This window comes from Cytophaga sp. FL35 (assembly GCF_014349235.1).
GTDB lineage: Bacteria > Bacteroidota > Bacteroidia > Flavobacteriales > Flavobacteriaceae > Euzebyella.
Window position 1 is genome coordinate 1 of the sequence record NZ_JACSOH010000013.1, and the last position, 57671, is coordinate 57671.

General features: G+C 38.4%; 41 protein-coding genes and 2 tRNA genes (1 of these 43 running past the window's edge). 18 read left to right on the forward strand and 25 right to left on the reverse strand.

Going from position 1 to position 57671, the window contains the following annotated elements; all coding sequences use genetic code 11:
- Window positions 1-999: 999 nt before the first annotated feature.
- Window positions 1000-1073: transfer RNA gene (locus tag BIZ36_RS11685), tRNA-Met, on the reverse strand.
- Window positions 1074-1274: 201 nt separating this feature from the next.
- Here BIZ36_RS11685 and BIZ36_RS11690 point away from each other — a divergent pair.
- On the forward strand, window positions 1275-1658 hold the full coding sequence (locus tag BIZ36_RS11690) for an START-like domain-containing protein (RefSeq protein ID WP_187458093.1): 384 nt from the start codon (window positions 1275-1277) through the stop codon (window positions 1656-1658).
- 57 nt (window positions 1659-1715) lie between these two features.
- On the forward strand, window positions 1716-2558 hold the full coding sequence (locus tag BIZ36_RS11695; RefSeq protein WP_187458094.1) for an aminotransferase class IV: 843 nt from the start codon (window positions 1716-1718) through the stop codon (window positions 2556-2558).
- Window positions 2559-2562: 4 nt separating this feature from the next.
- Here BIZ36_RS11695 and BIZ36_RS11700 read toward each other — a convergent pair whose 3' ends face one another.
- The 5 genes from BIZ36_RS11700 to BIZ36_RS11720 all read right to left on the reverse strand — a co-directional run bounded on the left by BIZ36_RS11700 (window position 2563) and on the right by BIZ36_RS11720 (window position 7119).
- The gene (locus BIZ36_RS11700) at window positions 2563-3123 is read right to left on the reverse strand and encodes a YqgE/AlgH family protein (protein ID WP_187458095.1); all 561 of its coding nucleotides are present in this window, start codon (window positions 3121-3123) and stop codon (window positions 2563-2565) included.
- Window positions 3124-3242: 119 nt separating this feature from the next.
- A complete protein-coding gene (locus BIZ36_RS11705; protein ID WP_072994911.1) occupies window positions 3243-3515 on the reverse strand; it encodes an HU family DNA-binding protein in 273 nt (90 codons plus the stop codon).
- 177 nt (window positions 3516-3692) lie between these two features.
- Window positions 3693-4640, reverse strand: a complete 948-nt coding sequence (gene fmt / locus BIZ36_RS11710; RefSeq protein ID WP_187458096.1) for a methionyl-tRNA formyltransferase — start codon at window positions 4638-4640, stop codon at window positions 3693-3695.
- Window positions 4641-4660: 20 nt separating this feature from the next.
- On the reverse strand, window positions 4661-6556 hold the full coding sequence (locus BIZ36_RS11715; protein ID WP_187458097.1) for a RecQ family ATP-dependent DNA helicase: 1896 nt from the start codon (window positions 6554-6556) through the stop codon (window positions 4661-4663).
- Window positions 6556-7119, reverse strand: coding sequence for an AAA family ATPase (locus BIZ36_RS11720; RefSeq protein WP_187458098.1), 564 nt, complete (start codon window positions 7117-7119; stop codon window positions 6556-6558). Before BIZ36_RS11720 ends, BIZ36_RS11715 begins: the two co-directional genes overlap by 1 nt.
- 87 nt (window positions 7120-7206) lie before the next feature.
- Here BIZ36_RS11720 and BIZ36_RS11725 point away from each other — a divergent pair, with 87 nt between their 5' ends.
- From BIZ36_RS11725 to murA, 3 genes are all read left to right on the forward strand, one after another.
- Window positions 7207-7494, forward strand: coding sequence for a DUF493 family protein (locus BIZ36_RS11725; protein WP_187458099.1), 288 nt, complete (start codon window positions 7207-7209; stop codon window positions 7492-7494).
- An 81-nt stretch (window positions 7495-7575) separates the two neighbouring features.
- Entirely contained in the window at window positions 7576-8223 is a 648-nt protein-coding gene (locus BIZ36_RS11730; RefSeq protein WP_187458100.1) for a DUF4290 domain-containing protein, read from the forward strand.
- A gap of 15 nt (window positions 8224-8238) precedes the next feature.
- The gene (gene murA, locus BIZ36_RS11735; protein WP_187458101.1) at window positions 8239-9546 is read left to right on the forward strand and encodes a UDP-N-acetylglucosamine 1-carboxyvinyltransferase; all 1308 of its coding nucleotides are present in this window, start codon (window positions 8239-8241) and stop codon (window positions 9544-9546) included.
- Window positions 9547-9548: 2 nt separating this feature from the next.
- Here murA and BIZ36_RS11740 read toward each other — a convergent pair whose 3' ends face one another.
- A complete protein-coding gene (locus BIZ36_RS11740) occupies window positions 9549-9962 on the reverse strand; it encodes a hypothetical protein (RefSeq protein WP_187458102.1) in 414 nt (137 codons plus the stop codon).
- 298 nt (window positions 9963-10260) lie between these two features.
- Between BIZ36_RS11740 and BIZ36_RS11745 the strand changes: the two genes are divergently transcribed.
- Window positions 10261-11310: a DUF6340 family protein gene (locus BIZ36_RS11745; RefSeq protein ID WP_187458103.1), complete on the forward strand. Its 1050-nt coding sequence runs from the start codon at window positions 10261-10263 to the stop codon at window positions 11308-11310.
- Window positions 11311-11312: 2 nt separating this feature from the next.
- Here BIZ36_RS11745 and BIZ36_RS11750 read toward each other — a convergent pair whose 3' ends face one another.
- Genes BIZ36_RS11750 through BIZ36_RS11760 form a run of 3 tightly spaced genes read right to left on the reverse strand, consistent with a single transcriptional unit; the run spans window position 11313 to window position 13847 of the window.
- The gene (locus tag BIZ36_RS11750; RefSeq protein WP_187458104.1) at window positions 11313-12623 is read right to left on the reverse strand and encodes a cryptochrome/photolyase family protein; all 1311 of its coding nucleotides are present in this window, start codon (window positions 12621-12623) and stop codon (window positions 11313-11315) included.
- A gap of 21 nt (window positions 12624-12644) precedes the next feature.
- Entirely contained in the window at window positions 12645-13337 is a 693-nt protein-coding gene (locus BIZ36_RS11755; protein ID WP_187458105.1) for an SDR family NAD(P)-dependent oxidoreductase, read from the reverse strand.
- A gap of 12 nt (window positions 13338-13349) precedes the next feature.
- On the reverse strand, window positions 13350-13847 hold the full coding sequence (locus BIZ36_RS11760; protein ID WP_187458106.1) for an SRPBCC family protein: 498 nt from the start codon (window positions 13845-13847) through the stop codon (window positions 13350-13352).
- A 124-nt stretch (window positions 13848-13971) separates the two neighbouring features.
- Between BIZ36_RS11760 and BIZ36_RS11765 the strand changes: the two genes are divergently transcribed.
- Entirely contained in the window at window positions 13972-15144 is a 1173-nt protein-coding gene (locus BIZ36_RS11765) for a T9SS type A sorting domain-containing protein (protein ID WP_187458107.1), read from the forward strand.
- Window positions 15145-15223: 79 nt separating this feature from the next.
- Window positions 15224-16072, forward strand: a complete 849-nt coding sequence (locus BIZ36_RS11770; protein WP_187458108.1) for a DUF2911 domain-containing protein — start codon at window positions 15224-15226, stop codon at window positions 16070-16072.
- Between the two features lie 45 nt (window positions 16073-16117).
- Here BIZ36_RS11770 and BIZ36_RS11775 read toward each other — a convergent pair whose 3' ends face one another.
- The 12 genes from BIZ36_RS11775 to BIZ36_RS11830 all read right to left on the reverse strand — a co-directional run bounded on the left by BIZ36_RS11775 (window position 16118) and on the right by BIZ36_RS11830 (window position 36639).
- A complete protein-coding gene (locus BIZ36_RS11775) occupies window positions 16118-19225 on the reverse strand; it encodes a DUF5107 domain-containing protein (RefSeq protein WP_187458109.1) in 3108 nt (1035 codons plus the stop codon).
- A gap of 8 nt (window positions 19226-19233) precedes the next feature.
- Complete coding sequence (locus BIZ36_RS11780; RefSeq protein WP_187458110.1) at window positions 19234-22530, reverse strand: VCBS repeat-containing protein; 3297 nt, start codon at window positions 22528-22530, stop codon at window positions 19234-19236.
- Window positions 22531-22609: 79 nt separating this feature from the next.
- Window positions 22610-24220, reverse strand: a complete 1611-nt coding sequence (locus BIZ36_RS11785; protein ID WP_187458111.1) for a SusD/RagB family nutrient-binding outer membrane lipoprotein — start codon at window positions 24218-24220, stop codon at window positions 22610-22612.
- A 10-nt stretch (window positions 24221-24230) separates the two neighbouring features.
- Window positions 24231-27302, reverse strand: a complete 3072-nt coding sequence (locus tag BIZ36_RS11790; RefSeq protein ID WP_187458112.1) for a SusC/RagA family TonB-linked outer membrane protein — start codon at window positions 27300-27302, stop codon at window positions 24231-24233.
- Between the two features lie 172 nt (window positions 27303-27474).
- Window positions 27475-28521 carry a LacI family DNA-binding transcriptional regulator gene (locus BIZ36_RS11795; protein WP_187458113.1) on the reverse strand — a complete coding sequence of 349 codons (1047 nt, stop codon included), beginning with the start codon at window positions 28519-28521 and terminating at the stop codon, window positions 27475-27477.
- Window positions 28522-28672: 151 nt separating this feature from the next.
- Complete coding sequence (locus BIZ36_RS11800; protein ID WP_187458114.1) at window positions 28673-30406, reverse strand: sodium:solute symporter family protein; 1734 nt, start codon at window positions 30404-30406, stop codon at window positions 28673-28675.
- 105 nt (window positions 30407-30511) lie between these two features.
- On the reverse strand, window positions 30512-33040 hold the full coding sequence (locus tag BIZ36_RS11805) for a PIG-L family deacetylase (RefSeq protein WP_187458115.1): 2529 nt from the start codon (window positions 33038-33040) through the stop codon (window positions 30512-30514).
- A gap of 142 nt (window positions 33041-33182) precedes the next feature.
- The gene (locus tag BIZ36_RS11810) at window positions 33183-33728 is read right to left on the reverse strand and encodes a mechanosensitive ion channel domain-containing protein (protein WP_187458116.1); all 546 of its coding nucleotides are present in this window, start codon (window positions 33726-33728) and stop codon (window positions 33183-33185) included.
- A gap of 3 nt (window positions 33729-33731) precedes the next feature.
- Window positions 33732-34673, reverse strand: coding sequence for a septum formation inhibitor Maf (locus BIZ36_RS11815; protein ID WP_187458117.1), 942 nt, complete (start codon window positions 34671-34673; stop codon window positions 33732-33734).
- A 66-nt stretch (window positions 34674-34739) separates the two neighbouring features.
- A complete protein-coding gene (locus tag BIZ36_RS11820; RefSeq protein ID WP_187458118.1) occupies window positions 34740-35327 on the reverse strand; it encodes a Maf family nucleotide pyrophosphatase in 588 nt (195 codons plus the stop codon).
- Window positions 35328-35330: 3 nt separating this feature from the next.
- The gene (locus tag BIZ36_RS11825; protein ID WP_187458119.1) at window positions 35331-35858 is read right to left on the reverse strand and encodes a KdsC family phosphatase; all 528 of its coding nucleotides are present in this window, start codon (window positions 35856-35858) and stop codon (window positions 35331-35333) included.
- Window positions 35842-36639, reverse strand: a complete 798-nt coding sequence (locus BIZ36_RS11830) for a Rossmann-like and DUF2520 domain-containing protein (RefSeq protein ID WP_187458120.1) — start codon at window positions 36637-36639, stop codon at window positions 35842-35844. Before BIZ36_RS11830 ends, BIZ36_RS11825 begins: the two co-directional genes overlap by 17 nt.
- 221 nt (window positions 36640-36860) lie before the next feature.
- Between BIZ36_RS11830 and BIZ36_RS11835 the strand changes: the two genes are divergently transcribed.
- The 7 genes from BIZ36_RS11835 (at window position 36861) to BIZ36_RS11865 (ending at window position 51310) form a co-directional block, all read left to right on the forward strand.
- Window positions 36861-40040, forward strand: a complete 3180-nt coding sequence (locus BIZ36_RS11835) for a cytochrome c biogenesis protein CcsA (RefSeq protein WP_222937364.1) — start codon at window positions 36861-36863, stop codon at window positions 40038-40040.
- Window positions 40041-40143: 103 nt separating this feature from the next.
- Window positions 40144-40710, forward strand: a complete 567-nt coding sequence (locus BIZ36_RS11840) for an RNA polymerase sigma-70 factor (protein ID WP_187458121.1) — start codon at window positions 40144-40146, stop codon at window positions 40708-40710.
- 182 nt (window positions 40711-40892) lie between these two features.
- A complete protein-coding gene (locus BIZ36_RS11845) occupies window positions 40893-41996 on the forward strand; it encodes a FecR family protein (protein ID WP_187458122.1) in 1104 nt (367 codons plus the stop codon).
- A 106-nt stretch (window positions 41997-42102) separates the two neighbouring features.
- Window positions 42103-45498 carry a TonB-dependent receptor gene (locus tag BIZ36_RS11850; protein ID WP_187458123.1) on the forward strand — a complete coding sequence of 1132 codons (3396 nt, stop codon included), beginning with the start codon at window positions 42103-42105 and terminating at the stop codon, window positions 45496-45498.
- 4 nt (window positions 45499-45502) lie between these two features.
- Entirely contained in the window at window positions 45503-47173 is a 1671-nt protein-coding gene (locus BIZ36_RS11855; protein ID WP_187458124.1) for a RagB/SusD family nutrient uptake outer membrane protein, read from the forward strand.
- Window positions 47174-47176: 3 nt separating this feature from the next.
- A complete protein-coding gene (locus tag BIZ36_RS11860) occupies window positions 47177-49699 on the forward strand; it encodes an alkaline phosphatase D family protein (protein WP_187458125.1) in 2523 nt (840 codons plus the stop codon).
- Between the two features lie 48 nt (window positions 49700-49747).
- On the forward strand, window positions 49748-51310 hold the full coding sequence (locus BIZ36_RS11865; protein WP_187458126.1) for a sulfatase family protein: 1563 nt from the start codon (window positions 49748-49750) through the stop codon (window positions 51308-51310).
- Window positions 51311-51362: 52 nt separating this feature from the next.
- Here the strand turns inward: BIZ36_RS11865 and BIZ36_RS11870 are convergent, their stop codons facing one another.
- A complete protein-coding gene (locus BIZ36_RS11870; RefSeq protein ID WP_222937365.1) occupies window positions 51363-52184 on the reverse strand; it encodes a peptidase in 822 nt (273 codons plus the stop codon).
- Between the two features lie 222 nt (window positions 52185-52406).
- Between BIZ36_RS11870 and BIZ36_RS11875 the strand changes: the two genes are divergently transcribed.
- Both BIZ36_RS11875 and bshB1 read left to right on the forward strand, forming a co-directional pair.
- A complete protein-coding gene (locus tag BIZ36_RS11875) occupies window positions 52407-53813 on the forward strand; it encodes an MATE family efflux transporter (protein WP_187458127.1) in 1407 nt (468 codons plus the stop codon).
- 108 nt (window positions 53814-53921) lie between these two features.
- Window positions 53922-54644 (forward strand): bacillithiol biosynthesis deacetylase BshB1, encoded by a 723-nt coding sequence (gene bshB1 / locus BIZ36_RS11880; protein WP_187458128.1) that lies wholly within the window; start codon window positions 53922-53924, stop codon window positions 54642-54644.
- Here the strand turns inward: bshB1 and BIZ36_RS11885 are convergent.
- Window positions 54641-56692, reverse strand: coding sequence for a tetratricopeptide repeat-containing sensor histidine kinase (locus tag BIZ36_RS11885; RefSeq protein ID WP_187458129.1), 2052 nt, complete (start codon window positions 56690-56692; stop codon window positions 54641-54643). The two genes, bshB1 and BIZ36_RS11885, sit on opposite strands and share 4 nt — an antisense overlap.
- Window positions 56693-57056: 364 nt before the next feature.
- Here BIZ36_RS11885 and BIZ36_RS11890 point away from each other — a divergent pair.
- Window positions 57057-57132 (forward strand) — tRNA-His (locus BIZ36_RS11890).
- Window positions 57133-57230: 98 nt separating this feature from the next.
- Here the strand turns inward: BIZ36_RS11890 and BIZ36_RS11895 are convergent.
- Window positions 57231-57671: the 3' portion of a M28 family metallopeptidase gene (locus BIZ36_RS11895; protein WP_222937366.1), read on the reverse strand. It continues 1176 nt past the right edge of the window; 441 of the gene's 1617 nt are visible here — the last part of the coding sequence; its start codon lies off the right edge, out of view — the gene reads right to left on this strand; the stop codon is at window positions 57231-57233.

The window sequence follows — 57671 nt, forward strand, 5'->3', positions numbered from 1 at the left end:
CTAGGCAAGCGTCCGCACAATAATTGCAATGGTTGATACAACTTCCCAATGCATGTATCAATTTTTCATTTCTCATACTACTTTATTTAAGTTAAAAATCCGTTAGAATGTATAAAATTGAACTTGGCCTGTATGTTCTCAAAAACATTATTTTTGAACCAATAGCACAATCGTCCACATAAAGGAAATGTCATATTAGAATTACAGTGTTGTAAAAATTGATGGCCAAAAGAGTGGTGTAATTTAATAAGAGGATTGCTAAGACAACTTATACAGCCTATTAATTATCTGGTACGATTTCTATATCTGTAATTTCAAAAAAAAGCGCATATATTGAGCATCCCCATCTTCCGGCAGACTTTTTCGAAATGGGTTCCCGTCTATACCCATTTGATTGCAAATACAATCTGCGACTCCGAATATTTTGATCGTCTAATAAGCAAAAAGTTGTATAAAGTTAAGCATTTATTCGCCCGGTATTCTCCAGTAGTATACTGTCCAGTTGACGGGAGGAAATCACCAGCTTGAAAGAAGGCGATAAGGATGAACGATATTAGGAACAAGCTTATTATCCTTTTAGATAGGGAATCAAAATATGCCAGTTACAAGTTTACCTAATATCCAAAAAGAATATAATGGTACAGTGGTACATTTAATGAGCAGTAAAGTGAATTGCTGGGACAATGCCGTAGCAGAATCTTTCTTCAAAAGCTTGAAGGTTGAATGGGTGTAAAATCGAAACTATAGCTTTAGGTCCCAAGCGAAATTATCGAAATTTAGGTGGATGGAGACTTGGTACAACTGAAAAAAGGATATACTCTCATTGCATTATAAAACCATAGAGAAATTTGAAAACGAGAAGTATAACCGAAAATTAACCGCATGACTTTTATCTAAATGTCTACCTTTTTGGTGAAAGTCCACTACAGGATGTTGTACCTATGTTGTACCCAACAAAAAGACCCAAGAGTAAATCTCGGGTCTTTCTTTAAATACTAGTAGCGAGAGAGGGACTTGAACCCTCGGCCTCCGGGTTATGAATCCGACGCTCTAACCAGCTGAGCTACCTCGCCATAACTAATAAAATAAAGCTTAAAAAACTCACTATTCCTGAGAAACAAATAGAATTTTATCGCTCTATCATTTTCTAAAACGGCTGCAAATATAATGGTAATATTCGGGTTCTTCAACATTCAATGCATAAAAAATATTCTTAGAGTTTTATTTTTTTATCATAAGGAAATATATATATTGCCCATACTTAAAAATAAAGAATGGAGGATAAGTTAAAATTTGAACTTGAATTTGTAATACAGGCTTCCCCACAATTACTGTATCAATATATATCAACGCCCTCAGGTTTGTCTGAGTGGTTCGCGGACAATGTAAATTCTAGAGGAGAGATTTTCAATTTTATTTGGGATGGTGCCGAAGAAGAAGCCAAATTACTTAAACGTAAAAGTGAGGAATTTGTAAAGTTTACCTGGGTAGACAACGAAGATGATTCCTTTTTTGAAATGAAAATAATAGTGGACGAGATTACCAAAGATGTTTCACTTTTTATTACAGATTTTGCAGAAGAAGATGAGGTAGAGGAAGCTAAAATGTTGTGGAGAAATCAAGTAGGTGACCTTAAACAGGTATTAGGGTCTAAGTAGGCTCCTTTACTACATTAACCTTATATTTGGGCCTTAAATTTTTTTAAGGCTTTTTTTATGGTCAATTTTAACGGAAGATTACTGCAGGGAGAACTTTTTTTGAATCATGAAAACAGAGGCCTTCGCTATGGAGATTCCCTTTTTGAAAGTTTTAGGTGCATAAACGGTAAACTTATTTTTTGGGAAGACCACTATCTAAGACTCATGGCTTCCATGCGAATTCTACGTATGGAAATTCCTATGGATTTTACCATGGAGTTTTTGGAAGAAAAGGTTCTTGAAACCATCAAGGGGAAGGATTTAAAGAACGTGCCTGCCCGTGTGCGGTTTACGGTCTACAGAAATAACGGTGGACTCTACCTTCCAACAACCAATGATATTTCATACATCATAGAAGCAAAGGCTTGGAATCAACCCTTTTTTGTATTAAATGAGGAAGCCTATGAGGTGGAATTGTACAAAGACTTTTATGTGAATCCAGATATGCTTTCCAATTTAAAAACCAATAACAAGGTTCTTCATGTGGTTGGAAGCATTTATGCAGAGGAGAACGGATATGACAACTGTCTATTGGTCAATAATCAAAAGCAGGTAGTAGAAGCTTTAAATGGTAATCTATTCGTTGTAAAAGGGAATGAAATAAAGACACCACCTCTAGAAAACGGATGCTTAAACGGAATTTTGAGAAAAAAGTTGATAGAAATATTGAAAAAGGATGTCGATATCAACTTGGTAGAAGAGGCCGTGTCACCTTTTGAACTGCAAAAGGCAGATGAATTGTGGATTACCAATAGTATAATAGGGATTCAACCGGTGACCAAATACAGAAAAAAAACCTATGAAAATAAAGTGGCGAAAAGCCTTTTAGGAAAATTAAATGCCTTGGCCCGTCTAAGTTAGGATATTAATTTAGACTTGGGTTTTCCGGGGAGTTGGACCACAGCAGATAATTTCCTCCCAGCTCTAGCATTTTTTCTTTCCAAAAAGCATCCGCAGCCTTATTGATAATATCGCTTTCATAGTCGTTCTGGACCACAATCCATGATTTGGAAGTGAGCTCTCTATCTAATTGAAGAGAAGACCAACCAGAATATCCTAGAAAAAACCGAATGTCATTTTCTGAAATGACCTGTTTGTTGATCAAATCGATGATTTTTTCAAAATCACCTCCCCAATAGATTCCATCGGAAATTTCAATACTATTTTCAATTAAATGGGGCACCCTATGTATAAAATAGAGGTTGTCTTGCTCTACGGGACCGCCATTATAGACTTGAAAAGGAATGGAAATCTCATTTATCAAATCATTGATAAAATACTCCAAAGGTTTGTTTAGAATGAAGCCAACGGAGCCTTCTTCATTATGTTCAGCCAATAAAACAACAGACCGGTTAAAGGAGACATCACCTGTAAGGGCCGGTTCTGCAATAAGTAGCTTGCCTTTATGTGGTTTAAATTCGGTCATAAGCTGGCATTCTAGGTCATATATTATCTAAAATAAGATATTTCTTATAAAAATCCACATATGGGCATAAAAAAAGCGCTTCAATCGAAGCGCTTTTATATTATAACTTGTAAGACTAATTAGTTTACAGAGTTTGCCAAGTCAGATCCAGCTTTGAACTTAACAACATTCTTAGCCGCGATTTTAATAGTTTTACCTGTAGATGGGTTTCTACCTTCTCTAGCGTTTCTTTTAGAAACTGACCAAGAACCGAATCCTACCAATGATACACGATCACCTTTTTTAAGAGAACCCTCAACGTTACCCAAGAAAGATTCCAATGCTTTTTTAGCTGCCGCTTTTGTGATGCCGGCATCTGCTGCCATAGCATCAATCAATTCTGTTTTGTTCATAATGTAATTAAATTAATTGTTGTTATAATAATTTAAATCGTCTAACAAATTTATACGGATTTGCCTGCAACGCAAGTAAAATGGGGGTAAATCGGGGTTTTTGTTGATAACTCAGGGGGTTTGTTAATAAAGTAGGGCTTTTTTTACCTTCTCTCGCAGGCCAATAACCACGGGGCTTTACAACATTCGTGCATTTTTCTCCAATTGAAGGCCGTTTAGGATGTCTTTGGTACTCATTCTTCTTTTGCCAGGTAATTGCATCTCCAATATATTAAGAAAACCATCTTTTACAGCCACCTTTATTTCCTTTTTTGAGCTCACAATAGTCCCCACATCTAGTTGATGATCTTCTTTTTCACGTTCGGAAACATAGATTTTTACAATTAAATCTTCCGCTCCATTCGTCATTTTTGTCCAAGCAGCAGGGTAGGGGCTCAAACCCCTAATATGGTTATGAATATCTTCAAGGGAATTGTTCCAATCAATTTTACAAGTGTCCTTATGAATTTTAAATGCCTCTTTAAACTTTGTTTTTTGCGGTTGTTGAGTGGTGATAATGGGGCCCTTTTCTATTTCTTTTACTGTCTTAAGTACAAGGTCGGCTCCAAGGTTCATCAATTTGTCATGTAAAACACCGGCGTTGTCATTGGGTTCGATGGCGGTCTTTTCTTGAAGGATTATTTCACCGGTGTCTATCTTTTCATCAATAAAGAATGTAGTTACGCCTGTTTCCGTTTCCCCATTCATTATAGCCCAGTTTATAGGAGCTGCACCTCTATAGTCCGGCAATAGGGATGCATGTAGGTTGAAAGTGCCAAACTCAGGCATGGACCATACAGCTTTTGGTAGCATTCTAAAGGCTACCACTATTTGTAGGTTTGCATTGAGACTTTTTAACTCGGTTAAAAAATCTTCATTTTTAAGATTGGTTGGTTGCAGCACTTGTAACCCAGCTTCCAACGCATATTTTTTAACATCGCTCATCTGTACTTTTCTGCCTCTGCCTGCTGGTCTGTCCGGTGCTGTTATAACACCCACAACATTATACTTGGCTTTAACCAAAGTTTTGAGTGTGGTTGCAGCAAATTCTGGAGTGCCCATAAAAACTATTCGTACGTCTTTCATACTCTTAATTTTGGCTACGCTTACCGTAGCTCATATTCATTTTTTGTGTTGATTTTTATTTTTTCCTGCTCGAGAAGGCTCCTTAAAGCTTTTAGTAAAATAGGTTCTTCTATGTTTAAGTGTTCACTCAGAATACGTGAACTCTTAGCACCGGCATCTAGCAAGTGTGTAATAGATTCTTGGACCTTTATAATTGAAACGTTGCTCCCATACTTTTCTAGGCAAACATCACATCTTTTACAATCATCCGATAGTCTTTCTCCAAAATAGGTCAGTAATTGTTTACTACGGCATATGCTGGTCGTATGAACGTATTTCATCATTGCTCTTAGCTTTTCAGCTTTTTTATGATTGAGTTCTTTTACCTTATACGCAAAAACATTGATGGTGCGGTCATCTTCCCTTGGTACCAAAAATGTAAGGTCTAAATCATTGTGCTTACTTACGTAAGCAATGATTTCATCCCTTTCCAGTTGCTCTAAAATAGAAAGAATCTGTGCTTCTGGAAGTCCGGTTTTCTGGGCAACTAGATGGGTGTTAATCTTTGTTTCAAAATCAAATATACCTCCGTAAGTCCTAAGAATTGTTTTAACGGCTAATTCAGCTCTCGGATAGACCTCTAAATAATCGAATATTTTCTCTTTGCGCGCTATAAATTGTACGCTAGTAAGTTTCGAAAATGATTCCGATAAGGAAATGACCGAATACTGATCCAATACTTTTAGTGAGTTATAGGCCAAATACGGATTTAGTTTATAAATGGACACAAACTCATTAAAGTTAAATTGAAAACTTTCATTATGTCCTTCCCCAAAGGAAATCTGAAAATAATTATTGAGTTTGTTATACAATTTTTTTAAGAATGAGGTATCTGGTAGTGAACCTAAAAACTGCTTCTTCAATAAACTTTCATCCTCTTCATTTGTAAGTAGAATTGCTTGGGCAGATCGGCCGTTTCTACCGGCCCTACCTGCTTCTTGAAAATAATTTTCAAGACTATCCGGAATTTGATAATGCACTACTAGGCCAACATCTGGTTTATCTACCCCCATACCAAAGGCGTTAGTGGCTACCATAATCAAAACATCATTATTGAGCCATTGTTGAAGTTTGTCCTGTTTATCCTTTTTGGTCAATCCCCCATGAAAAAAAGTGGCGCTTATTTGATTGGAATTCAAATAATGTGCAAGTTTTACCGTCATCTTCCTGGAGCTGGTATACACAATGCCACTGCTCTTGTTGCGACCGCAAAGTTGTTTTAGTTGGTAAAGTTTATCTTCCGTAATTTTTACTTTAAATGCAATGTTCTCCCTTAAAAAGGAATCCTTTACATTTAAAGGCTCTTTTAAGTTTAGATGGGTAATTATGTCTTTGGCAACCTCCCTAGTGGCCGTCGCCGTCAAGGCCATTATAGGTGTTGTTGGAAGAAGGACCCTTAATTGTCCACAATCCAAATAAGCCGGTCTAAAATCATGTCCCCATTGAGATATGCAATGCGCTTCATCAATGGCAATGAGATTCACGTTCATCTGTTGGATGCGCTCTATTACCAAATCTTGTTGCAATCTTTCCGGAGATAGGTAAAGAAACTTATAGCCGCCATAGAGGCAGTTGTCCAATTGTTGTACAAGTTCTTCAAAAGATATTCCCCCTGTTAGGGCAATAGCTTTAATTCCACGGTTTTTTAAATTGGTAACTTGGTCATGTATCAAGGCTACCAAAGGGGAGACAACAATACAAATTCCTTCTTGGGACATGGCAGGAACTTGAAAACAAATAGATTTTCCTCCTCCGGTAGGAAGGAGGGCCAAGACATCCTCACCGTTAAGGGCGGCCTGAATTATCTTTTTCTGGGAGCCTCTAAAACCTGAAAAGCCCCAATACCGTTGTAATGTATCTCTGGGGTCTGTTATCATCAAATCAAGTTAAGGTGGTCTAGGATAAAATCTGTGCGCTTTTCTACAGAATCCTTGGGAATCAAAGTAACATCATATCCAAATTTTATATAAGTACTCTGCAGGCTTTCAAATATCCTTAAGGACTCCTCATAGGTCTCAAACCGTTCATTGTCAACGGCGTAAATTTCTTCCCACGGGGGCATAATTAAAATGTGATCATACCTATAATCATAATTGGGTTGGGCAAAATCCTGATCATAACTTTGATCGAAACAATGCATGTAGGCGTGAACATCTGGTATGCCCCTATCAAAAAAAACTACATTCGTATTTTTTTTGAGTGCATTTTGGTATTGGCCCACGCGCCCATCTAACAAGGCCTTATTAAATTTTTCCGGGTCTTTGACAGAGACTATAGGGTTGGTTATAAATTCATCTTCATTGCCCTCTTTTTTTTCTGCCGATGTCATACTTCGTATCAACTCATGAACGCAGAAATAACCTTTTTTTTCCAAAAGGTCTATGACGGAAGTCTTTCCGGTGCTAGGGCCGCCTGTAATTACTACTTTTAATGGATTCAATAGAAAAGCGTTAGTACCGCAAAAGTAATCAATCCCCAACTATTTTAAAATGCTAGGGGGAAGGACTACCTTTGTAAAAACATTTGTATGGACCAGAATAAATCTGAAGAGTTTTACGCTAGGTTATTAGACCAATTAAAGGAAAGTACCACATGGCCCTCTAATTACCTTTATAAATTCATTGTGCTGAGCGATCCGGAGAAAATTGACCAAATCCAAAAAATTTTTGATAATACGGGAGCTGTTATCGAATCTAAAAAATCTAAAAAGGGGAAGTATACGAGCGTTTCCGTAACTGTGAATCTCAAAAGTCCGGAGGAGGTAATCGCAAAATATAAGGAAGTAGGCCAAGTAGAGGGTGTTATTTCGCTGTAAATAGCTTTTGACCTATAATTTTCTTAATTTGCAGGCGTTATTAGTTTACTTCCACTTATTTTTAAGCAAAATAGTTTTAGTTTGAATCCACCAGTAGAGACCCTAGAATATAATACGGAGCGTTCAAAGCTCATAATACCGGAATACGGTCGTCATTTTCAAAAAATGGTAGACTATGCCGTATCTATAGAAGACGAAGAGGAGCGCAATAGAATTGCACAGGCAATTATTAGCGTTATGGGCAATATCCAACCCCATTTGCGCGATGTGCCCGATTTTCAGCATAAACTTTGGGACCAGCTTTTTATTATGTCCGATTTTAAACTGGATGTAAAATCTCCCTTTCCCATTACCAGTCAGGAAACATTACAAAAACGTCCTGATCCTTTGGAGTATCCTCAAAATCATCCAAAGTACCGGTTTTACGGTAATAATATCAAAAGGATGATCGATGTGGCCGTAAAATGGGAAAAAGGGGATATGAGAGATGGCTTGGAATATACCATTGCCAATCATATGAAAAAATGCTATCTCAACTGGAACAAGGATACAGTGGATGATAAGGCAATTTTTGATCACCTATATGAATTGAGCGATGGACAAATAGACCTTTCTGGGGAGAACCTTACGGATAGCGGGCAATTTTTGAAAAATAAAGTGTCCAAATCCAATCGTAGTTCCAGTAAAAAAAATTCAAGAAACAATAATCGCGGTAAAAAGCGATACTAATATCCAACATCTTACATGGGCACCTTTAAAATTGAAGGCGGCCACCGGTTATCTGGTGAAATTACGCCGCAAGGGGCTAAAAATGAGGCTCTGCAAATACTTTGTGCTGTACTTTTAACAGCAGAAGAAGTTACCATCCATAACATACCCAACATTGTAGACGTTAACAAGCTCATTTCTATATTAGAGGATTTGGGCGTAAAAATCCAGAAGAAAAGCAAAGGTTCCTACACCTTTAAAGCGGATGATGTTAATCTAGATTATTTACAATCCGAACAATTTAAACAAGATGGGCGCGGACTTCGTGGATCCATTATGTTGGTTGGACCGTTATTGGCAAGGTTCGGTAAGGGTTACATTCCCAAACCCGGTGGCGATAAGATCGGTCGCAGAAGATTGGATACCCACTTTGAAGGTTTTATCAATCTAGGGGCCAAATTCAGATACAATAAGGAGGAGTATTTTTACGGGGTAGAGGCCGATAAACTTCAGGGAACCTATATGCTTTTAGACGAGGCATCCGTAACTGGTACAGCCAATATTCTTATGGCAGCTGTTTTGGCAGAAGGAAAGACAACAATTTACAATGCCGCTTGTGAGCCTTACTTACAGCAACTTTGCAAAATGTTGAACCGTATGGGCGCCAAGATTTCAGGAGTTGGTTCAAACTTATTGGAGATTGAAGGAGTAAAAGAACTGGGAGGTACGGATCACACCATGCTTCCGGATATGATTGAAATTGGTAGCTGGATAGGTTTGGCTGCCATGACCCGAAGCGAGTTGACTATCAAAAATGTAAGTTGGGACGACTTAGGACAAATTCCTACCGTATTTAGAAAACTGGGTATTCAACTTGAGCGAAAAGGAGATGATATTTACATTCCTGAACATAAGGACGGGTATGAAATACAGAATTATATAGATGGTTCCATTTTGACCATTGCAGATGCTCCTTGGCCTGGTTTAACTCCAGATTTATTAAGTATCATATTGGTTGTGGCCACTCAGGCAAAAGGGGAAGTGCTAATTCATCAGAAAATGTTTGAAAGCCGTCTTTTCTTTGTGGATAAGTTATTGGATATGGGTGCTAAAATCATCCTTTGTGATCCGCATAGGGCTACCGTCATTGGTCACAATTTCAAATCCACCTTGAAGGCTACAACCATGACATCGCCCGATATTAGGGCAGGGGTTTCATTGCTTATTGCCGCATTATCTGCGAAAGGTACTTCAACCATTCACAATATAGAGCAAATAGATAGAGGGTATGAAGACATAGACACCCGTTTACAGGCCATTGGCGCCAAAATTACCAGGGTTTAAGTTTACCAAGGAAACCACAGAAGGTTCCATATGAATACAAGGGTCCACACCACGGTGCGGACCCAATTTTTTTGTATTAGCCTTTGAATGAGTTTAGGGGTATAATTGTCTTCTGAAATTCTTTTATGTGCGGGAGCAAAAAAACTAAAAGTAAATGCCCATACGAAAAGGATCAACAATAGGTTAACCAAAGAATACCAAGAAAATCCTTTTGTAATTTCAACAAGTATTAAACCTAATTGTCCGAACATTAGGGGAATGACCACTAATGCAATTCGATGCACATAAATGGGATGCCATTGATTCAAATCCGGCTTAGCGTAATTTTTAAAACTTGGATAAATGATAAGTTGCACCATCCATATAAGAACCACCAACCCAAAGTCAAAAAGCAGTTGACAAATCTTTAAGGTCATCACAGTTTAATTTAAAAGGTCAAGTGTTTAATGAATTGGTTCAGCTTGTAGAATAATAGATTTGTTGGAGGACTATGTCTAAAAGGAAACAAGTTTAATTTCCAAACTAAAATAGTAGATTTTGAATTCAAAAGATTTTTTTCGCTAATAGGAACAGCAGTTCAAATTAAGAAAGAAAGTATTAGAATCCAATCATGTACATAGGGCATTAGGTCTGTTTAGGCAATATATTTAGGTGGTTAACAGTTATTAAGTAAGTCTTTGTTTCAAAACAAGACCTAAACCAAACTTAACCGATATGAGCGCTTTCCGTATTTTACTCACGACTGCTTTTCTGACCATGATTTTTACCAGCTGTAGTTCTACCAGTACGCTGACCATGGGGGTTTTAGAACCTGCACGAATTAACGTACCCAATGATGTTGTTAAAGTGGGTCTAATCAACAGGAGTTTACCTTCTGAGAGTAACAAGACCGTTGATAAAATTGATAAAATCCTCTCTCTGGAAGGACTCAACCTTGACAAAGAGGGAGCGGAGGCAGCAGTTTCAGGGTTGTATGATGAACTAACGGCCATTAATAGATTCGAATCCGTTAAGGTTTTAAATGATATTGAGGTTCAAAAGAAAGGATTAGGGGTTTTTCCTGCAGCGTTAAGTTGGCAAGATGTTGAGAAGATTTGCGAAGAAAATGGGGTGGATGCGCTTTTATCCCTGGAAATGTACGATACCGATACTAAGGTGAATTTTGAAACCAAAATGATAAACATTCCCAATAATCTGGGAATAAAGGCGAATGTACCCGGACACAAGGTGACCTTGTTTACTACGATAAAAAACGGATGGCGTGTTTACAATCCCAACCACAAAATTGTCTTGGATGAAATTGTCGAAAATCACCAAGTGGTCAGTCATGGCGAGGGAATCAATCCCATGAAGGCCGTGGAAGCTATAATAGGAAGAAAGGAAGCAGTATTACAGACAAGTACAAATTTAGGTAGCGCGTACGCCTCAGATTTAAGGCCTTTGAGCAGAAGGGTGACCAGGGAGTATTTTGTTAAGGGAACCGATAATTTTAAAATCGCCCAAAGAAGAGCACAAACTGGCGATTGGGATGGTGCAGCAGACTTATGGGAGCGTGAAGTTCAAAATCCTGATATGAAAATAGCTGGGCGGGCTTGTTACAATATGGCCATTATCAACGAAATTAATGGAGACCTGAACAAGGCCATGGAGTGGGCCTCAAGGTCGTATGCTGATTATGAAATTAGCAACGCTCTTAGGTATGTGAATATCTTAAAACATCGAATGTCAGAGCAGCGAATACTCGACAAGCAATTGGCAAGATAAATTTAGCTCACGGCTTCCTTATAGACTTTCAAGCAGCGTTCCCGAGCCTCTTTATGATCGACCATTTTATCGGGATAAGAATCCGAATCATGCTCTGGAACCCACTCTGAAATATATTTTTTATCCTTATCAAATTTATCGACCTGGGTCATAGGATTAAAAATTCTGAAATAAGGGGCAGCATCCACACCGCTACCCGCGGCCCATTGCCAATTACCTACGTTACTGCTCATTTCATAATCCAGTAATTTTTCAGCAAAATAAGCTTCGCCCCAGCGCCAGTCAATAAGCAAATGTTTACATAGAAAACTGGCGACCAACATACGAACGCGATTATGCATGTATCCGGTTTCATTAAGTTCGCGCATTCCGGCATCCACCAATTTAAATCCCGTTTCACCCTTTTTCCATTTTTCAAATTCCTCTTCATTGTTCCTCCAATCTATTCGGTCGTACTTTTTCTTAAAAGCCTCGTTGACCGTTTTCGGATAATGGTAAAGGATTTGCATAAAAAATTCCCTCCAAATAAGTTCGCTCCAAAAAACTTCGTTCTTTTCGGCAATAGCTTTTTTGACCATTTTACGAACGGAAACGGTACCAAAGCGCAAATGAGGACCTAAACGTGAAGTACCTTGGTCTTTGGCAGGAAAGTTTCTTGTTTTCTCGTAATTCTGGATGAGGGTAGGGGTCACCGTAAAATCGGGAACTTTAACGGATGAGGTTTTAAAACCGATATCGCTTAAAGATAAGTTGGGTAGTCGGCTATTTTTAACAAGGTTATCTAAATATTGACTTGTGTAATGAATGTTCAAGTGTTCATCAGCTTTAAAATGCTCCTTCCACTTATTTTTATAAGGAGTGTAAACTATATAGGGGTCACCATCATCTTTTACCACCTCGTCTTTTTCAAAGATAACTTGGTCTTTAAAGGTTTTAAACTCAATATCGCTATCATTCAGTAGCTTCTTGATTTCATCATCCCGTTCACTCGCATAAGGTTCATAATCGTGGTTGGTATACACGCAATCAATTTGGTAGTCAGAAACGAGTTCTTTGAAAATTTGCTTTGGAGTACCATGATACATTGCGATTGAACTTCCGTATGCTTCTTGAAGTTCTTTCCTCATATTCTGAAGCGTTTCATGAATAAACGTTACCCGAGCATCGTCTTCTGGTAATTTGTCCAGTATTTCAGAATCGAAAATAAAAATAGGCATTACTGGATAATCTCCTTTTAATGCCGCCAAAAAGCCTACGTTATCATCTAAGCGTAAATCCCTTCGAAACCAAAAAACTGAAATCTTATCAGACATAAAATTTAATATTTCCTTTCTTTAATTAATATTCAATGTAGATAGGCCACCATCTAAATGTAAAACCTGTCCCGTTATCCAACTGCTATCATCCAGTAAAAGGAATTTAGCCATTTTTGCTATTTCATCTGGGTTGCCTACCTTTTTCAGTGGATGCCGCTCCGCCATTTGCTCTTGTTTTTTCTCGTTGCTCAATAGTTTACTTGCCAATGGGGTATCTACCAATGAAGGAGCGATTACGTTTACCCTTAGTTTTGGAGCATATTCCGCCGCCAATGATTTTGCAAAGCCTTCTATTGCTCCTTTTGCGGCAGCAATACTCGTGTGGTATGGCATACCCGTTCCTACAGCGACGGTACTAAAGAAAACTAGGGAACTGTTCTGGGTAAATAGGGCCATAAGTTCTTTAAGAACTTTTACAAGACCAATAAAATTTAAGTTTAACTCTTCCTCAAATGCGTTGACTCCTAACATTTTAAAAGGTTTTAGATTTATACTACCAGGACAGTAGACAAATCCGTTAATTTCATTTGGTAAGGACGTAGTATCCAAGGTGTCTTTGGTAACGTCAAAAGGAATGTGGGTTACATTTAATGATTCCAGCTTATCAATAGTACGCGAAGCGACATAAACGTTGTGATGTTCCGAAAGTATTTTTGCCAATGAAAATCCAATTCCATGAGAACCTCCTATCAATACAATATTTTTTTTCATGTGTTTATTGATTTAAATCGCTTTCATGTAAAATTCTCGATTACCGTTGGGCATAGTACCAAAAAGCTCAATAAGTTTTTGTTCTCTAAAGGAAAATATTTGTCTCAATTGCTTCTTGACCAATAAAGGATGGGCTAACTGCCCTAAAATGCCCATTGGAAGCTTATAATCAATAATATCCTCCATTTCAACTCCCCCTTCTATCTCTTTTATGAAGTGCTTATGGTGCCATAATGCATAGGGGCCAAAACGTTGTTCATCTACGAAATATTCACCCTCCTTGACATGGGTAATTTCTGTTACCCAACGTGTATTGACCACAGGAAAAGGTGAAACTTTGTACTGAATAATTTGACCCGGGAACATAGGCCTGTCTGCTCCAGATAGTATGTGAAATCCCATATGATCAGGGGTAATTACCTTTAAATTTTTGGGGTCTGATAGAAATTCCCATGCTTGATCTTTTGAAATAGGTAGGTCTTGTTTAGAATATAGTTGATATAGTTTCATTACTACTTTTGTTCAAAGATATATTCATTTTGTTTAATAATAAATTAAAATAGTTAAACAACTAGTTTTTTCATGGATTGAGTTCTATTTCTGTCGAATTTGTACATTCATCACCCGAAATGCTATGAAACACTTTTTCCACTTTTTTATAGTACCATTGGTACATTTTGCATCCTACGCTCAAGTGAATATAGAGGTTATAGGAGACCTCCCTGAGGAGATATGGGAAACATCTGGGCTTGTTTATGATTTCGGTAGGTTAGTAACGCACAATGATTCCAGCAACGAACCTATATTATATGAATTGGATACGGTAAACTTGACTGTAAAAAGACGAGTGGAAATTACCAATGCAGAAAATGTTGATTGGGAAGACGTAGCTCAAGATGACGATTACTTTTACATAGGTGATATTGGTAATAATAGAGGGGTACGAAGAGATTTAAGTATTCTAAAAATTTTAAAGAAGGATTTTTTTTCGTTGGATAAAATAGAGGCTGAAAGGATACAATTTACGTATGAGGACCAATTGGATTTTGAAGATAGCGGAAACTCTGACTGGGATGCAGAAGCCTTGTTTGTTTACCAAAATGAAATTATTATCCTCACTAAACAATGGAAGACAAATGGAACTGTAGCCTATTCGTTGCCTAAAACTAGCGGGACCCATACAGCCCAAAAACTGGATGGTTATCAAATAAACGGATTGGTTACCGGGGCCACTCTTCAAAATGAAATTTTAATTTTAGTAGGATACTCCAATTTGTTAAATCCATTTATTGCCAAAATTACTGGACTTGAAAAAGGAAGCATTTTTGGAGGTCAAATAGAACAGGAACGGTTGCAAATTGGAATATCTCAAGTAGAAGCTGTCACTTTTGCTCGGGAAACTGAATTATTCATTAGTAGTGAGAATTATGAGAATAGTAATTTATCGCTCAACTTCAAATCTCGGCTATATAAGGTAAGGTTTGTTGACAATAGTTCAGATGATTCTCCGGATGTTGAAAACCCTCCTCAGGAAACTCCCAAGGATTCTACAAATATTCCATTGCAGGAGCACATTAGAATAAAGAATAGTCCAACGGACTCTGTTCTTACCATTGAGTCGGACATTGAGTTTGGAACAATAGAGTACCTACATATTTTTGATGTTACAGGCAGAAGTATAAAAGAAATTCTTTTACCGGATGCCAACCCTTACTACGTAGACGTTTCTGATTTTCCAGTTGGGGTATACTTTATGACGATTAAAGGCGGTAAGAAGTTGATTTCCAAATCATTTGTGGTTGATTGAGCACCTTTAATTTAAGTATTTATTAACAAACTCAATTTTAGTTTATAACTAGTTTTGAGAAACTATAAAATCAATTCAAATGAAAAAATTATTCCTTTTAACCTTTGCTTTTTTACTTTCAATGGTAGCGGAAGCGCAAATAGCCACACCTGCCCCAAGTCCTTTCTCCAAATTGGAGCAAAAAGTAGGTTTAACAGATGTTACAGTTGAGTATTCAAGACCTTCTATGCGTGGTAGAAAAATCTTTGGTGAATTAGAATCTTATGGGGAAATATGGCGCACAGGTGCGAATGCCAGAACCAAGATAACATTTAGTGATGACATTAAGGTTGCGGGGCAAACCTTAGCCGCAGGTTCCTATGCCTTATATACCAAACCCGGTCAACAGTCTTGGGAAATTTATTTCTACACCGAAGCCGATGGCGGAGGATACCCACAGGAATGGGATGATTCCAAAGTAGCGGCTAAAACAACCGTAGATGCTTACCAATTACCTGTAGATATTGAAACTTTTACCATCACTTTAGATGATTTAACGAATAGTTCTGCCTTATTGGGATTAATGTGGGAGCGTACTTATGTAGGTATACCCTTGGAGTTTCCAACAGACGAAAAGGTATCTAAAAGCATAGAAAGTGTTATGTCCGGAAGCCCTACCGCCAATGACTATTTTGGTGCGGCAGTTTATTATTCTTCAGAAGACAAGGACATAGCCCAAGCCGATAAATGGATGGACAAGGCCATGGAAATGACTGATGAGCCTGCCTTTTGGCAATTACGCCAGCAATCCTTGATCAAAGCAAAGGCCGGAGATAAAAAAGCAGCAATTAAAGCCGCGAAAGCGTCTTTGGCAAAAGCGAAGGAAGCGGGTAATGATGATTATATCAAAATGAATACCGATTCTCTAAAAGAATGGGGAGCTAAGTAACTTAAATACTTGAAAAATAAAAATGCCCCATAATAGGGGCATTTTTTATTGTTCAAAAGCGTATTTGATTACATCTAAAATATCGGATGGGATATTATCAGGACTAACAATCGCATTAGGATTACCAAATATTTCTAACCCTACCCTGGTTTGAACTTGTTTTTCTGAATAATTGGCTATTATATTTTTAAATTCTTCTAACTGTTGATGTTCATTTAACTCTTTAAAAGCCAATAGACCAAATATGTGATTAATGGTGTTTCGGTCAGCATGTCCTACCGAGTAGGTTGAAATGGAATTATAAAGTTCCTTTGCCTGAACGGAATCACCTGTTTTCTGATAAGCTTTCGCTAATAAAAAATTTTGAGCTCTTTCATCTGGTTGGAATGGTTTACCCACTCCGATGTTTTCAGGCCACTCTTTCGCTTTTCTCAATATGCCGATAGCTTCATTAATTTTTTTCTTTTCTAACAGGTTCACGGCCAAGGATAAATGGGCACGCTCATAAATCGTTCTGCTTTCGCTAGCATGTTCATATGGTAATACCTTTATTACATTCAGTAACTTAAGCACTTCATTATACTTTTCCTTTACCAATAAGCTTTTTGCATAAGCCAAGCCAATGTTGTAATTATTTTTAAAGCTTTTATAGGCTTTTTTTGAAAGGGAATAGGCTTGATCGTACGATTTGTTGTTCAAGCAAAAAAAGATGTACTCTTCCCAAATTTTCCAGTCGGACTTATTTAAGCTTAAGGCTTTTTCAAAATCTTGATTGATTAAATCTACATTTCTTTCAGAAAGCATTTTAGCTCTAAATCGGTAAAAAACATCAGAAGTTGGTAGCATTTTTAGATTTTCAAGTATGCTATCAGCTTCCTTTTGTCTTCCTACCGCGTATAGGTTTTGTGTTAGGTAATATTGGTATTTCCAATGGTCATTCTCGGTAGTTGCCCAATTTAATACGTCAAGTGTTTCTGGACGAAAGGGGTGTACGAAGTCAACAGGTTCTTTACTGATTTCATCCAAAGTGTTAGATGATTTTTCTAGTTCCTTATCGGCGTTGATAAAGGCAAGCCATAATTTGTTTTTTACGGCTACAGAACTGTAGCTTAAAAGCTTGGTAGCTTCCTTGGTCAATCCAACACCTAGGTAATCTAGTGCGAGGCCAAGTATAATATCATCCCCTAATTCCGCATCGAAATTAAGTTCTAGACTAGAATCTTTTTGAAAATGGCTTTCGGCTTGTACAAAAGGATCCAGAGGAAACAATTCTTTATATTTTGAAAGCTTATCTTGATATGTTTCTGAATCCTCACTTAATCGAGACACCATTATCTGCACTTTTCTTGCATTCAGATTATAGGTGTTAAAATCCAATGCCTTTTTGGAATACAATGCTGCTTTTTTTAAGTTTTGATTTAATAGGTATAGTTCTGCCATTTGGGCAAAAGCAACGGACCTAAATTTCATATCCCGCGCCGCCCAACCGAAAGATTCTAGGGCGTTTACTAAATTGTTCTTCTTCCTGTAAGCAAGACCAGCTAGGTAATTCGCCTTTGTATGATAGGTGTCAAGTGACAAGACCTTGTTTAAAAGTTTCAATGATTTATCGTAGTTGGCCTTTCTTATTTCAATATCGGCGAGATTTGTCAAAGCTCTCATATGAGAAGGATTCATTGCCAAGACTTCATTAAATTTTTGTTCGGCCAGAGCAAAATCCCGAAATTCAAGGGCTTCTTCTCCTTCAAACAGCACTAGGTCGTTTCCGGTAAGAACAACATCTTCTTTAGGAGCAAAAGGTCTTTTTAGCTCTAATTTTTTAGAATCTAAACTGTAATTGAGGTCAGCTCCTTCAACAATTATTTCAATCTCATCGTTTTCATCCAAATCAAGGGGTTTTTGGTAAATTTCCATAGGCTTTAATACCAACATCTCACTATAAAGCTGAGTTCCGTTTTTAAAAACTTTTAGCTTATGATTCAATGGTTGAAGGGCATTAAGTCCTATTACTATTTGTCCGTTTTCTTTGGTTACATTTAAAACACCATAGGGTGAGGCATCTACCATACCTTTAATTTTTTTAAACGGAAACCAAATTTCACTCCAGCTATCCATTGAATAGGGATCAAAGCCAACTTGACTTATGGGATTGGTCTCGCCAGGCGAATATTGATTGAACAACCTGCCTGCTTGAAATTCAATGTATTGGCCTTTCTTGTCAGTTAAAAGGTCTTCCCAAATGCCCCCGGATCTTGAAAGCGCCCATAACCATAATTTTTGTCCTGGCATTTCTTCATAGGGTGCCCATTGTCCAAAGCCAAAATCCGTATCGTGATAATATCCGCCGAAAAAATTTTGATAGGTCCCAACAATATGATAGGATTTAGAAGATCCAAAATTATTGTTTTTGTAAAAAGACAAATCTCTTCCTTTGTCGTCAATCGGCCATGAATGTGCTTTTCCTCCGTGCTCTAAATGGGCGGTACCGGGAATAAAAAATTGAAGGTCATCGGAAGCTTTTGCTGCGCCCGTCATCCAATTATAGTAAGATTGGGATAAAGGGGAAGCATTGTACCAGTTTACATTGGTCTCAAAATAAGCTTTGTCTTCTTCCAATCGTATTTCAACTTGCCAAATTGTATTGGAAGGTAAATCTGTCGTACCTACAAAACAACTTACACTACCGTCGTCATTTCTTCTGGTGAGATAATTGACAGGGGTTGCCGTACCGGGATGATGACCAATAATTCCAAAGTTAAATTCAATTCCACCAGAGGTCCAAGGGCCTCGCATAGCTATATTTCGGAACTTCACCACGTCATTTTGATAAAGAAATTCTTCTCCAGTACTTTTTTCAATGGCTCCCCAGACTTTACCACCAATTTCAGGTAGTACCAACACTTTTATATAATCGTTTTCTAAGGTAACAACCTTCCAGTCTTTCTTTGATGATTGATGCTCGTATTCTTCAAATTTAAAGTAGGGATATATCTTGGGGTTCTCACTTAAAATTGGTACCGGATTAGGTTTACCGTAATCATAGGTTTCCAATGGGATGGTTTCTTCCCTAATGGTAACATTTTGAGCTCCGGTTTTTAAGAATAATAAATTTAGGCCTAGAAAAAATAATAGTTGTTTGGTGGTAAGATGCATAATTATTTTTAGTTAGAATGGTAATGGTAGGTTGATACATTATTATTGTTTCTAGCTATTAATAGAAAATTTTGGTTGTTAGTGCTCTTTATGGAGTTTAGTGCCCTGACCTCCCCATTTATGTTGAGACCGCTAATATCATTGGTAACAGATTCAAAATTACCCTTGCCGTCGCCATAGAACAGCGCTCCTTTATTGGCATCGTACCTACCGTACTTAACGCGAGTTCCAAAAAAGTTACCGGCCAAAAGGGCATCTAGATGGCCATCATTGTTAAAATCTTCTATTTGAACGGCATATACAGGAGCAAATTGAGCAGGTAAGGGGAGTGGAACAATTTTAAATTTACCATTGCCTAGATTCTCAATGTAAGAGCTAGCAAAATTGTAGGCATTTAGAATCGTAGCATCAGATAGCTCTTCACTAGAGAAAATATCCGTTATTTTCTGGTCCGCATAATCTGAATAATTCACATATCTGTTTTTGAGGCCGCTTAGCTGGCCTACCAAATCATCTTTTGAAAATATCGGATAACTCTCTCCCATATTATATGAGGTAAGAATAGGGTCAAGAGATCCATTGGAGTCAAAATCTTTTGAATAAAGTTGAACAGGCTTCTCCAAAGAGGCCTTTAATTGAGAGTTTAGACCAAAGTTACCTACTATAAAATCCTCATCCCCATCATTATCAAAATCTCCTCTTTCTATAGTATTGTACCAGCCTTCTGTATTCTCTAAACCAGAGTGCTCAGTTTCATCGACAAATTCACCATTGACATTCATCAGTACTTTTATGGGCATAAATTCTCCAACAATGATTAAATCTTGCGTACCATCTTTATTTAAATCTGACCATTTGGCATCGGTAACCATACCAATTGATTGTAAACCTATTGCAAATTTTGTGGTAACATCAGTAAACTGACCTTTTCCGTTATTTTCAAGTAGAAAACTATTTGGGGTCGTAGGATACTTTCCTGGTACGGAACGGCTGCCTATGAACAAATCAATATCTCCATCACCATCATAATCGGAGGCTTTTACGCAAGATCCATTAGCAAAAATTTTGGGCAGGCCATTATCACTAATTCTAAACCTTCCCTGACCATTATTAAGGAATAACCGGTCTTGTAAGTGAACTGATTCTATTTCGTTTTCATGCCCACCACTTACCACATATAAATCTTTATCCCCGTCATTATCGGCGTCAAAAAAAAGCGCATCTATATCTTCAAATCCATCATCGCTTTCAATGGAAACTCCTGAAAAAGACCCATTCTTATTTTGCAGGAAGAGTTTACCTAGTTGCCCCTTTGCTCCACCGATATAAAAGTCCTCCAGCCCGTCTGAATTGACATCAGCTACGGTTAAAGCCGGCCCCTCGGTAGATAATTTATGGGGAAGTAATTGCTCTCTTTTAAAATCGATGTAGTTGTTTTCAGAATGCAGAAAAGTAATTATGCTATCGGCATCAATATTGGTGAATAGGGTTTTGCTCTCGCGCTTTTCGGCTGTGAAGGAATCATTTGCTTCCTTTTGATCAATTAAAATCTTTTGATTGATGTCTACGTTTTGAATTTTTTGGTTTTGGTTGTTAGGCCAAAGCACGGTAACACTTTTTATCTGTGTTTCTTTTCCCAAACCAAACAATAAATTATAATCTACAGAAGACTGAAATCCTCTTGTAGGCATCAATTCTTGGGTAAGAGTTTTATTCTTCGTTTGGACAGTTACCTTGGCCCCGATTCCATAGGAATTATTCCCTATACCTTTTAAAGAGACCTTAAGGAAGTTATTCTTTGCTAAAAGTTCACCATTGTTTCTGTAAATAAAGGCTCTTTCATCCGTATTGTTAACGATAAGGTCTAGGTCTCCGTCGTTGTCTAAATCAGCGTATGCAGCACCGTTGGACAGGGTTTTTTGATCAAGTCCCCAATCTTTGTTCACCTTGGTGAAGGTTAAATTACCATTGTTTTGAAAGGTGTAATTTTCTTCGATTGTCGATGGTATATTTTTTATGAGGTCTAGTATAGCCGTTTGTTCACCAGTTCGATTTTCTTTCAATTTTTCTTGTACGGCAAAGTTCATAAAATCCATGTTGGTGTAGTCTCTTTTATAGCCGTTGGTAACGTAAATATCTTTATAACCATCATTGTTTAAATCCGCAAAAAGAGAAGCCCAACTCCAATCTGTGCTGGAGACTCCTGACAGTTGTCCTATTTCAGAAAAAGACTCTCCGTTATTATTTAATTGTAACATGTTGCGCATGGTCTGATTGTAGAAACCAGAATTGACCAATAGTTGATATTTATCATAATTGTCAGGGCCGGAAACCATTTTTATTCTTTGATTGCTCTCAGGAAGCATATCCAAAGTCATAATTTCAGGAAAGCCATCATTATTAATATCGGCGATGTCAGAACCCATGGAGAATAATGACGAGTGACCTATATAACGCTCTAAATCTTCTGTAAAAGTTCCATCTTGATTATTTATGTACAGATAATCTTGCTCATTGTAATCATTGGAAACATAAATATCTGGCCAATTATCATTATTGATATCAGAAATGGCAACACCTAGTCCAAAACCTAAGACATTAGTTATTAGACCTGCTTCTAGGCTTACATCTACATAAGCGCCATTGTCGTTTCTGTACAACTTATCCGAGGACGCATCATTTTTCTTACTTTTTAAGCGAGCGGTTATTTGGCTAAAACCGGCATATTCTTGTGTGGAGTGGTTAAGAATGAATAAATCAAGATCCCCATCTTTATCATAATCGAAAAACGCAGCTTGTGTGGAATATCCGCTGTCGTCAATACCATATTCTTTTGCTTTCTCTGAAAAGGTTAAGTCCCCATTATTGATAAACAACAGGTTTTTTCTTTTTTTGGGGGATTGTGCAGCTGAGCGACAGACATAAATGTCCAGTAGTCCATCTGAATTCACATCTGCCATTGTAGTACCAGTGTTCCATAGACCTTCAGCAAATACTCCGGCCTCCTTTGATATTTCTTCAAATTCGAAATTACCTTTGTTGATATAAAGATGGCTTCCTACCATGTTGCCAGTAAAATATAAATCAGCTAGTCCGTCATTATTTAGGTCACCTACAGAAATACCCCCGCCATTATAAAAATAGCCATAGGTTAATACATTGAATTCCTCAGTTTCTTGTGTCGTGTTTTTAAAATTTATCCCAGTCTGACTTGAACTAAGTAAAGAGAAAAGCTTGTTATTTGGATCTGAAGAACAAGAAAAGAATGCTGTGAATACTAGAAAGAAAACCAATACCTTTTTCATACTGCTTAAGAACTTAAATCATAAAATTTGGTAAAAATAAAAAAGACCGCTTAATGCGGCCTTTTTTGTTTATTTCAATCTAGTTTTTAGCGTCCCACCATAGTTTGGTTGTTCCGTTATCAGGCCCCCCTAGTTTATTGGGGTCATTAATGGCATCTTCAACAGCTGCTGTGTTATTATTTCTTTCAACATCTGTATACGGCATTCTTCTAGGTATTTCATCAACGCCAATGTTTGTATTTAAAGAATTTACCCTATTGTATAAAGTAGGATAACCCGTTCTTCTTCTTTCTGCGTAGGCTTCTTCACTATCAGGGTATAGGGCAATCCATTTTTGAGTAATTATTTGCTCCAATTGGTATTCGACGTCGGCAGTTGCATCGTAAGCGACGGGTACTGACGAAACGGCTGAAATATCTGAACTAATACCCAAAGGTACATTCGTGCTGGTAACATAATCATTACCCATGAGGTCGGTACCGTCCAAACCATATTCCATATGTGAGGCCATTACACCTTGGTTGTAGAATTCTTCGGCACTTCCGCCCATGTTCCATCCTTCTAAGGCACCTTCTGCTAGTAAAAAGTTTACTTCGGCCAACCTGATTAAAGGGTAATTGGGTCCAACAGCATTTGCCTCTGTGTAAGCAGGGGCCATATCCGAATTATTTAGGTTTAGATTGGGATCTTGCTTTGTTGCTTTTAATTGACCATTCTGCAATCCTTCATAATTGAAAGTTAACCCTGCGGGGTCGTCTGAAGCATCAGGTTGAACAGCTTCCGCAAAGAATGATGAAACTCTTGGGTCTCTATACCCCTTAAGTATACTTTCCATGTCACCACTCATTCTAAACTCGCCCCATTGTGTAATAGTATTATAGCTATTTCTATAGTTTGCTACATCATCAGAAACTATAAATGCATTTTGGCTAATATCTGTCATTACACCTTGCGCAACTGCTTTTTCAGCCTCCGCCTGCGCTAATGACGGGTCGACATATTTTACCCTCATTGCCAACCGTAAACGTAAGGAGTTTGCAAAAGTCCTCCATTTATCTAGATCGCCTTGAAAAACCATGTCTTGGTTAGAATTTAAAAAGAACTTAGTCTGTCCAGCGTTTGACGCAAGTACACTTGTTGCTTCGTCCAATACTTCAAAAAAGTCTGAATATATGTCTTGTTGCGAGTCGAATAAAAGGGGAGTAGTCTCTAAATCACCAAAATTGCTGTAGTTTATTGGACCCCAAAGGTCGGTGACTCTGTGGTAAAAATATACCTTCCAAATTTTGAAAATGGCGTTTTCTACTTCTAACCCGTTTTCTTCAGTAAAGTCTAATACAAATTTTAGTTCTGGGGCTACATCACTCATTTGAGAAACATATGCTCCGTTCAACCACCTTCCAACGAGAGTAAATTGATCACTATCAAAGTTGGCCGCCGTGGTGGCAAAATAATTTGCATAAACATCGGTAAACAATGAATGGCCTAACTGAAAGGGGCCTAAAAAGTCATTGCCGTAATATACCGTACCAAACATAGCTCTTCGAGCTACTAGGGCAACTTCTGACTCATCTAGTTGATCTTCAGAAAGGTTTTTGGGGTCTGTATTGGTTTCTATAAAATCGTCGGTACACCCTATAAGTAAACAGACTAAAAACGCAACTGAGGTTATTCTATATATAATTTTCATGTTCATTTTTTTAAAATCCGAAATTCAATGATAATCCAAGTGATCTGCTAGTCGGAATGGCAAAAGCTTGACTACCTTCTTGGCTTTTATCTGTACTAATTACAGATTCTGGATCAAAACTCTCTGCCTTATTGCTGATAAAAAATAGATTTCTGCCAACAAGAGAAACTCTAGCAGATTTGAAAAAGGTTTTGTCAAGAACATCTTGCGATAATGAGTAGCCCAAAATAAGCTCACGAAGGCGGATATTGGAAGCATCTTTAACGAAAGCTTCGCCTACCGGTGTATTACGGCCCCCAATGGTGCCCCAGAATTCTTCTGCCCCTATTTGAATGTTGTTTGCGCTTCCAGTTTCTGTAACGGCTGTTTCGTGGGAGAAAATGTTTTCGCCGAATACTAAAGAACCGTCTCTTCCTTGTACAGTAGATTCCAAAAGACCACTATCGGCTAAAATAGCTCCTGTATAATCAATTACCGAACCTCCTTGTCTTATATCTATCAAGAAGCTTAAATTAAAATTTTTATAAGTGAAGCTATTCGAAATACCACCCAACCAATCAGGATTAAAGTTTGCTACCTGTACATCTAGACCGGGGGTTATCATGGGTGCTCCATTGGCATCTACGATTACATTGCCAGCATCATCTCTTAAAAACCCACGGGAATATATATCGCCAAAAGGTCTACCTTCAACTAATTTATAAGCCCTAACGAAATCGGCGTTACCAACTTGTAGTTCGTCGAAACCGTCAATAATCTTCATTACTTCACTATCATTTTTAGTAAAGTTCAAGTTTAGATCCCAGCTGAAATCTTCACTTCTTACGATATCTATTCCTGCAGTAATTTCGACCCCTGTATTCTGAATATCACCGCCATTTCTAAATACATTGGTTCTTCCTCTTCCAATTTCAACAGGTGTTTGGAATAATTGGTCGAAAGTATTTGATTTATACCAAGTAAAACCAATATTCAAACGACTATTAAAGAAACGTGCGTCCAGTCCTAAATCAGTAGATTGTGTAGTTTCTGGTTGCAGGTTTGAATTTGCTAAGGTCTCTGAAATATCTATACTAGAACCTACTAGACTTGCTAAACTAAATAATCGGTATGGGTCTGTATCAGTACCTACTTCAGCCCAAGAAGCTCTAAGCTTTAAGAAATCAAACCATTCAGGTAAGCTAACTAAATCGCTGACAACGGCAGATAAACCAACGGAAGGATAAAAGTAAGACCAGTTATCTGAAGGTAAAGTTGAACTCCAATCATTTCTGGCAGAGAAATTTAAGAAAACAGCGTTGTCATAGGACAATTCTCCAAATCCGTAAACAGAATTTACTAGTTTTCTATTGAAGCCATCATAGTCATTCTCTCCTGAAACAGCATCTAAAGTGTTAAGATTAGAGAGAGCAAACAAATTCTCTTTCTTGAATGAAGACCCAGAAGCACCAAGGGCGTCGAATTGATTTACCCGCATGTTGGCACCAGCGTTTAAATCTAATCCGAATTTCTCTGATAAGTCTTTGTTAAAATTAATCAAGACATCACTGTTCCACTCAAAAGTACTTTCGTTATATTTTCTATAACTTCCTTGTGGGGCAACAGTGTAAGTGTCGTAATAACGCATAGTTTCTTCCTTGAAACCTGTTTGATCTAGCGCTGAACGACCCATAATATATAAATCTGGCGTAATTTGATATTTCAAAGATAAAAGTCCTAAAATACGTTGTTCAAGTCTAGGTCTAAGAACTCGGTTTACCGTCCAATAGGGGTTACCGGCACCGTTAAAGTTGGGTGCATAGAAGTGTTGTCGTAGGGCACCTTCATCATTTATAAATTCAAAACTTTTTAAATCTTCGGTACGAATATTTCTTGGCATAATATAGGAATACCGTAAGGGGTTGTCAAAGCCCTCTCCAGAAAATAGAACGTTTCTGAAATCTCTTCGAATGTAGTTGATTTTTGAATCAACGGTTAATTTACCAATAGTTGAGGTGTTTCTTAGACTAAGATTATGGGATTCTAAATCATTGGATTTAATAATTCCACTAGCATCCGTATAAGTATAGGAAATAAAAGTGTTCGAGTTTTCTTTAGATACATTAATTGACATATTGGTGTTTAATGTGGTCCCTGTTCTAAAAAAATCCTTTACGTTATTGGGTTGCGCTTCGTAGGCATATGTTTGCCCGTTTAGAGAGTAATTAGGGTCATTAGACCAATGGGCAACTTGACTACCATCAAAACGAGGCCCCCATGAAGTAGTAGCGTTTGGAGAATATACTCCACCGGACCCCTGGCCATATTCATTTTGATAATCAGTAAGTAAAATTGCGTCTTCAACCGTGGTTGTAAAGTTTAAGCTAGCGGTAACCCCTTCATCAAGGCCCTTACCGGATTTCGTAGTTACGATAATTGCCCCATTGGCTGCTCGGCTACCGTAAAGAGCTGCAGCATTCGCACCTTTCAATACTGAAATATCTTCAATATCGTCAGGACTAATATTGGAAATATCTCCGTTTAGAATGGCGCCGTCAACTACATAAATCGGAGCGCTGTTCCCTGTTATTGAACGGTTACCCCTTAACAACACTCTTGAGGATGATCCAACACCAGAGCTACCTCTGGTAATGGAAATACCAGCAACTTTACCGCTTAAACCATCAAGAACGTTTGTTGACCTTGCTTGCGTCAATTCTTCTGTTGATACATCCTGTGTGGCATACGAAAGAGATTTCTTTTGCTTGGTAATACCAAGAGCCGTAACGACTACCTCGTCCAATTGGCTGGCATCTTCTTCCATTGAAATATCTATGGATGAATTTGCACCAACAGTTACATTTTTACTTTTCATTCCTAAGTAGGAGAAAACTAAGATATCTCCTTCAGAAGCTTCAATGGTGTAATTTCCATCAAAATCTGTTTGTGTTCCAGTTGTGGTTCCCTGTACCAAAACATTTACGCCTGGCAACGGAAAACCATCACTGGTAGCGGTGACTGTACCGCTAACTGTTTTACTTTGTGCTATTGCTGGGAGGCTACCTAAAAAGAGCACAAAACAAATAATGAGTCTTTTAATCATAATGTTTGTTTTAGCATGAAGTTAGTTTAACAATTTATTAAGGTTGGGACAATTTAGATTAATTTTTTTAGGTTACAAGCGTATTTCGAGGAAAATGTGTTCGAACACAATAATTTGCAAAAAACTACTTGATTATCTGGCAGATTGCTAAGGAAGTTTTCTTATTAATATATTATTCTAAATAGTATCCCACGTTCTCTGAGGTGATTATGTCAATAGGTAAAAGCATTCTAGACGGAACATCTTTGCCAAACAAAAAGTGTTCGGCAAAATAATTGATGCTCAAATACGCTTGTCTTTTAGGCTTTTGATGAATCAAAAATTCAATTTTACCCTGCTTTAGATAAGAGATATTTTCATCAAGTAAATCATAGCCTATAATCACTATTTGTTCAAAACCTTTGATTTTCGCTGTTACATCCGCAATTCTATGCCCTTTAGAATTGGTCACGAAAATGGCTTTTAGATCTTCATTCTTCCTTAAGAAAATTGAAACTTGTTCCTCAAACTCTTCTTCCTCTTCTGTATTAAAGGTTTCACATAGTATTTGATGGGAAGAATTACTTTTCTCCTTAAAAAAGGATTTGAAACCATCCTCCTTCAATTCCATATGGGCTTCCTTATTGATATGGACTACGGCAATTTTACTGTCTTTTTTTACAACCTTTTCTACCAGGCCGGCTGCTACCTTACCACTTTGAACCAAGTCCTGTCCTACAAAAATTTCACCATTAAGGGTATTGATATAGTTATTAAAAAGGGCCGCCCATATTTTAACTTCTCTACATTCCCTTAAAATACTGATGGATTCTTCTTGAAAAAGAGGGGCCATAAGAATTACATCTGGCTTGGACGCTAGTATTTCCTTTGATTTGGTTATAAAGGATTCTACATAATGAGGATGGTACAAAAATTGGTCTACTATAACCCCAAACGGTTTAAATTCCTTAATTGCTTCCTTAATTCCCAACTCCGCCGGTTTCCAATAAGGGTCAATTTTCCAATCTGGCATTAGAACGCAAATTCTGTAGAGTTTGTTTCTTTTGAGATTACGTGCAATAGGGTTGGGTTGATAATCTATTTCACTTAAAACTTTTTTTACCTTATCATGGGCCTTTTGAGATACTTTGCCTCTTTTGTGAAGAACCCGGTCTACGGTTCCTTTGGAGACACCGGCTAGGCGAGCGATGTCTTTAATGGTGTGTTGTTTTTTGGACATTGAGGAAGGAAGTGGTTAGCTAATTTTTGCTAAAACGTTTTAGCAATTGTCTTCTCAAAGATAATTTTTTTGTTAATAAATGCTAATTATTGCTATTGTAACAAAACTTATTTAACAAATCGTCAAAATTATAGGAAGACTAGAATTGATTTTAATTGTTGATAGGTGGTTTTTTTAGAAATCTATCAAAAAGCTCAAAAGCCATAGCAATGGCAATTACCAAGGCGGAGCCAATGAAATTAAGCCATAAATATCCTAGTTTTTCCTCCCCAGAAGGATAGATGAAAATTAAGCTGTAAAAGAGAACGAATACTATCAATTGAGTTAGTATGGCAGCGAAAAACACGGCATTTCCTTTTACAAACTTAAAGAAGAATGCTAGTAGAAAAATACCTAGTACATTCCCATAAAATATGGATCCTATTATATTTACCAATTGAATCAGGTTATCAAAAAGATTGGCGAAACTCGCTATCACAATGGCCAATATTCCCCATATTAACGTAAATATTTTGGTAGACTTTACGTACTCCTGCTCGCTTAGTTCCTTTTTGTTGTTTCGCTTATAGAGGTCAAGTGCAGTAATGGTTCCCAATGCATTTAATTCGGAAGCTGTAGAAGACATGGCCGCAGAAAGAATTACTGCGAGTAGCAAACCTATAAGGCCCTTTGGTAAATTATTTAGTATAAAATGTATAAAGACGTAGTCTTTGTCATTGGTTTCTATAGTTTTATCAGCCTCTGAAATTAGAGCTTTTGCGGCAGCTCTATTGGTACTATCCTTTACATTCAGGTTAATAATCTGTTGTTTGGCATCTTCAACAGCGGCATACTCTTTAAGTTCCAAGGCTGTGGAAAATTTGTTCAAAGCAATTTTTTTGGCTTCTTCCAATTCTAACTGACCTTCTTGAAGTATCTCGTAATCTTTTGATTGACCGGATTGCATGACCGCAGCAGTTGCAGCAGGGTTAAAATTTAGAGGAGAAGGGTTGTATTGATAAAAAACAAAAACCATGACCCCTACTAGAAGAATAAAAAATTGCATTGGTATCTTAAAAATACCGTTAAAAACCAATCCTAATTGACTTTCCCTAATGGACTTTCCCGATAGGTAACGCTGAACTTGGCTCTGATCCGTACCAAAGTAGGCCAAAGCTAAAAATAATCCTCCCGTAATCCCGCTCCAAAAGGTATATCTACTTTTAGGATCAAAACTGAAATCTATAATATCCAATTTATCTGTTGCACCGGCAATTTTCATTGCCTTGGTTAAATTGATATCTGCAGGTAGATGCCCTAAAATAAAAAAGAAGGTGATGAACATTCCGGTCATGATGATGAACATTTGCTGTTTCTGTGTTACACTTACAGCTTTTGTTCCTCCGGAAACGGTGTAAATAATGACAAGTATTCCAATAATTATATTGAGCGTTCTTAAATCCCAACCTAATACTGCGCTTAGTATAATGGCCGGAGCGTAAATAGTAATACCCGCGGCCAGCCCCCTTTGAATTAAAAAGAGAATAGCAGCAAGGGACCGTGTTTTTAAATCGAACCTATTTTCTAAAAATTCATAGGCGGTATACACCTTTAGATTGTGATATATAGGAACAAAGACCAGGCAAATAATAATCATTGCCAAGGGTAGCCCTAAATAGAACTGAACAAACCCCATGCCCGAATGAAATGCTTGGCCGGGTGTTGATAAAAAAGTAATGGCGCTAGCCTGGGTTGCCATGACCGATAAGCCTATAGTCCACCATTTGGCATCTTTGCCTCCTCCTACATAATCACTAACATTGTTGCTTCCTCTTGTTTTCCATACTCCATACGCAACAATAAAAAGAAGTGTCCCAGATAATATGATCCAATCAAGTATTCCCATGTTACTTAAAGGATATCATTATGAAACAGAATACCAATACGTAAATAACATTGAGTATGAGTACAATGGAGTATTCCTTCTTCCAATTAGAATTGTCTAACATTCTTATCCTTTTACTTTTTGATGATTGGGAGCATTTTTGCCAAGTGAAATTAAATTGGCGAACAATTTATATGCCCCTGGTACCCCGGCAGGTAATTCCCTAAAAAAGCTTAATCCGGTATAAATATAATTTCCTTTACCGTATGGTGCTATAAGGAGACTTCCTTTCTTAGAAGTTTCCCCTTTATCATTCATTGAAAGGATGGGTGTAAACTCCTTGGACCATTCATTAGGAAAATATAAGCCCCTTTCTTGAACCCAACCGTCAAAATCAGAAGAAGAAATTTTATTGGGGGAATTAATTACCGGATGGTTCTTCTCAAGAATGGTTACTTCCGAATTTTCATCCGTAACTCTATCCCTGGAAATGGAAAGAGGGTAGGGGGAAATGTTATCAAATTGTTTGCTCCATCTACCTGCAGTATTATACTGGACAATTAAGTTACCGCCATTCTCCACATAATCAAAAAGGTGTTTTTGTTTAAAGTTGAGTTCATTTACCACATTATAGGCCCTAATTCCCACTACCACGGCATCATATTTATCCAGTGAGCCTGCGGAAATCATGCTAGGAGTGATTGTATGCACAATGTATCCTATTTGTTTTAGACTCTCAGGAACCTTATCCCCGGCACCTACAATATATCCAATGTGTTGACCACTTTTGTGAATATTTAACCGTACCACCTTAACGTCTGAGGGCAGTAAAATGGATTGCTTTGGAATGTGGTCATAATCAATGGTCACCAATTCCTTTGAAATCGTTTCTCCATTAATACGGAGGCTGGGAGTGAGTATACCTTCGTTCTCGTCATTTGGCGGAGTAACTTCAAAAAATACGGTTTGAGAATCCCCCTTTTTCAAAATTTTAAAATCTACCTCCTTTGTTTTAATTTCCCAACCCGAGGAAGCATTTAAATTTAACTGTCCGCTAACGTTGTTCTCATGCGCCGTTACGGTCAACGGAATTTCCTTTGTATTCCCATCGGCAAAAATGATCACCTTATCATTAATGCTTGCGGTAGCTTTTGGCAGAATATCAAAAGGTTCAAAAATCTCACCTTTGTCCGGTTGGGCATATCTGAATTTAACTGGTTTTTCAAAAGTTACTGAGGTACCATTTATATCCATTTCAAATTGAACATGTAATGCAGCCGGAGTCTCCGGTAATCCTATTAACAAAGGATCATCTACACGATACATGCCTAGGCTTCCCTTTTCTTTTAACCAATAAGGGCTTGTGTACGCAGTATTTTGAGGAAGGATTAAGGAAGTTTCATAGGTTTTCTTATCATTGAAACCTAGTTTTTCCATAGGTTTTAAAGTAGTATTGGTGGGTTGTATTCTTATATTTTTTAATAAGAAGTTTGATTCGCTACGGTTCACTATTTCCATTCCAATTTCGACGGTGGAACCAGGATTACTGGAGGTGGCGTTTGCTGTCGCCTCCATATAAAGTCCGCTAACTTGTATTATAAGGTCTCTTAGTTCTTTTGATTTTACTCCTTTCCAATGTTCGTCCTTCACATTTTGAAGTAAACTATAGGCCTTTACCAAATCTGAAATATGTGCGGCTGGATTCTTAAAATTAAAATTTGATTCAACGGCGTAGAGAATATCCCCGATTGCTGCGCCACCTTCAATCCTTGACCATGATGTGTCTATACCATCAAAAACATCATTGTTTTTTGGGAGGTCTCCCTTTAAAAGCTCAATAAAGTCTCCTTCACTCCCTCTATTGGTGAGGGTGCCAAAGCCTTGGCATAGGTGCTGACTTCGGGACAAGGCTGCAATTTCGTTGTTGGATTTACCTAAAACAGGGTAATATGCTCCAATATCCAAGTGTAGCAAATTGGTTTTATCCGCTTTTTCAAATTTTTCTTGGCTACCATAAAACCACCATGAGGTATTAAAAAAAAGTCTTTTCGGTTGCCATACCTCCGTATTTTTCAACTGGTTGGGGTAGAAATTTGGATCATTGGTAAGGTCAAAAGCCTCAAAGCTTAACATTGCAGAAGCCGTATGGTGCCCGTGCGTAGTACCTGGACTTCTATGGTCAAATCTATTGATAATAACGTCCGGTTTAAATTTCCTAATGGCCCAAACCATATCTCCCAAAACTTCCTCTTTGTTCCATATTTCCAAGGTTTCATCTGGGTGTTTGGAAAAACCAAAATCATTGGCTCTGGAAAATAATTGCTCCCCGCCATCCACACGCCTTGCGGCTAGTAATTCTTGAGTTCTTAAAACTCCTAATAATTCACGTAGCTCAGGACCAATTAGGTTTTGTCCGCCATCACCCCTAGTCAAGGAAAGATAGGCCGTACGCGCTTTTATTTCGTTGGAGAGGTAGGAAATTAAACGGGTATTCTCGTCATCTGGATGGGCGGCCACATATAAAGCGGAACCCAAAAAATTCAACTTTTGTAATGAATGGTATATTTCTGCTGAGGAATATTGTACAGGTGCTTGTGCTGTGGCGATATTTCGGATAAATAACAATCCGACAAGAAACACCAAAAGATGACGCATAATGTTGGTTTTTGAGGGTCTATTTGGACTCTTGGGCAAAGAAGCCACTCTTTCAAAGATAGAAAGTTTAAAGGGCTGGGCAGGCTTTTTAGAACTTCTTTAACATAAACGAATCGGCACAAATTACCAATCTCCTAAAGTATTAAGTTTCCTCGCTGCCATCCGGGGTTTCCTCAGATTCATAAACTAGGGTTACCGCTTTTTGCATCAATAAATTGTTGGGATATACCAATAATTCACCATTTTCTTTTCTTAGACTTATATGAAAGGCCTTAATATCCTCGATAAGATAGGGTTCTTCCGCTTCAATATCCTTATCTAAAATTTTCACCCGATCACCAATCTTAAAAGGAAATGAAAAGAATAGAATAACGCCCGCCGTTACGTTGCTTAAAATGGACCAACTGGCAAATAGGGCTACGCCAATTACCGCAAAGATGGAGGAGAATACCAATCCTACCTCCTGAAAGTTAATTCCCCAAATGAATGCAATAATTCCTACACTAATTAAAAAGAAAAGAAAGGAAACGTATTTGGTTATCAGTATGGTACGTGCTTCTACAATGTTACTGATAGAGCCAATCTTTCTTATGGTCTTATCCAATAAATATTTTAAGAAAAAAATGACCGCCAAGGTAATGACGGTTGCCAATATCTGATTTTTGTAACTCCCAAAAAATTCCTCCATAAACTACAGTCCTAAACTATCGCGCAAAGATAAATCCTTATTTCCGTTTTGTTGCCAATAAGGGGTTTTTAAAGTTTCCATTTTGGTGGCTGTGGAAGTCATCTGTTTTGCATTGGGGCCAAACCCACTTTTGGAGGTTTCTGTCCACCCTTGAATGCTATAAGGGAAGTTCTTTTCAAATGTTATTTCAAGGGTTCTCTCCAATTCCGGATAACTGATGGAATAGGTCCTGGTTTCCGTATCTTCATTAAAACTGGCCGTTGCAGCGTAGGCTTTTAATTCTTTATGGGATAACCTAATGTATTCCAAGGAGGGAATTATTTGTAATTCTCCTTGCGGTAAATCTTCTGGAGCTATTCTTATTTTGTTCCATATTTCATTTTCTAGGATGGTCTTTTCCAAGTTGAAATTTTGGTCGGCTTCTTTCTCAAAATAGGAGTGGGACATTACCTCAAAGGCATCCCTATTATTTATTTGGGCGTAGACCTGTCCGCACCATTCTTGTGAAGAAAAGGATACCTTAATTGCATGGTCGTTATTGTAAACGGGGTAAAATGAGCTACTCATAATGGAGTAGGGGTAAATACCCGTTAAATAGTTCTTGGTAGTGTTTAATTTGAGGACAGGTATATTGGTAGAGTTTTGTTGGTCTGCCTTTACTTGTTTATCATATAAAAAGGGTTCAGTAACATAAATAAGAACGGCTTTCCCATCCCTTGTTTCTCCGTATCGCGCTTGTTGAAGACTGTAGGAAGTTATTTCAGCATCACCAGCGTACCAATATTCTTTGAACTCGGAACTTAAATTCTTCTTGGCAGGTTTCTCTTTTTGCGTTTTCGGTACTTGATCTTCTGTTTCTTTTGGCTTTTCGTTACAGCTTTCAAGAATACAGATTAGCGAACATAATAACAAGGTGGATAGTTCTAGTTTTAGCCAAGTTTTCATGGGTAAGTTCTTTTCTTTTTAATAAAACCCTTTAATGGACCTTACACTCAAAAATAGCGAAAAACTTTATTTTACCATTGCCAAAAGGGTACTATAAACCAGTTGGGTTGGCAACCCAACTACATTAGGATAGGAGCCATTTATTTCTTCTATTCCAATGAGGCCAATCCACTCTTGAATGCCGTAAGCACCTGCCTTATCATAGGGCTTAAAGTTATCTATATAATACGCAATTTCCTTTTTGGACAGCTTTTTAAACTTAACCCGCGTTGTCTGGCTTACCGTTTTTTGGTCTTCCGTTGTACTAAAACAGACAGAGGTAATTACTTCATGCCAATCATTGGATAACGCTTCAAGCATTTTGGTGGCTTCGGACGCATCTTTAGCCTTGGCCAAAGAGGTATTTTGGTGCCAGACAACAGTATCGGAAGTAATCAGAATTTCGTTAGGGTTTAAAGTGTCAATAAGTGCTGTAGCTTTTAATTCCGCTAGATAAGCAGAGATTTCCTCGGCCTCTAATTCCAAAGGATAAACCTCTTCAACACTTTTAAGTCTAATTTCAAAATGAAGCCCTAGGTCCTTTAAAAATTGCTGTCTTCTTGGAGAACCGGAACCTAATACAATTTTGTAGTCCTTTAATTTATTAAGTAGCATTTATTAGTCGTTTGCTGCACTATAGTTAGACATCCAGTCACCTCTAACTTTAAGTACCTGTTCTATAACATCCCTAACACACCCTTCGCCACCGTTTTTATGCGAAACATAATGGCTAATAGCTTTAACTTCAGGGACCGCATTTTGAGGGCAGGTAGCAAGGGCCACGGTTTGCATGGGAGGAATATCCGGTATATCGTCTCCCATATAGAGCATAGTTTCGGGCTGTACTTCGTATATATCCATGTATTCCTCAAGAGCGTCCATTTTGTGGTGTGCACCTAAATAAATATCGGTTACTCCAAGCTCCCTTAGTCTGCTACGTACCCCTTCATTGGTACCTCCAGATATTATACAGATACGATACCCCTTTTGTAGCGCGGTTTTAAGGGCATAACCATCTTTTACGCTCATTTTACGGAGCATTTCGCCATCAGTTGTAATAATGAGGGTACTATCTGTAAAAACTCCGTCTACATCAAAAACAAAAGTGTCAATATTCTTAAGGTACTCTTTATAGCTCTTTTCCATAGGTTTTTTGAATCGATTCGCTAAGTTCAGTATATATTTTTTTCTGATTTTCTTCTGACAACTGGGCCAGATGTTCTTGTATGGTAGTTTGGTCTCCTCTCCTTGCTGGTCCCGTTTGCGCCTCAAAAGGGGTCATATCTTCCAGCTTCATCATCGTTTCTTTAAGTAGGGGTTTTAAAATGTTGAAATCCAGGTTGTTTTGTTTTACGATTTCATGTCCCAGATGCAAAAGGTGATTGGTGAAATTATTTACAAAAATAGCGCTTAAGTGCAATGTCTTTCTTTGGGCGGATGTTATTTCCCTGACATCCTTGGAAATTTCAAATGCGAGCGTTTTTAAGAACTCAACATCATTCTTATGTTTGGCTTCTATACAAATGGGAATTTCTCTAAAACTAATATTTCGATGCTTACTAAATGTTTGAAGGGGATAAAAAACACCGTAACGTGAAAGCTGATGTAGAACATTTATAGAGGTAGCGCCCGAAGTATGTACCACTAACCCTTTTAGGCCGCAGAGGAAGTTTGCGATTTCAGCAATAGCGGAATCGGACACGCAAATAATGTGAACATCGCAATCCTTGATTTTTGAAAAATCGGTATTAATTAGTTTCGGGGTAACGAAATCTTCCAGTTGTTTATAATCTCTGGCAGTTACCTGTAGTACCTTTACTTTAGGGGATAGCGATAAAGCTCTATACAGGTGATATGCTACATTTCCAGCGCCAATGATATTCACGGTCATCATAGGGCGAAAATACGCAGATATTTCCGGTTTCAACAAAAGGATGATTGGGCTTTGAGGGCAATTGCTTCAAATAGGTGTTTATATAGATGCAATCATTGATTCTGAATCTTATATCTATATTTCATTAAGATTTAGAAATTGCTTTTAAAAAACAATTAACAAATACTGGACCTTATAAAGACCATCTCAACGCATTGAAATGATAAAAAGGGCGTATTTTTGCATGCTAAAAACCAATTTTAGCCTCTTTTACAATGCAAAAGCTCAAAAGTTTACTGTTTTCTACACGCTTAATGTCCATATTGTTTCTGGTTTTTGCGGTGGCAATGGCCTTTGGTACTTTTATTGAAAGCAAATACAGCACGGAAACAGCACGGATTTGGATATATAATGCATGGTGGTTTGAAGTGATCATGGTTTTCTTTGTGATCAATTTCGTTGGTAACATAAAAAGGTACCGATTGCTTCGTCTTGAGAAATGGCCTGTCTTACTGCTGCACCTGAGTTGGATTTTGATTATAGTTGGCGCATTCGTAACAAGATATATAAGTTTTGAAGGAATGATGCCTATTCGGGAAGGCCAGTCAGAAAAGGTTTTTTATTCGGATAAAACGTATTTGACTGCTTTGGTTGACGGACAGATTGATGGGCAACCTAGAAGAAAAACGCTTCAAGAGGATTTAATTGTTACAGCAGAGGATATTAAGTCCAATCTTCCGTGGGACTCAGATTTTAATGGTCAGCCGTTTACCATATCCTATGTAGATTTTATCGATGGGGCAGAAGAGGGCTTGATTCCCAATGAATCAGGAAATGAATACCTGAAAATTGTGGAAGCTGGCGATGGGCAACGTCATGAGCACTTTCTTGAAAATGGGGAAGTGTCCAATATCCACAACGTACTTTTTTCATTGAATAAGGAGACGGAGGGAGCTATCAATATTTTCTATAAAGACGGAGAATACGGTATTAAATCACCCTTTGAAGGTAACTTTATGCGCATGGCCGACCAGTTTCAGGGCGCAGTGGCTCAAGATAGCCTTCAGACCTTACAATTACGCTCTTTGTACAACATGGCAGGTATGCAATTTGTAATACCTGAACCTATTGTTAAGGGTGAATACGGTGTAGTGAAGGTTCCCAAAGAAAAAATGACCGAGGCAACATTAGATGCTTTGGTCGTGGAAATTTCCTCCAAAGGTGAAACAGTGCAAAAGAAATTATTGGGAGGTAAGGGAACGGCAGATTTTTCACAAAAGATTACGGTAGGCGGATTGGACTTTATGTTGAGCTATGGTTCTAAAGTGTATGAACTTCCTTTTAGTATTAAGCTCAATGATTTCATTGCTGAAAAATATCCCGGTACGGAAAAAGGGTATTCTAGTTTTATGAGTAAAGTTACGGTACAAGACGAAAGACCTTTCGACTACGATATCTTTATGAACAATATATTAGATCATCATGGCTATCGTTTTTTTCAATCCAGTTTTCACCCAGATGAAAAAGGAACCATTTTATCTGTAAACCATGATCAATGGGGTACGTGGATTACGTATCTGGGTTATTTTTTATTGTATGCCGGACTTATGGGAATTATGTTTTTTGGAAAGACCCGATTCAAGGATTTAGGAAGGTCTTTGGTAAAATTGGAATCCAAGAAAAAGAAAGTGGTTACGGCTTTATTTATTGCATTTTCACTAGGTCTGGGAGCGCAGGAGCATACTGTAGATGATGGTCATGATCATAACCAAGTAACTCCTACACAGTTGCAAATAGACTCATTGATCAATACTACCATTGTTTCAAAAGAACATGCGGAAAAGTTTGGCAAGCTAGTGGTTCAGGATGATGCGGGCCGTATGAAGCCCATTCATACATTTTCTTCAGAATTGTTGAGAAAGCTAAGCCTTAAAGATAAGTTCAAAGATATGAATGCCGATCAAGTATTCTTATCGATGATGTTAAATCCACCGGCTTGGTATAATGCTGAATTTTTAGCCATTGACAAAAAGGGAAAAAATGATAGTATTCGCCACGTAATTGGGGTGCCAGAAGGACAGAAATATGCGAAGGCTACCGATTTTTTTGATCAAAGAGGGAACTACAAATTGGAACCTTATTTAAGGGATGCCACGGCAACGAATATTCCGGATAAATTTGAGCAGGATTTTAAGGATGCCAATATCAGGTTAAGTTTGTTAGACCAGGCATTGAGCGGAAGAATTGTAAAAATATTTCCTTTGCTGAACGATGAAAACAACAAATGGATTTCAGCAGTGGAATACCGAGGAGGTCAATACCAAGTGGGAGATAGTCTTTACGGTAATTTCATCAAAAATTCCCTTCCCTACTATTTAATGACCCTACGAAAGGCGATTGATACGGAAGATTATTCGGGTGCCGATAAGTTACTGGAGGCATTTAAGCAAAATCAAAAAAATCATGGAAGCGAGGTATTGCCCTCGGATACTAAGATTGAAACGGAAGTAGTCTACAATAAACTCGGTATTTTTAACCAGTTGTGGAGATTATATCCCTTAATTGGTCTGCTGTTCTTTTTTGTACTGATATTTCAAATTTTTAAGGATAGGTCCATATGGCGAGCCGCCGTGTATTTTTTTAAAGGAACTATTTTCATTCTGTTTTTATGGCATACCGCCGGTTTGATTTTGCGTTGGTATATTTCCGGTCACGCCCCTTGGACCAATGCTTATGAAAGTATTCTCTATGTTTCATGGGCTACAATGGGTATGGGTTTATTGTTCGCTCGAAAAAGTGATATGACCTTGGCGGCTTCCGCCTTTGTAACGGGTATGCTATTATGGATTGCCCATCAGAACTGGGTGGATCCGGCAATTGGCAATTTGGTACCCGTTTTAGACAGCTATTGGTTGATGATTCATGTAGCCGTGATTGTTGCCAGTTACGGACCACTCTTTGTAGGAGCTATTCTGGGATTTGTGAGTTTATTGTTAATGATTCTTACTACCAAAAAGAACAAAAAACGAATGGATCATAGTATTAAGGAGTTGACAATTATAAATGAGTTGGCATTGACCGTTGGTTTGGTAATGCTCACTATTGGTAACTTTTTGGGTGGACAGTGGGCCAATGAGAGTTGGGGGCGTTATTGGGGCTGGGATCCCAAGGAAACTTGGGCCCTGATTTCAATAATGGTATACGCCTTTGTTATACATATGAGGCTAGTGCCTGGTTTAAGAGGTAAATGGACCTTCAATTTTTTAAGTCTCATTTCTATCGGTAGTATCATGATGACCTATTTTGGGGTTAATTATTATTTGGTGGGTCTTCACAGTTATGGGCAAAGTGGATCAGCCGCCATAACCCCTGATTATGTGTGGTATATTGCCTTGGGAGCCCTGTTGATTGGAGCCTTAAGCTTTTGGCGATACAAGGTGAACTATCTCAAATAAACCATTTGTTATTGACAATTAAATAAATTTATCGGCCTTCATATTAGAAGATAGTTGGTTTTAAGTCTAAATTTTATAGATTTATCACTTTCCAACGCAACTTATGAAGATTAAAAGTGATTCAGAACTAATAAAAGGGCTTCAAAATGAAGACGTTTCTTCTTTCAAGGCTATTTATGACAAGTATTTTGATGCGCTTTACCGGTATGCTTTTAATATTCTTAAGAACAGAACCGTCTGCGAAGACATGGTGCAAGAAATTTTTATTTCTCTTTGGACCAAAAGAGGTGAAGCAACTATTACACAATTAAAATCTTATCTGTTTCAAGCCATAAAATATCAGATATTCAATCACTTCAGAAACAAAAAATTTACCCTAGAAGATTTGACCCGTTTGAATATTGTTGACCTCTCTATGAATATATCTAGAGACATCGAATTCGATGAACTTGAAAAACTAGTACGCAGTACGGTCGTTCGTCTACCGAAACGATGCAGACATATTTTTATCCTCAGCCGTTACCAACACAAATCGAACAAAGAGATTGCCGAAGAACTTGAGATTTCGGTACAGGCGGTAAAAAACCAAATTTCGAAGGCGCTTTCTTTTTTAAGGGCTAATCTACAATATGAAGAAATTATGGTCTTGGTAATGCTATTCTATAAATAAACGGCGCTTTCTACACTCTGCAATCAACAATCTTTTGTTTTTCGGATCCTATTTTCAATGAAGAGGTACATACTGAAAAACATAAAATTTTGACCTTTTGATAAAAAAATAGGATTTCAACGTGTACCATCGTATTAATTTGGGTACTTAATTGTAGACCCCCTATTTTAATTCAAACGGGAATGAATAAAAAGGAAGCCAAAAACCTCTTTAGTAAATACTTAAAAAACGAATGTACTTCGGAAGAAATTCAGTTGTTGCATAAGTTTTTAGAGTCGTATCAAAATGATAACCATTTAGATGATAACGAGTTTCAGAAAAACCGAATTTGGAACAATATTGAGCAAAAAGTATTGCCCGATACAGGCAGAAATAAATTTCCTTTTAGACAAATATTACGCTATGCAGCAGTATTTATTGGGCTTTTTGGCTTAGTGTTCGCCATGGGCCTGTACACGAATGAAAGCAAAAATCAAATTGAAATTAACGAAGATGCCATCATCGTCAAAACTTCTGGTAATCGACAGTTGATTATCGATCAAGATGAAAATCGATTAATTAGGGGTACCAACGGTAAAATTCTGGGTAGGCAATCGAAAGACCTACTAGTCTATGAGACGAATTCTGCAAAAGAATTGGTTTACAATGAGATAATGATTCCCAATGGGAGAAACTTTAAGCTCAAACTATCTGACGGAACCTTCGTACATCTTAATGCAGGCTCTAGTTTAAAATATCCGGTCAGTTTCGTAATAGGAAAAGAACGAAGGGTATTTCTAAAAGGAGAAGCTTATTTTGAAGTAACCAAGGATTCCGATCATCCATTTACAGTAGTTGCTAATCAAATGGATGTAAATGTTTTAGGTACTCATTTTAACGTAAGCAGTTATGATGATGAGACTACCTATGCAGTTTTGGTAGAAGGTTCTGTGCAAGTCACCAAAACAACTGAAAACGATTCGGAAACTTCACGAATTCTAGTGCCAGGGCAGATGGCTTCATTGTTAGAGGATGGGCTTGAATTGAAAAATGTTAGTGTTGAGGACTATCTCAATTGGCGAAACGGAGACCTTTCATTTCATAATGAGAGTTTTACTTCCATTGTCAAGAAAATAGAGCGGCATTATAACGTTGATGTACGAAACGAATATACCGAATTGGACAATCAACGTTTCAGGGGAATTTTCAAAAGTGAGACCATTGCTGATCTTTTGGATACTTTCAAAGAGAGTGCTGAATTCGATTATCAAATAGAAAACAACCAAATAATAATTAAAAAACCCTAAATAAAATTTATGAAGTGACCAAAAAACAAAATGGGAAACGCGGCCACGTTCCCCATTTAAAAATCGATTTCAATTCTACTTAAACAATCAAAACCATTTTAAAATTATGGAAAAAAAACAATTGTTTTTCATTCTGCTGGAAAACATTCTTAACAAAAACCGTACCGTGAAAATTTCAATACTGCTGTTTGCGTTTGCGCTGTTCAATATGCATGCAAATACGTATTCACAGAACAAAAAGGTATCATTTACAGCAAATAACGAGTCCATTGAAAATGTGCTGAAAAAAATCGAAGCTCAAAGTAAGTTTAGATTTTTTTATAAGATGGGGCAGCTAAATGTGGACCGAAAAGTGACACTCAACGTTGAAAAGAAAACGATAAAAGACGTTTTGGGCTTGTTGTTCAATGATGGTGTCAGCTACTCATTGCTTAAAAATCAGATTGTACTTAAGCCAAAAATTTTACCTGACACACCCATAGACAAAATAGATAATCGAGTTCGAATGAATCAAAATGCAATTACCGGAATTGTTACCGATGCCGATGGGTTGCCGCTGGCCGGTGCCAATGTGGTTGAAAAAGGTACCACCAATGGGGTTACCACTGACTTTGATGGTAATTTTAGTATTCAGTTAGATTCCGATAATGCCATACTAGTAGTTTCTTATATTGGTTTTGCAACAAAGGAAGTACCTACAGAAGGAAATTCTTCGCTCAATATTGTGTTGGAAGAAAGCGCTGCTGGTTTAGATGAAGTGGTAGTGGTTGGTTTCGGTACCCAGAAAAAGATAAACGTTATCGGTTCTGTATCACAGGTTTCCAATGAAGATATTGAAAACAGACCTGTAACTCAAGTGTCGCAGGCCATTACAGGTCAAATGCCAGGGGTTACTGTTATACAACGTTCCGGTAGGCCTGGTCAAAGCGGAGGAAATATTAGCGTTCGTGGGGTAGGGTCTTTTGGTGCTACGCCAGATGCCTTGGTACTCATTGATGGTATTGCCGGTAGCATGAACGACATCAATCCTGATGACATCAAATCGATTTCAGTTTTAAAGGATGCTTCATCTGCAGCCATTTATGGGGCACGGTCCGCAAATGGGGTTATTTTAATTACCACCAAAAATGGTAGTGACGGTAAGTTTTCTGTCAATTACAACAGTTATGTTGGTTTCAATAGAGCCACCGAATTGCCAGATTTTGTGGACTCTTGGGAATACGCTGAAATGTATAATATAGCTTCTGGAAGCAATAGTTTTTCTGCCGAAGATATTGAGAACTATCGCTCTCAGTCTGACCTTGATAACTATCCGAACACTAGATTTTTGGAAGATTTATTTTCTAAAACAGGTATGCAAACATCACACACATTAACGCTCAACGGAGGAAACGATAGAAATAAATACTATGTCTCCGCAGGTGTATTGGACCAAGAGGGTATTGTACCAGGCAACGATTTCAGTAGGTATAACTTTAGGATGAACCTACAAAACAAGTTGGGTGAAAAATTCGAGCTGAACACAAGAATGTTTGGTGCAATAGAAGAAAGAAACGAGCCTCAGGCTACTGCTAATAAGGGTAGTGCCAATAATAGCTTTGAAGAACAATTGATTCAGAATGCGGTGAGGTATCCTGCGGTATATTTGGGGCAGGCCTCCAATGGTGATTTTGGCATTGGTCCTGAGAGCGGGGGAACCCCAACATCTTGGTTGGCATCCGAATCGTATTTGGTCAATCCAAGAACCAGAGCGGGCGTGAACGTTAAATTAAACTATAGGCCTAATGATGACCTTACTTTTGCCTTAATCGGAGGGTATAATTTCTCACTTTTAGAACAGCGTTCTTATTTGGCATCTCAACGTTTGAACGAAGATGTGTTATTGGCTCAGTCTCAGTTGAACCAATTTAGCAATAAAGAAATATTTAAAACACTTCAGTTTACAGGTGAATATGCAAAGCAATTTGGTATTCATGACGTAAGTCTCTTAGCGGGATATTCTTTTGAAAACCAAGAATTATCATTTTTTAATGGTTATCGACAAGATTACCCTAGTAACGATTATACGGTTCTTGACTTAGGAAGTGCCGAAAACCAACAATCGGGAGGCTATGACGCTGAATGGGCCTTACAATCTTTTTTCTCAAGGTTGAAATATAGTTTGAATCAAAAGTACTTATTTGAAGCAACCTTAAGATACGATGGTTCATCACGTTTCCCCAAAAGCAATAAATATGCGGTCTTTCCGGCAGCAGCCGTTGGGTGGAGAGTTTCGCAGGAATCTTTCTTGAACGAGGTTTCTTGGTTGAATAATTTAAAAGTAAAGGCTTCATGGGGTATTTTAGGTAACCAAAATATTGGTAACTATCCTTATCAGACAGTTTTGGCCTCAGGTCGCGATTACTCTCTTGGAGGAGGTCTTGCCACCGGTGCGGCTTATGCTACCTATCGAGATGAAAATATCAAGTGGGAATCTACTGAAACCACTGACGTTGGTATTGAATCTGGATTTTTCGGTAACAAGCTTACTTTTAATGCCACTTACTTTAAGAGAAATACCACCGATGTACTGTTTAAACCATCTTCAAGTGTTTCAACTGTATTGGGAGTTGGCATCAGTGAAACGAATACCGGCGCAGTACAGAATACGGGTTGGGAGTTTGATTTGGGACATCAAAATGATTTAGGGGATTTCGGTTATTCCGTAAATGCTAATTTTTCCATTATTCAAAATGAAGTGGTAACCCTAGGTCTTGGTAATGTGGAACAGCCCAATGGTTTTGTAGGCAATGGGTCCGATTTATTTATCGGTTATCCAATGCAAATGTATTATGGTTACAAAACTGATGGTGTTTTTTTGAATGACGCTGAAGTAGCTGATTGGCCCGATATGGCTGCCGTGAACCCGACTGCTCAAGCAGGGGACATTCGCTATAAAGATATCAGTGGTCCGGACGGGGTGCCTGATGGTCAGGTAGATCCTACCTACGATCGTACGTATTTGGGCAGTAGAATTCCTAAATACACCTACGGGGCGAACATCAATCTCAATTATAAAAATTTCGATTTTTCAATCTTTCTTCAAGGAGTTGGTGGCGTAAAAGGTCGTTTAGACAATTACGCCGGGTATGCTTTCTTTAACTTAGGTAATATTCAAAGATGGCAAATGGAGGGTCGTTTTGACGCCAATAATCCAACACGCTACCCTGATTATCCTAGATTGGAAGTAATTACCAATAGCGGAACGGCCAACACCGAAACTTCTGATTTTTGGGTGATAGATGCCGGATACCTACGAATTAAAAATGCGCAATTTGGTTATAAGGTGCCTAAAAGTGCCGCCGACGCCATCGGGATAGATAACTTAAGGTTTTATGTGGGAGCAGAAAACCTGCATTCATTTAATTCTTATAGAGAGGGATGGGATCCCGAGATAAACTCGGGTGGAGCTTACTATCCCATTTTAACAACGTATACCTTAGGTATGAATTTAAAATTCTAAGAAAATGAACGCTACATATATAAAATACATCCATAAAATTAATTTTAAGAGAGGTTTATTTCTCTTGTTGATATTATCTGTTTTGGTAATATCCTGTGAAAAGGAATTGGAGCAATTTCCGAGTAACGCTTTTGCAAAGGATAATTTTTGGACATCAGAATCCAATGCCAATATAGCACTAACCGGTGCTTACCGAGGGGCAGTTGAATATGGTACTCAGGTGGTGCCATCTGATTGGTGGACCTATTGTGGTATTGTTTTTATGGAATTTGCGACCGATAATGCCTACGATCGCCGGGGAGACAATTCCACCCAGAACCGGTTGACCAATGGTACGCTTTTACCGAATAACAATGTGGTCAAAGGATATTGGGAAGGTTCTTACCAGCGAATTGCGATTTGTAACGATTTTTTGGAGAATGTTGTTGAAGTACCCATGGCTCAGGGCAAAATAGACAGAATGGCCGCTGAGGTTTCTTTCTTAAGGGCCACCCAATATTTTTACATTTCTCAATTCTGGGGAAGTGCGCCTCTTATAACATCAACGCTAACCCCCGATGAAGCAAACAACGTAGATAAAGCTTCAAAACAAGAATTGGTAAGTTTTGTTGAAAGTGAATTATTGGCAGCTGTTGAAGATCTACCTTCTTATGGGCAGCTTTCGGGTGCCGAGGCCGGAAGGGCAAGCAAACAAGCAGCGCTCGCTTTTTTAGGGCGCCTTTACTTGGGTGAACAACGCTTTGCTGATGCTTCCGGTGTTTACAAGCAGATTATTGATTTAGGGGAGAATATTATCGACCCTGACTATGCCAATTTGTTTACTCCGGTCAACGAAAATAGTGCTGAGAATATTTTCAGTAGTCAGTATTTTGGGGGGCAAGCAGGCAACGCTCTTCCACAGCATGCTTATCCGGCTGTGGCTTCTGGCTGGCACATTGTGAACCCTTTGGGTAGTTTGGCAGATGCCTACGGTTTTGATGATGGCACTCCATTGTCTTATGATGACCCACGTTTTGACTATGATGATATGGGAGCCAACAGAGATCCACGATTCAGATATAATTTCATTTGGGATGGTTCGGAATTCAGTGGCCGTATTTATGACTGCCACCCTGATAATACCGAATCTGTTGACCAACTGACGTATTCCAAACAAGCCACTAGAACGGGGTACGGACTAAGAAAGTTTTTTGATGAGTCGTTCAGTGGCAATTTAAGAAGCGACTACGGGGGTAACATTCCAATTATCAGATATGCTGAAGTTCTTTTAAGCTATTTAGAGGCTGAACTAGAAGCTGGTAATCCAATAACACAGGCTTTGTTGGATGAGACTATCAACCAGGTCAGAGGCCGTGAGTCTGTAGGGCTCCCTCCAATTACGGAAACCGATCCAGCGCTTTTACGACCTATTTTACGAAACGAAAGACGTATTGAACTGGCACTTGAAGGCCAAAGGCTCTGGGATATTTTCAGATGGGGTATTGGTGAAGAGGTATTGGTAGGCGACTTTTGGGGCGCACCATTTCCAGATTCAGAGTTATATCCAACCACTTCCAAGAAAATTGATCCACAGGCACGTTGGTACGTAACCACGAAAAATTTTAGACAAGGAGTCGATGATGTTTGGCCAATTCCAGAATCGGAAGTAAATGTGAATCCTAAATTGGGCAATTAACAAATGACGATTAAAAGGAGAAAATTTGTTCAAAACTTAGGACTTGCCGTACCCGTACTGGCAAGTCCTTTAAATTGCATTTTCGCTAATAGGCCTGTATTGTACCCCGCTCAATCCTTAAAGGAGAACCATTTTGAAATGGATTTCAGTAAATTGAATGAAAGGGTATGGATTGGCAAGTCGTTTTGGGCCGTTCCTATGGAAGATTGGGAAATCAAAAACAAGCGTCTTGAATATTCCGGAGTAGAAAAAAAATCCAGATTACACCTTTTGACCTACACCCTGAACGGTAATTCAGGAAGTTTTCAGATTTCGGGAAACCTTGGATTTTTAAAAAACAATAAAGGTAAGGGTGCTGTTGGTTTTGCTGTTGGAATAAAAGATTTTACCGACCCCGATAGTGTGAAAGCGGCTTGCTATTTTGGCAAGGGCATTTCAATGGGAGTCGATTTGGAAAAAGGACTCTATATCGATACGGAGTTTAAAGAACTTCCTTCTGATTTTATATGGGAGGAATTCGCTCTACAATTAACTACGGAAACCAAAGGGAAGGAGTCAACTTTAACACTAACAGCTGAAGACAAAGAGGGTCGCACAGAAGTGTTGAAACATACCTTACAGGCTACTTTAGAAGGTTTGATGGCCTTAGAGAACAGAGGTACTGAGAAAAGTGAAAGTACCATTTGGTGGCGTGATATGCAGACTTCGGGAAGTAAACTCGAACATCATCCAGAAAATAGTTTCGGCCCTATTCTTTGGTCCATGTACACCTTGTCAAAAAGTACTTTGAAATTGACCGCACAGCTTCCGCCCGTGGGGGAAAAAGACTCCGATAAAGTGGAGCTCCAATTTCTTAAGAATGGGCGTTGGGCCAAGGTAGATACCGTCGCAATGGACCCCGTAGCATTTACAGCGATTTTTACCATCAAAGACTGGAGTCTTAATCAAAATGTGAACTATCGTATAAAATATGATCTCGATAAAGAAAAACATCTGTATGAGGGTGTTATTCGAGAAGAGCCCAAAGATAGGCAGCTTATTTTTGGCGGACTTACCTGTCAGCATGCCATGGGCTTCCCATATAGGCCTCTGGTAGAAAATCTAGCGAAGTCAAACCCTGATATGTTGTATTTCTCTGGAGACCAATTATATGAAGGAAATGGAGGTTATCCCATAAAAAGAGAACCTGAAGATAAGGCCATTCTAAATTATCTTGGTAAATGGTATATGTTCGGGTGGGCTTTTGGCGATGTATTAAAAAATCGGCCTAGCATCTGTACCCCAGATGATCATGATGTATACCAAGGTAACCTTTGGGGAGATGGTGGAAAAAGGGTGTCTATAGAACAATGGAACAGCAGTAGGGACGCACAAAGTGGTTTGGTACAAACCACCAATTTCGTCAACGTCGTAAACAAAACCCAATGCGGCCACATGCCAAAGGCCTATGATTCAAAACCGCTTTCATCAGGTATGAGTACGTGGTATACCGAATTGGTTTATGGCAGGGTCAGTTTTGCTATTGTCAGTGATCGTTTATTTAAATCGGGCCCCGAGGCGGTACGTCCGGGTTTGGGACGAGTAGACCATTTAACGTCACCTGCCAACCAAGAGGAGTTAGAGAATGATCAACTAAGTTTTTTAGGTCAACGACAGCTTGATTTTTTAAATAATTGGGTCGGCAATTGGGAGGGGGCCCATATGAAAGTGCTGCTCAGCCAGACCTTATTTTCAAACGTAGGAACCCACCACGGACCTAATAAGCAATTTCTCTTCGGGGACTTGGATTCCGGTGGATGGCCCAAGTCTAAAAGAGATAAGGTCATAGAAATAATAAGAAAGGCGTGCGCCTTACACATAAATGGAGATCAACACCTGCCATTTATAGTGCAATACAGTGTAAACGAACCTCGTGATGGAGGATGGACGTTCTGTACACCGGCCATTTCTACCGGTTACCCGAGATGGGGGCAACCAGATTCTGTAAACGTACCATTTACGGATAGACCAAAACACGGACTACCCAATACGGGTTGCTATAGAGATGGTTTTGGTAACAATAATTATATCTACGCTGTGGGCAACCCGACCGATGATTTTGATGAGGAGTTCGACCGCTACAAAAGGGCGCAGAAAAAGGCATCCGGCTACGGTTTGGTAACTTTCGATACCCATGAACGCACCATAAAGATGGAAGCTATTCGGTTTTTGGCCGATTTGAATTCCGATTCCGAAGAAAACATGTATCCCGGTTGGCCATTGACCATTCAACAATTTGATAATGACGGTCGGCGGGCTTTTGGGTATTTGCCCAGGATAAAAACTTCTAAAAGCAATCAATTGCTTAAAATTGTACGGGAGGACAACCAAGAGTTGGTTTCTGCCATGCGTATCAAAGGCAAAAGTCATCAACCTAAAGTGTATGCTTTAGGAAAATATACCTTAATTCTTGGTGAGGGCAAAGAGGAAATGCAATTGAAAGGGATTGAAATAACCATTGATCCCGGTGTGGAAATTACTATTTAGTACGGATGTATGAACTTAAAATTGTAATTAATTAACAGCAAACCATAAATGACTAACTTAAAGAATCATTTTTTAAAAGCTGTCCTATTGGCTTTAGTGCTAACGGGATGTAAATCTGAAGAAAAGAAACCGGTTGCCGAAGCGGAAAGCCAACCAAAACCCAACATCGTCTTTATTTATATGGACGATTTAGGCTACGGAGACATGAGTGCCTATGGGGCAACCGAAATTTCTACCCCCAATATGGATGCCTTGGCAGAAGGAGGAATCAAGTTTACCAAGGGCTATGCTACTTCTGCTACCTGTACACCGAGCCGTTATGCTATTCTTACGGGGAGGTATCCTTGGCGCAATGAAGATGCCAAAATATTACCGGGTACGGCACCATTAATAATTGATACAGAACAATTGACGGTACCTAAAATGCTTAAAGCCGAAGGCTACGCCACGGGTATTGTGGGAAAATGGCATTTGGGGCTTGGTAATGGGAATGTTGATTGGAACCAAAGGGTTTCTCCGGGACCCAATGAAGTCGGCTTTGATTATTCTTACATTCTGGCTGCAACGCAAGACCGTGTGCCTACAGTGTATATTAAAGACGGCCATGTAGATGGCTTGGATCCTAATGATCCTATTTCGGTAGATTATAAAAATAATTTTGAAGGGGAACCCACTGGTTTGGACAATCCTGAGTTGACCACTATGAAATGGCATCACGGCCATAATAACAGTATCGTTAACGGCATTCCTAGAATTGGTTTTATGAAAGGTGGCGAGGCTGCCAAGTGGAGCGATATTGATATGGCAGATCATTTCTTGACCAAGGCCCAAGAGTATGTTAGTACACATAAGAAGGAACCTTTCTTCCTTTATTATGCTTTACAGCAACCACATGTACCCAGAACCCCGCATCCTCGTTTTGAAGGTAAATCGGGCATGGGGCCAAGAGGAGATGTCATTTTGGAAGCCGATTGGGTGATTGGTGAGTTTATGAAAACTCTTGAAAAAGAGGGTATTCTAGAAAATACCTTAATTGTATTTTCCAGTGATAACGGGCCTGTAGTCAACGATGGTTATTACGATGATGCCGAAGAAAAATTAGGCGACCATACCCCAGCAGGGGTTTTACGAGGTGGCAAGTACAGCCTTTTTGAAGCCGGCACACGGGTACCTTTTATGACCTATTGGAAAGGAAAAATCCAGCCAGGTGTTTCCGATGCCATGGTTTGTCAAGTAGACTTATTGACTTCATTGGCCAAGTTAGTGGGTAGTGATCAGAAGGGTGAAGACAGTAAAGACATTCTTTCTGCATTTATGGGCGAAAGCAAACAAGGCAGAAATGAACTGGTAATCGAAGCTACTTCAAGAACCGCCTTTAGGCAAGGGGACTGGGCCATGATTCCCCCTTACAAAGGTGCCGCTATCAATAAACAGGTTAATATTGAATTGGGTAACAATAGTGAATACCAACTGTACAACCTGAAAGATGATTTGGCACAACAGAACAATTTAGCTGCTACCCAACCTGAAAAATTGCAACAAATGATTAAGGATTTTGAAGCAATTAGGGGCAAAGGTGTTACCGATGTGCAAGAGCTTGAGCTAAAGTAAAATAGTAGTTGAAAGAGCGACGCCCTGAACAATATTTGTTTAGGGCGTTTTTTTATTTCCCACCGTTGGCCTGCAAGTCGGCCAGACACTGACTGTCAAATTCAGGAATACTTCCGCCACTTAGCATGTTGATGAGCCCTTCACCTGTTTCTGCCGTCCAGTACATCAAACAGTTATCATTTGTACAATGTCTGCCGTGTTCTTCGTCTTGGTGAGGGTTTTGCATAGGGGTACCTGCATTGACCATTCCCAATAAATGTCCGAATTCGTGATTCAACACTGTGCTTTCCAAAACCTCAAGGCTAGGGCCAAAAGTTTGACCACTAAAACTTTGTACGGTTTCTTCAAAAATTACGAAAGAAGTGTTTCTATAAGCAATTCCTAAAACGGAACCATTTTCTGTGTTTTCGGCATATTCCCCATCTAAAAAAATACCGAATACGGCCAATGATTTATCTTTATTATATAGTGTTCTAATGGAATCTTCCAGCGCCCGTATTTCTTGGGTAGTGTAGGTTTCCTTTTCTTGGGACGCCATTGGTTTCATTTCAATGGATATGCCTTGGCTTTTGTGCAGACGACTGTTCAAGAAATTTTCGAAGTTTTCGATGGTTGCGTTTTCGGGTTTGAACCCTTCCACATAAAAAAGTTCCAGCTTTAATTCAGTATACTTGGTATCACTCAATAAATCATTGGCAGAATCTCCCACCGATTTTTTATTAGCTGAGGTGTCAACTGTTTCCGTTTCGCCTTCTTCGTTGACAATTTCTTTCAGCTCTTCGTTTCTACTGTCTTCCTTGGAGCATCCTAACCAAAAGCCAAAAGCGAATGCTACTAAAAAAACACGTGCTTTTAGTCCAATAAACTTTTTCATATATGAAGATTTGGTATTAGTTGCAACGTACTTTTTGGTCTTTTTAGTGTGAATTTGAAGAATTTATGTTCACTTGAATGTAAATTTTTACCATCTTTGTGGCATCATGAAGTTATAAGAATTATGAAATCCATAAATGTCACCGGGAAGTACTCGGATTTTAGTTGGTAACCTTTACCGGCTTCTTGGCATATTCTTCATACCCAATCATAATTCAACATCATGAGAAATCAGAACATTTCATTAAAAAAGTTATATCAATATTTCATTCTTTCCATTACTGGTAAAGATTTGGATTTTACGACAGGCAGTATCCGAAAAGCAATTTTTATGCTCTCCATTCCCATGATATTGGAGATGATGATGGAGTCTATCTTTGCCATTGTAGATATCGCCTACGTAAGTAAAGTTAGTGTCAATGCCGTTGCAACCATTGGTTTGACAGAGAGTGTCGTTACTTTGGTTTATGCCGTTGCAATTGGCCTGAGTATGGCTGCAACCGCGATAGTGGCGCGTAGAATTGGAGAAAAAAATGTACATGGAGCTCGAGAATCGGCTGTACAGGCCATACTTTTAGGTGTTTTAGTTTCCATTATTGTTGGCGTTTTGGGAATCTTTTATTCCAAAGAAACACTTGCCTTAATGGGGGCGGAGGCAGATTTGATAGAAGAGGGGTACGGATATACCCAATGGTTATTGGGAGGAAACCTAACGATACTGTTGCTTTTTTTAATCAATGCCATTTTTAGAGGTGCTGGTGATGCTTCGATTGCCATGTGGGCCTTGGTTCTGTCAAACGGACTCAATATTATTTTAGATCCTATTTTTATTTTTGGATGGGGGCCGATTCCGGAGTATGGAGTTACAGGCGCGGCAATTGCAACCAACATTGGTAGGGGCAGTGCCGTTCTCTTTCAATTGTCGGTTCTTTTTTGGGGTTGGAGCCGTATTAAAATCGGTCTAAGGGATATTTCGCTTCGTTTAGGGGTTATGTTTAATTTAATAAAAGTCTCCCTAGGAGGAATAGCCCAATTTCTAATCGGGACTTCCAGTTGGGTGTTTCTAATGCGGATTATGTCAGAATTTGGTAGTGAAGTACTAGCAGGCTATACCATAGCTATTAGGGTGATGCTGTTTACTTTAATGCCTTCTTGGGGTATGAGCAACGCCGCTGCTACCTTGGTAGGACAGAATTTAGGGGCGGACCAACCTGAGAGAGCAGAACGCTCCGTTTGGATTACGGGTAAGTACAATGCCTATTTTATGGGGGCGGTGTCCCTTGTTTATATTTTATTCGCTTACGACATCACCGCATGGTTCAATGAGAATCCTGTTGTGGTAGAAAATGGCGGTCTGTGCCTGCAGATAATGGCGGCAGGCTATATTTTTTATGCCTACGGAATGGTGGTTACCCAAGCATTTAACGGTTCTGGTGACACCCGAACACCTACAAAAATCAATCTGGTAGCATTCTGGCTGTTTCAGTTGCCATTGGCTTATCTCACTGCAATTACGTTTGAAATAGGAGCGTTGGGCGTTTTTATAGCCATAACAACGGCCGAGGTGCTTTTGGCCATAATATCTATCATCTGGTTCCGAAAAGGCAATTGGAAAAAAGTTCAGGTATAATTTTAATAAATTTGTACTTCTGAAAATTTAATCTTTTGGAGGCTCTTTTAAGGAGTGTGATTTTGAACCAATCTTGATATCTTACTCAAGATAAATAGCAAGAAATTAATGAAATTAGATATTTTGGCCTTTGGCGCGCATCCTGATGATGTAGAACTGGGTGCGGGTGCTACCATTGCAAAAGAAATTGCCAACGGTAAAAAAGTTGGTATTGTAGATTTGACCAGAGGGGAATTAGGTACAAGGGGCAGTGCAGAAATTAGAGATATAGAGGCCAAGAAAAGTGCCGAAATTTTAGGTGTTTCTGTGAGGGATAACTTGGCCTTTGCCGATGGATTCTTTAAAAATGACAAGGAGCATCAACTGGAAATTATCAAAAAAATAAGACAGTACCGACCTGATATAGTACTTTGTAATTCCGTCAGAGACCGCCATATAGATCATGGCCGAGGAAGCAATTTGGTGAGCGATGCCTGTTTTTTAAGTGGATTGATAAAAATTGAGACCCAGCTTGAGGGTGAAAACGAACTACAAAAACCTTGGAGACCTAAAGTTGTATATCATTTTATACAATGGCAAAACATTGAACCCGATTTTGTAGTGAATGTTTCTGGCTTTATCGATGTGAAAATGAAGGCTATTTTGGCTTATAGTTCACAATTTCACGACCCCAATAGCAAGGAGCCGGAAACACCCATCAGTAGTAAAAACTTTATAGATAGTGTTGACTATCGCGCTCGTGATTTAGGTAGGTTGATAAATACCGAACACGCAGAAGGGTTTACAGTAGAACGTGTAGTGGCAATTGATAAGCTTAACGACCTTATCTAGGCGGTTTTCTTGTAAGTGGTTTTGGATTTGGGTACTGTGAAATGAAAGGTACTTCCTTTTCTTTCCTTACTGTTCACCCAAATTTTTCCATTGTTCTCCTCTACCATTTCCTTGCAAAGACTTAGTCCTAGTCCAGTACCTTTTTCATTATTGGTACCGTAGGTAGTTACATTGCTATTTTTACTGAACAGCTTATTAATCACTTCTTGACTCATTCCTACACCTGTGTCCCTGATGGATATTTGCCATTGGTCGTTTTTTTCCATGCTAGAGATAGTAACCATTCCGTTTTCTGGAGTAAACTTGAGAGCGTTACTTATTAAGTTTCTTATAACAATGTCTATTTGATTGGCATCTGTCCAAGCAGTTGTATTGGGGTTCAAATGGCTAATTAATCGTATGGATTTATTGTCTGCCGTCTCCGATAATAAATGAAGATTTTCGTTTACTATGGTCTGCAGGTCCACAGAAGTGGGTTTTGTAATTAGTCCGTTCATTTGGCTCTGGCCCCAAGATAAGAGGTTGTTCAATGTAAAGGAAATATGGTCAATATCATGTCTGAGTTTTGGTATGAATCCCATGAACTCTGCTTGGCCAATATCTCCATCCTTAAGATATTTCAATAGACTTTGAAATGCACCGATTGGGCCTCTTAAATCATGTCCAATGATAGAAAATAGCCGGTCTTTGGTTTCATTTATTTTCCTAAGTTCCAGCTCCCTTTTTTCCAAGTCCTTGGTTTTGTTCTGTAATTCTTGGTACAGACTTCTTTGAATTCGTTCACCTCTACGCATTAGTAGAGTAACCGCTAAAAAGATGACCAAAATGGCCAAAGATAGATAAACGTACGTTTGTTGTGAGGCTAACTCTTTTTTGTTTTTTTCAATTAATTCTATTTTTTGCCTTTCATGCTCCATTTTAGTCTTTAGCATGTTTAAGCTGGCCTTATTCTCGTTTCTTGAAAGTGTGTCTAGAAGGGTTTGGTAAATTTCATGATATTTTAAGGCCTCTTCAAAATTGTTTTTCTTTTTATGGAGCTTATATAAGGTAAGAGCACACTTTTTCTTTCCCTCCATAAATTTTATCTGATGCGATATGGCATTTGCCTTCAAGGCATACTTTTCACTTAGGGAGTCATTTTCAAGCCCAAGATAAGCCTCTGCCATTCCATTGTAGAGATCTATTTTTCCTCTTTCATCATCAAGGTTTTGATGTAGCATTTCACTTTGATTGTACCAGTGAAGTGCCCATTTATATTTATTTTCCTTTAAATATATTTTGCCTTTGATTTCATAGGCATAGGCCAACCAATCCATAACCTTATGTTCCTCAAATGCCTTAATGCTGCTGTTGACATTAAACATGGCATGGTCTAAATTGTTAATATCCGCATACAAAGAAGCAATATTGCTCATACTTTCTGCCGATACTACATCATCACCAATGCGTTCATTGATTTTTAATACCTCTTCGTAAAATTCCAAAGCTTGATCGTAATCTTTTTGGCTAATATAAAGATGGGCAACATTTTCGCTCATGGCGGATAGCTGAATATCTGAATTGGTTTCTTTGGCTAAATCTATTCCCGCAAGGTAAAATTTCAAGGAATTGGTATAATCCCCCTTATAGGAGTATTCAACGGCTAAACTATTTTGAGCCTCCAATAGTAATGCACTATTGAGCGAAAGTTGGCTGGTTTCTAAAGCTTTTTGAAAATACTCAATAGCCTTATTATGTTGGCCCTTGTCCGAGTGGTAGTCCCCTAAACCTAGGAGTGCGTTACTTTCCCCGGACTTATAATTACTTTCTTTACTTAATTTTAAGGCTTGATTAGCTAATAGAAGTAAGCTATCTGATTTGTAGAAACGTTGAGCATTGGCCAAATTGTTTAGCAAATTGATATAAATAGTATCCGTTTTGGAAAAATTAGGCTTGAGTTTAAGTTCGCTTAATTTGTCTTCTAAACTATCTATGGAATTATTCTGTGCCGTAACCAATACACCAAAAAGCAAGAATACCGCACAAATAAATCCCTTTAATCTGTGCATATCTAAATTGTTTTCTTTTTGCGTCTTTTGACGATACATGATTTGGCCTTAATTTCATCACTAAAGTAGTATTAGAAAGCACCTGATTTTAAATTTATGTTGTGAAATGCCAAAAAATGTGTGTTTGGTCGAGTGAGAAGTGTATTTCATCGATAAAATTGATTGTCCTGTAAGACTAATGTAATCCAAATGAACATGTTAGATGTTATAAAGGGAATAATGGCGATTACCTTAAAATAACATAGATTTTATTTTGAAAGATTGTTTAAAAAAAATTACCTTTGCCACCGCTTGCAAATAATCCATGACTTCTGATTTTTTATCACATGTCTTTAAGATATATTTGGAGCACTTGAGATTACATGGTGGTTGTAGCTCAGCTGGTTAGAGCGCTTGATTGTGGTTCAAGAGGTCGCCGGTTCGAACCCGGTCTTCCACCCAGAATAAAAGTCCTGTTATTCAACAGGACTTTTTTGTTTTTATATGTTAAAAAAGCCCTCCCAAATTTTGGGAGGGCTTTTGATTGAAGTACTTACTTTTACTTGGTTGCTTTATCCACAACTACTCTTTGTTCCCTATTGGCTACTTCCCAAGCTGTGTGAAATATTAACCTTGTTCTATTTTCCAATAAATCATAATTGATTTTGTCCGGTGTGTCGCTTGGCCTATGGTAATCATCATGGGTGCCATTAAAATAGAAGATGATTGGGATATTGTTTTTGGCAAAATTGTAATGGTCGCTTCTATAGTAAAAACGATTGGGGTCGTTCTCATCATTAAAAGTATAATCCAATTCTATCTGGGTGTATTTTTGGTTTACTTCTTCGGAAAGTTCGTGAAGTTCTGTACTCAATTTATCGGAACCAATTAGATAGATATAATTTCTTTCACCCACCCTTTTGGGATCTATTCTTCCAATCATATCGATATTAAGGTTGGCCACGGTTTGTTCCAAGGGAAATAAAGGTTCTTCATCCGT

Bases quoted from the DNA above. Each gene is read 5' to 3' on its own strand.
- BIZ36_RS11740 (WP_187458102.1), bottom strand. From the start codon at position 9,962: ATGACCTTAAAGATTTGTCAACTGCTTTTTGACTTTGGGTTGGTGGTT.
- BIZ36_RS11820 (WP_187458118.1), bottom strand. From the start codon at position 35,327: ATGCTACTTAATAAATTAAAGGACTACAAAATTGTATTAGGTTCCGGT.
- BIZ36_RS11765 (WP_187458107.1), top strand. From the start codon at position 13,972: ATGAAACACTTTTTCCACTTTTTTATAGTACCATTGGTACATTTTGCA.
- BIZ36_RS11835 (WP_222937364.1), top strand. From the start codon at position 36,861: ATGCAAAAGCTCAAAAGTTTACTGTTTTCTACACGCTTAATGTCCATA.
- BIZ36_RS11850 (WP_187458123.1), top strand. From the start codon at position 42,103: ATGGAAAAAAAACAATTGTTTTTCATTCTGCTGGAAAACATTCTTAAC.
- BIZ36_RS11795 (WP_187458113.1), bottom strand. From the start codon at position 28,521: ATGTCCAAAAAACAACACACCATTAAAGACATCGCTCGCCTAGCCGGT.
- BIZ36_RS11715 (WP_187458097.1), bottom strand. From the start codon at position 6,556: ATGATAACAGACCCCAGAGATACATTACAACGGTATTGGGGCTTTTCA.
- BIZ36_RS11885 (WP_187458129.1), bottom strand. From the start codon at position 56,692: ATGCACAGATTAAAGGGATTTATTTGTGCGGTATTCTTGCTTTTTGGT.
- BIZ36_RS11790 (WP_187458112.1), bottom strand. From the start codon at position 27,302: ATGATTAAAAGACTCATTATTTGTTTTGTGCTCTTTTTAGGTAGCCTC.
- BIZ36_RS11785 (WP_187458111.1), bottom strand. From the start codon at position 24,220: ATGAAAATTATATATAGAATAACCTCAGTTGCGTTTTTAGTCTGTTTA.
- BIZ36_RS11780 (WP_187458110.1), bottom strand. From the start codon at position 22,530: ATGAAAAAGGTATTGGTTTTCTTTCTAGTATTCACAGCATTCTTTTCT.
- BIZ36_RS11725 (WP_187458099.1), top strand. From the start codon at position 7,207: ATGGACCAGAATAAATCTGAAGAGTTTTACGCTAGGTTATTAGACCAA.
- BIZ36_RS11770 (WP_187458108.1), top strand. From the start codon at position 15,224: ATGAAAAAATTATTCCTTTTAACCTTTGCTTTTTTACTTTCAATGGTA.
- BIZ36_RS11800 (WP_187458114.1), bottom strand. From the start codon at position 30,406: ATGGGAATACTTGATTGGATCATATTATCTGGGACACTTCTTTTTATT.
- BIZ36_RS11690 (WP_187458093.1), top strand. From the start codon at position 1,275: ATGGAGGATAAGTTAAAATTTGAACTTGAATTTGTAATACAGGCTTCC.
- BIZ36_RS11855 (WP_187458124.1), top strand. From the start codon at position 45,503: ATGAACGCTACATATATAAAATACATCCATAAAATTAATTTTAAGAGA.
- BIZ36_RS11760 (WP_187458106.1), bottom strand. From the start codon at position 13,847: ATGAAACTATATCAACTATATTCTAAACAAGACCTACCTATTTCAAAA.
- BIZ36_RS11840 (WP_187458121.1), top strand. From the start codon at position 40,144: ATGAAGATTAAAAGTGATTCAGAACTAATAAAAGGGCTTCAAAATGAA.
- BIZ36_RS11775 (WP_187458109.1), bottom strand. From the start codon at position 19,225: ATGCATCTTACCACCAAACAACTATTATTTTTTCTAGGCCTAAATTTA.
- BIZ36_RS11705 (WP_072994911.1), bottom strand. From the start codon at position 3,515: ATGAACAAAACAGAATTGATTGATGCTATGGCAGCAGATGCCGGCATC.
- BIZ36_RS11755 (WP_187458105.1), bottom strand. From the start codon at position 13,337: ATGAAAAAAAATATTGTATTGATAGGAGGTTCTCATGGAATTGGATTT.
- BIZ36_RS11745 (WP_187458103.1), top strand. From the start codon at position 10,261: ATGAGCGCTTTCCGTATTTTACTCACGACTGCTTTTCTGACCATGATT.
- BIZ36_RS11805 (WP_187458115.1), bottom strand. From the start codon at position 33,040: ATGCGTCATCTTTTGGTGTTTCTTGTCGGATTGTTATTTATCCGAAAT.
- BIZ36_RS11860 (WP_187458125.1), top strand. From the start codon at position 47,177: ATGACGATTAAAAGGAGAAAATTTGTTCAAAACTTAGGACTTGCCGTA.
- BIZ36_RS11870 (WP_222937365.1), bottom strand. From the start codon at position 52,184: ATGAAAAAGTTTATTGGACTAAAAGCACGTGTTTTTTTAGTAGCATTC.
- BIZ36_RS11700 (WP_187458095.1), bottom strand. From the start codon at position 3,123: ATGACCGAATTTAAACCACATAAAGGCAAGCTACTTATTGCAGAACCG.
- BIZ36_RS11845 (WP_187458122.1), top strand. From the start codon at position 40,893: ATGAATAAAAAGGAAGCCAAAAACCTCTTTAGTAAATACTTAAAAAAC.
- BIZ36_RS11875 (WP_187458127.1), top strand. From the start codon at position 52,407: ATGAGAAATCAGAACATTTCATTAAAAAAGTTATATCAATATTTCATT.
- BIZ36_RS11825 (WP_187458119.1), bottom strand. From the start codon at position 35,858: ATGGAAAAGAGCTATAAAGAGTACCTTAAGAATATTGACACTTTTGTT.
- BIZ36_RS11865 (WP_187458126.1), top strand. From the start codon at position 49,748: ATGACTAACTTAAAGAATCATTTTTTAAAAGCTGTCCTATTGGCTTTA.
- murA (WP_187458101.1), top strand. From the start codon at position 8,239: ATGGGCACCTTTAAAATTGAAGGCGGCCACCGGTTATCTGGTGAAATT.
- BIZ36_RS11750 (WP_187458104.1), bottom strand. From the start codon at position 12,623: ATGTCTGATAAGATTTCAGTTTTTTGGTTTCGAAGGGATTTACGCTTA.
- BIZ36_RS11815 (WP_187458117.1), bottom strand. From the start codon at position 34,673: ATGAAAACTTGGCTAAAACTAGAACTATCCACCTTGTTATTATGTTCG.
- BIZ36_RS11810 (WP_187458116.1), bottom strand. From the start codon at position 33,728: ATGGAGGAATTTTTTGGGAGTTACAAAAATCAGATATTGGCAACCGTC.
- BIZ36_RS11695 (WP_187458094.1), top strand. From the start codon at position 1,716: ATGGTCAATTTTAACGGAAGATTACTGCAGGGAGAACTTTTTTTGAAT.
- bshB1 (WP_187458128.1), top strand. From the start codon at position 53,922: ATGAAATTAGATATTTTGGCCTTTGGCGCGCATCCTGATGATGTAGAA.
- fmt (WP_187458096.1), bottom strand. From the start codon at position 4,640: ATGAAAGACGTACGAATAGTTTTTATGGGCACTCCAGAATTTGCTGCA.